Source organism: Vibrio sp. Vb0888 (genome assembly GCF_033338835.1).
GTDB classification, from domain to species: Bacteria; Pseudomonadota; Gammaproteobacteria; order Enterobacterales; family Vibrionaceae; genus Vibrio; species Vibrio alginolyticus.
In genome coordinates this window covers 57,672-99,433 of record NZ_JAWOTL010000014.1, presented here as the reverse complement: position 1 = coordinate 99,433, position 41,762 = coordinate 57,672, and the positions used below count along the sequence as shown (strand labels likewise).

Here is a 41,762-nt window from a genome sequence, read left to right as displayed (position 1 = left end):
GGCTACGACGATTAATGGGTGTAGCCGATCAGATCGTAGCTTCTTGATTTAGTTCCATCGATTTAAGCAACAAAGCCCATATTTGTGGCCAGTGACTGTTATCTTTGGGAGTTACGATTCATTTAATAGCCATCTATTGCAGGATGGTAATCAACGTCCACGTAATTATCCCATTCAGCGTCCCACGCTCTGGAAATATGATTGTTAATTAGCTTGCCGTCTAGATAGAAGAACTCTCGGTAATTGCGTCCAATCTCGCTCTCCACTTGTTCAATCACAAGCTTCTCAGCATCTTCGATTGTCCACGGGTTATCTTTCTCTCTGACAAACTCAATGCAGATATAGCCCCAATCATGCAGATAGTCTTTGTCGCCATTCTCCGACCCGCCGGGAGCGATTAGACCACGTTGTTGTAATTCATCTACTGTGAGCAAACGTGCACCGATACGTTCAGCGAAGCCTTTGTTTAAGTATTCCTCTTGGAAGCTCTTTCTAGCCGTGATGAAATCACCTTCAACCTCTTTGTAGTCAAAAAGCTCCAAATCATCGTTGAACACTACAAGTAAGGAACTTTGCAAGTCAGGGTTAAACGGATTGATGGTAGCGCTAAAGTCGTTTTGTTTGAGTCTTTTCAGGTAGGTATCTAAAGCATGGAAAGATGGATAACCAATCTCTTGAGCGGCAACTTCAAGTGCTTTCATGTGACCGATTTTCTTCTCTTTTTTGATAGCTTTAGCACGAGATTTCACTTTAGAAATGGATGGTCGGGCAATTTTAGTCATGGTCTTATTCCTACACGGATTAACCTTTAGATTCACTCCTAATCATCAGTCATTCCGCTTATCAAAATAAGATCAGCTAAAACGATAGATATGTTCATGGTTCCAATATTGGAGTTTGCCTTTGGAGTGGGCTGGCTGCCATATAGCCGCTGGATAAGATATCCAATGCATAGTTGATTGTCAAAATGTTTATATTTCACACACACCATTTTCCACTAAGCACGGAGTGAAAGGTGCAGAGTTTGACAATGTTCTAGTTGTTTTGGCAGAGGGTGGAACTTATACAACTGGGATCAATTACTTACGTGGTTGCATACGACATGTCCAGCAAACAGAATAGGTGCATTAGAAAGAAATCGAAATCTCTTTTACGTGGCGTGCTCAAGACCCAAAAGTAACTTGACAGTGCTTATCACTCAACACCTATCGGATGAATCATTGGCTCTATTAAATCAATGATTTGGGGATGAACCGGTTCAATCACTATACTAAACGCCTCTCACATAACTTTGAGAGTCAATTACACATTGGCTCTCTTAATTATCGTAACTCAAGGCCCTTTAGAGAATTAGCGAGGACAGTCATATTAAGAAACTGCCTAGCCTCGCTAATGTGAAGGTCGGAAATTGCCGAAACTTTCGGATAACTCCGGCGGATTCTGAGAAACACGATTTTCAACCTGCTCACACCCCAAATGAGCATGGTCTTATCCTCTTTCGTCGGATTAGATTTGGTAGGGAAAACGCACGCTCCTAGATATTGTAGAGTATAAGCTCTGAATGATTTAGGGGCATTTCTTGTTTAGGGGACTAAAGCCCATAAGGAACAGAAACGTTAAGCTTCTTATCCCAATGAACGCTCACTTGCTAACTTCTTAGCCACCCGAATTACCGTTCTAGTGGACACATTCGTCAATTTAGCGGTATCACTGATACTTAACCCATTGATAACTCTTAACTGATAGATTTTTTCATGAAGCTGGAGATCTGCTTGTCTTCCTCGATATTTTCCCTCTTCTCGAGCCTTCATGATCCCTTCAGCTTGCCGCCGCCGTCGATCTTGGTAATCTTTTCGTGCAATTGCAGCGAGCATATCCATCATCATCCCATTAATAGCCCTGATCATCGAACGAGTGAACTCGTCGGGAATGTGTGGCGCAAAAGCGATATGGCTAGTTGGTAAATCGATACTGATTACCTTAAGTTCCTTTTGGTTCAGCATTTCTTTTAATTTGAACCAACTTTCTTCATCAAGTCGAGAAAGACGATCAATTTGCTCTATTATGATCGCATCACCAATTGCAGCATCATCAAGTAATCGGAGTAATTCAGGTCTTTGTAATGAGGCTCCCGATTCATTCTCAATATACCAACCTGCTATTCGAAAGCCCTTTTGCTGTGCAAACTCCTGTAAAGCACCTTGAGCACGTTTTGCATTCTGATCAGAGGTTGATGCTCTTAAGTATCCAAAGATGTACATAAGCCCCTCAAAGTGACATTTAGATTATGATCTAAACAAGTGTGACAAATAGGTTATGACAAATCTACTTTTCGTGTCAATTTTTACGTGTGACTTATAAGTATACTTCATTGTCATACGAAGATCGTGATTTGATTTTGAATTTTAGTTGACCTATTATTGGTGTGTTAATTATTCACACATGTAGGTGGAAATATGTCACGCACAACTAGTGTTACGATTGGGTCTCAGCTAGATGAGTTTGTCGGCCAACTCATAGCGACTGGTCGCTATGGCTCAACAAGCGAAGTAGTTCGTTCTGCATTGCGGCTACTCGAAAGGCAAGAGAAACAAACCACGGCTCTAAAAATGGCGATTGAAGCCGGAGAGCAGAGTGGTCAATGCTCATTATCACTTCATGACATTGCGACTAAAGTAAAGCAGAGACACAATGTATAAACTTTCCAACCTCGCCGCAGAAGACTTTGAGCATATCTTTGAATACACCCTATTGAACTTTGGCATAGAGCAAGCGGATGCTTATACAGACAGTATGCATGACGTTTTGCTAACGCTTGCAGAACAACCTTTGATGGGTTACGAGTGCCCCGAAATTGCCGAAGGGCTTCGCCGCCACGATCACCATAAACATGCTATTTTTTATCGCCCACAACCTCATAGTATTTACATAATCCGTATTCTTCATCAGCAAATGGAACCATTGCGGCATTTCCATCCAGATATTTATTAAAATTCCTCATGGCTTACATGCCGGAAATGGGAAAACAATACGTCACTGATTTGAGTTTGTGTAACCAATAAGAGGTTTTGGCTATGCCCGTAGATTTTTTAACCACTGAACAAAAAAATAGTTACGGGCAATTTAATGGGGAGCCGAATGATGTTCAATTGGCGCGGTACTTCCATTTGGACGAGGCTGACTTAGCTTTTATTACACAAAGACGTGGTGAACATAATCGATTTGGAGTTGCGCTGCAATTAGGTTGTGTTCGCTTTCTTGGTACTTTCTTGATCGATTTAAATCAAATCCCAACGAATACCCAATGGTTTGTCGCAAGGCAACTGAATATAACCAATATTGGTATTTTGTCTGACTATTCTCAGCGCGAAACCACACGCCGCGAGCATACCGCTCTGATCCGCAATCAGTATGGTTATCGTGAGTTTGTTTGGCCGTGGTCATTCCGGTTATCCCGCCTTCTCTATAGCCGGAGTTGGATCAGTAATGAACGCCCGAGTTTACTGTTTGATTTAGCGACCGGATGGCTGATCCAACATAAAATCCTTTTACCAGGCGCATCAACTTTAACCCGTTTAATTTCACAAATCAGAGACCGAGCAGAAAACCGATTGTGGCAGCAACTATCCAGTCTCCCAAATTCGGATCAGCAAGCTAGGTTGGATTCCTTACTACAAATTCCTGAAGCAGCCAGAACAACACACTTCGACCGTTTTCGTAAGGGGCCGGTCAATGTCAGTGGCCCTGCATTTAATGAGGCTATTGAACGTTACAAAGCACTTCAAACCTATGGAATAACTGAACTGGATTTTACTGGTATTCCTCCCGTCCGGTTTAAACATATTGCCCGTCATGCTGGAATGATCTCGGCATACAAAATAGGCCGTATGCCGGAGACTAAGCGTACTGCGATCCTCGTGGCTTTTGTGAAAGCCTATGAAATTATTGCATTAGATGAAGCGTTGGATGTACTGGATCTTTTGATTACAAATATCGCTGGCGAAGCGAAGAAATTAGGACAGAAAAAGCGTCTTCGTACTCTAAAAGATTTGGATAAATCTGCACTGGCTTTAGCTAAAGTTTGTGCTCTGCTGCTAGACGACAACTTAGATGATGAGTCGCTACGTCCGTCAATCTTTGCTAAATTTTCACGGGAAAAGCTAGCGCAATCTATTTCTACCGTACACGAGTTAGCCCGACCTTATGATGACAATTTTCATGAAGAGATGGTTGAACAGTACGGGCGAGTTCGGCGTTTTCTACCAAAACTGCTCCGTGATATCGAATTTTCCGCCGCTCCTGCGGGAGACAAAACGCTTGAAGTTCACCAGTACTTAGCGCAACTACTCGACTCAAAAAAACAAATTCTTGATGATGCGCCAGTGGATATCGTATCTAATCCATGGAAGCGATTGGTATTAGATAAAGGTGGTCGAGTGACTAAACGAGGCTACACACTGTGTTTTTTGGATAAATTACAGGATAGCTTGCGCCGACGAGATATCTATGTCGAAAACAGCGATCGCTGGGGCGATCCGAGAGCCAAACTTTTGCAGGGGCAAGAGTGGCAGTCCAACCGAATTCAGGTCTGTCGATCACTGGGACATCCGCTAAACGCAAAAGAAGCCATCGATGCGTTAGTCAGGCAACTGGATACAACCTATCATCAGGTTGCCGCAAATTTTGACGATAATGGTTCGGTGGATATTGATATCTCGGGGAAACGACCAGCTCTGACCATCACAAATATTGATAGACTAGATAACCCTCCGAGCTTACAGGGATTATCCAAACAAGTTGAGGCGTTACTTCCTGCCGTAGACCTCACAGAACTACTACTTGAAGTCAATGCTCATACTGGCTTTGCCGATGAATTCACTCATATTAGCGAATCTAACGCACGTGCCAATGATTTAACGGTAAGTATCTGCGCCGTGTTACTGTCCGAACCTTGCAATATCGGCCTTGAGCCACTGATAAAGTCTCATATCCCTGCTTTAACCAGACACCGACTCAGTTGGGTTAAACAAAATTATTTACGTGCTGAAACGTTAGTAAAAGCCAACGCGAAACTGGTCGATTTTCAGTCTACTCTTGCACTAGCTAAGCATTTGGGCGGAGGTGAAGTTGCCTCTGCTGATGGGATGCGATTTATCACACCAATAAGAACCGTCAATTCAGGTGCGAACCGAAAATACTTTGGCTCCAGCCGTGGTATCACATGGTATAACTTCGTCTCCGATCAGTTTTCTGGATTTCACGGAATCGTTATACCAGGAACACTACGAGATTCCATATTCGTACTCGAAGGGTTATTGGAACAGCAAACCGGATTAAACCCTACTGAAATCATGACAGATACAGCAGGAGCCAGTGACATGGTCTTCGGCTTATTCTGGTTATTGGGATATCAGTTCTCGCCAAGGTTAGCCGATGCAGGCGAATCGGTATTTTGGCGCGTAGATAAAGAAGCGGATTACGGTGTACTCGATGAGCTAGCACGAAACTGCGTAAATCCACAAAAAATAGAGCTTCACTGGGATGACATGATGCGTATAGCAGGCTCTCTTAAACTGGGAAAAGTGCAGGCATCAGAACTGATTCGGTCGTTGCTCAAAAGTGACCGACCATCGAGTCTTGCTCAGGCCATTATCGAAGCTGGTCGTATCAATAAGACATTATATTTACTGAATTACATCGATGATGAAGACTATCGACGCAGAATACTAACCCAATTAAACCGAGGCGAAAGTCGTCATGCCGTTGCCAGAGCCATTTGTCACGGTCAACGCGGTGAAATCCGCAAACGTTACCGAGAAGGGCAAGAAGATCAATTGGGTTCGCTTGGCTTAGTCACTAATGCCGTTGTGCTGTGGAATACCATCTATATGCAAGCTGCATTAGAGCACGTAGAACGACAAGGTGAAACACTAAAAGATGAAGACATTGCAAGACTATCACCACTCAGCCATAAACATGTGAATATGTTGGTCGGGTGGACGACACTTGTTACCAAGTGCCGTCTCCCTAAGAACCCAGCGTGCAACTTTCACTGCACTAGGCTCAAGCCTCCACGAAGGCATCGTTTGATACCCAGCAACTCATAAAGCAGTGAGAGCAGGTTCGTTCCAAGAGTTACGAGCTTGCCTTTTTGACTTTCTCTTAGCCAAGTATTCTTGGTATTGAGGGTCAAATGGTATAGCTGCACTTCGGATCTTCACATGTCTCTCAATCGGCACTTTGGCTATTTGGAACAGGTTGAATTGGCAATCCATATCCATGATCTTCTGCCAACCGTGAAATTGCCATTGGCCTTTTCGGTTGATAAAGTATTTAAGGGCTACCCATTTCTTAGATTTTGTCGGGTGGCGCCTTACTGCCCAATGCCATAATGCATAGAATAGTTTGTGACCAACATATCCGAATACCTGTTTAGCAACGCAATGACGGTAATAGTTAGCCCATCCCCGTAGTTTTGGATTTATCAGTTTGATAAGATCGTTCACGGGGACTGTAGCGTGCTTTTTGATGAGTTCGCGCAGGTTACTCATGAACAGCAATGTATTGGATTTGCTCGGTTTAATGAGCAATTTCCCTTTGTACTTTCTATGATTGAATCCTAGGAAGTCAAAGCCATTTTCGATATGTGTAACGTGCGTTTTCTCTTCGGACAATGTTAAGCCTCTTTCCGCTAAGAAGTCAGCGATCAACGGTTTGATATCGTTCTCTAACACTTCTTTTGAAGCGCAAGTGACGACGAAATCGTCGGCGTATCCAATAAATTTAGCTCTAGCACCCTTTTTGAGTGCAGTAGACTTTATTTGCTGCTCAAGCCCAGCAAGAGTCATTAGCATCAAGGTCGGGGATATGACCCCGCCTTGCGGCGTGCCCTCGTCAGTGCGATAAAACAGCCCTTTATCCATAAAGCCAGACTTTAACCATTGTTCCAACATACGTTTATCAACAGCGATATTGTTTATAAGCCATTGATGCCCGATTTTGTCGAAGCAGGATTTAATGTCTCCTTCAAGAACCCATTTTTGCGGATTTCTTCAGAGCCAAACATTTGAAGCACTGATCGACGGCGTCAGCAGCGCTACGGTTTGGTCTAAATCCATAGCTGTTTGGGTCGGCATGTGTTTCTGACACTGGCTCCAATGCAAGTAAATGGAGTGCTTGCTGCGCTCTGTCTATCATGCATGGAATACCCAATGCTCTGAGTTTGCCATTCTTTTTGGGGATATAGATACGCTTGAGAGGTTTGGCTTGATAAGCCTTCCGACTCAATTGATTCACGGCTTTCATACGGCGTGTGTCTGTGTTCCAGATGACACCGTCTATTCCAGACGTTTTACTGCCTTTGTTTTGCGATACTCGTTTAACAGCAAGAAGCTTTGCTGAACGCGAGTGAGTCAGTATCCACTGCAATGCTTTCGCCTTGCCATGTTTACCTTCTCGTGTTGCCTTTGCGATACGCATCTGAAGCTTTAATACATGCGATTCAACGGATTTCCAGTCTATCGACTGCCATTGAGCGCTGTCAGGAGAGGCACTAATCTCTTTTGAAATCATCATTTGCATTTCTCCTTGAATGAAGTTCTTCAAATTCTCTCGCAACGGGAGACCAGTCGGAAGTAGGCTCACTTTCGTGATCAGACACAAGTCTGTATCTGCATCGTTACAATGCAGCTTTTGCTTCTTCCGACCTCCTGTACCTGCATCACTATCGGTCACAAAGACTTTCCCATAGGGAGTGATACAGGCTTACCCTGTTCCGTATGTTACGTAAAATGTCAACTTAGATGCCCACTCTAGTGCGGAGAGTACTTTGATCACGAAAGGCCAATGCCCAACTCCTTTCCGACTCTCGTGCCTTTTGGCTACAGCGTATTAACCACTTCCGCTGCTCATCGATTAACGCACCTTTAATGGATTCACATACGTTCATCATATTGACTCCCTAGCACTTACCCAAATTGTGGTTTTCAGGAGGAGCATCCTCTCACGATTCTGTTCCCACTCAGCCTAACGGCCAAATTTCGTTACATTGTCAGATCCGCTGCTTTATTCAGGATCCTAGGGTCATCTGGTGATACAGATGGTTCACTCTTATCGTGGTGAACAACGCTTCATACGACTTCAGGTCGCACGGGCATTACTCATTTACATTGACCGAACAGGTTTTAAATGGTGAGTTAAGACCGCTTAAACAGCCGTCAGAACAGGAAGATTTTGCTTAGCGTACGTTTTCGTTCCATTGGGCTTCAGACCCCTACAAGCAAAGCTCTTCCCCTTTTTGAATTAACTTTTAAGTGATGCGATTGGTAGTTTCTTGAGTCAAAAGCACTATCTAGTTGTTGGGCTTTTCGCTGAAACGGGCGCCCCCTCCAAAAAACCGCCGATCGCTTGCTGTTGAGCAACGATATTGAGCTGGTGGCCATGTTCCACGAGCCGTTTGAACTCACATAATTTAATCGGTGTAATCTGTGCCACGATGCAAACTCGTCGTTTTTGTATGTTTAAAACGTCACGTTTACATTATGAGTAGATTATACCCATAAGGTTAAGAATCATAATGTGTGTTCGGAATTTATATAGACGGCAGCAACACTATTTAAGTTGTACGTTGCTGACCTTTTCAATGTGCAACAATACGTCCATCACATCGCTGTGAGCTTTGAGTAACTTTCTCTTAGCAAGAGTCCATGCCGCCAATTTCCCATGAGCGCTCACACTTACCTTAATGAAATGCTCGCGCTTCTGGTCGTTCTCATCGTACTTGGTGTACCGCGCCACATAGTATTGCTTACCATCAATGGTAGTTAACCGTGGATCGAGACTTTTCGGCAATCGCGCCAGTAAGTTGAATTGCTTGCGAACGCGATCCCAACAACGCCCCCATAGTTCCTTGCCGATTTGATTGCGTATTTTGGTTGCCTTGCGTAGTCCTTTCTTTTCACCAATGCGAACAAACCCGACAGAACGACGAATATAACCACCCTCCGGCTTAGGTACACTAACGGCGTAGCAAGTCTTTTTCTTGGTGATAAATCGATAGCCTGTGTTAGATACGAAATAAGCATAAGCGTTACGACACTCTGACACTCTATAACCCTCAAAAAAACAAAACATGCGATTCCTTTCGGTTGGATTTAACTGGCCATTGCTGCCCTTTCTTGGCCAAATGAATAACGTTACAGCGTAACTATACTTTTTATATTCCTAATTAATGCGACAGATTGATAGTCTTTAGGTCATCATAGCTGCAACCAAGCACTAGCTTGATTGCCTTTTTACTGAATCCTTGCTTCATTAATTCTCTTACCTTTGGATTGAGTTCATTCGGAATCGGGGGTCGGGAAATTTCCTGTTGTCGAAGCTTAAATTCGTTCACTCGCAAGTTCGCGTTCATCAGAGCTTTACACATAATTTCCCCTCCCTTTATTCTGCCTTTGGTTTTAATGAAATGCCTGTTGTGTACTCTTTCGCTTCATCGTGGAACGTTCTTAAGTAGTGGTCAGTCACGGCAACACTAGAATGACCAAGCGCGTCCTTAATCACTTTCAAGGAGGCTTTCTTTTCAAGCAGTAGCATGGCGTACATTTTTCGCATCGAGTGTGTTGATAGCTGGTATGGCAACCTCAACTCCATTGCTATGCGCTTATACGCTCGGTTGATGTACTGGATGCTGATCGCATTGCCCTTTTTGGCCAAGTGGTGATTGGATTGAAACATCAATTCATTATGGCCATTGTGTAGGTAGATACGCTTAATAAGTTCTTCCAGTTCGGCGTTAACGTGGATGGTGATTCGGGCGGCTTCTTTAGCGGCCTTTTCACTCTTACCTCGGGTCATACGACCTTTAAAGCCTTTTGACTGCACAATGGTAAATGACGACCTAATCACGCCATTTATCATCACTTCGCTGAATTTTAGCTTCGAAATGTCGCAATAACGTAAACCTGTACGCACCTCCATTTCAATCATCATCGAGATAAGCGGGTTTATGTCATCCATTAAACGGATGATTTTTTCCAATTCGTCTAAGTCACGCACAGGGAAAGCAGCCATTAGATCAACTCCACTTCATTAGCATTAACCGTCTTAAACTCACCACCAACGAACACCTGAATTTGCAGGGTTCGAGATAGCAAGCCAAAGCCCAAGAACAAGCCGAGCTCCCCATCGACACACACAAAATCGTGGTGAACAGGTAGGCGGCCAAAGTGGTTAATCATCTTGGTTTGTGCTTGAACACTTTGAGGCTCTTTAATGGTATTGATAGCAAAGCGAAGCTGAGAGCGAATCTTTAGGGCATTGGCACCTTTTCGCGCCTTGCTGATCGTGCCTTGCACACAAGGCAAGCCGTAGAAGTTGCGAATGACAGCGGCGGCTTGCTCTTGGCCTCCACACTCATTAATTAGCTCATCCAGAGAGATAAGAATAAGGTCATGATTACGCTCTTGGATGGCACTGCGTTTGCTCGCCCATTCATCCGAAAGCGACACCAATTCATTTTTTTTAAACATTTTTGCTGATCCTTTTTTGGCAAAACGCCTGTGTTTGCTCGGAACACAATATATTCCAAAGGAATATCTTTTGCAACCATGTTCGGAATACTTCTATTGAAAGTACAAAGAGTTCCAAAAGCGGGCGATTAATCAACTTTTGATAAATAACGCAATAGTGCTCAAAACACCACCAGCAATAAGCCATTTTTCATCAATATTCCTATGGAATATTTAGGTTCATTCACACAAAATGCCAGGATTAGAAAGCAATCTTAAATATTTGATAAGTTGTTGGTTTTATTGGGTTTTATGTCTTTTTGCGTCGATAACCAACGACAAAACATTGGTTAAGTTAGTTTCAGTTCTAGACAGAACTGAAACTAAAAGAGGTTTTTTTGAAACTCGCCACGAAAATTACCCGTCTGTGGCAATATAATGACGGTGTTACGGCGTCACGCGACACGAACAAACATGCATATCCTCAATTATTATGCGGTATAGGTCACGTTCTCAAAACCTAGCTGCTAGTAACGATATGTTTGCATTATTTTGCATATCTAGACAATCAAAGATCACAGTCTCATAATACTCCGCGAACATCAGCTCGGTTGGCGAGAATCCCCTAAACTCTTTCCAAATCAGAGCTATATACGTATTGGCTATCCAGTCAATTGGCTTAAGAGATATAGATATGCACTGCACGTTGAATCAATTAATTCCACTCGAAATACTAGATAGATGTGACCTGTCCCTAGATGTATTTAGCAGCTCGTTCCTCGATGACGCGACCGACATTTGCATGATGCATCTTATCCAATCGCATCCGAACGCACTATGCAATTTATCTATTAATCGTGATGACGTATTAAACTTCGTTCGAGATCACTTCTCCGCTTAAAAAGCAACACTTATAACGTTCTTCTGTTCGTTTTTTATTTAATTCCGAACACAAAAACGGTATGCTACACATCAAGGATAAAGGTAGGGTTTTTCGTTACTCGCATACGCTCAGGGATGGAGTGTAACCTTTATCCTCCAATGTAATTTGGAGCAACCGTTCACCATGATTAATAAAAAAAATACTGAAATTAAAGATTTAAAAGCTATTGATATAGAAACACTTAATCAATTACTTGCAAATAAACAAACGGCAGATGCGCGCCTAAAACGTGCCTTGAAGCACCGCGCGACTTTTTCCGAACAAATAGATGGCAAGGAAGATAGTGGACTATTCAATGATCGCATCGTAGCTGTAGTAAAACGTGGTAATCCTACCACTCGTTTACTTGAGTATATTGAGGCCGCGAAATCAGCCAATAAAGAGCTTTTAGAGCGCGCACCTCAATACTTCAACAGCTCATCTAACTCATTTAAAGAGACGACCGTAATTGAGAACGTCCGTCGCGTTAACATCACAATTAATAAAGCAGCTAGCAGCCAGAAAGTCACTGGTGCACGTCTAGCCAAAAGACTTGAAGCATACCTACGCGACCTCGACCGTAAACTCTCCTACGATCTTCCAGAAGATGAGAAAGAACAGCTCACTAACAATAAAAACACTGCATTGAATGAATTGAAATACTTCAAAGACAATGCAGACGTTGAGTTTAGAAAGCGCGGTCAAGAACACAATGATATTGTCGCTATTATCCATACCTATGATGGCAACAATGGTGGCATTTCTCGCGTAGCTAAAAAGGTTCACGTTAACGCTGGTGGCCTTGTTCTAATTAGGCATCGCTCTTGTAAAGATCACGATGTGCTAATCACGAACAATACCACTGAGGGACGCTCGATATTCGATGAAGCGAATGCTTTTAAGTCGGTACTGTACCCTAACGCTAATATGTATATAGAAAGCGAAGTTGACGCTATTCGTGAAGCCAGAAAAGAGCTTAGAAGCAAGAACGAAAGCAAAGCACGTTCGCAGTTCGATGGATTAGTGAACTAAGGTTTTAAGCTAAATTATTGTTGTTCCGCTTTGATTGGTGATTTGGTGGCGATATTTAACGGTATCGCCACCTTTTCATATTACTTTTATATGTTGGCGCCAACGGAATTAAGCATCGTCCGATTCAAGCGCTTCCAGTACCCATTGTTCTACGGAACTGCGAGACTCTAGCATGCTCTCTGTTACTTCCATTTCGTGCGGCACATAATCTACCAATTGAGAAAAGCAGTATGTATCCCAACGGTCAGGTGATGGGATGTTCATTTTCTCTTTCATCATCGGTTTTGGCATCATTACCCATTGGCCTGACTCGTTGATTGCACAAGGTATTTTACTGCCTTGTTCTGCCGTCTTGACGTTCTTATCTATCTGCATGCGGCCTTGGTTTATCGCATCCCGAGCCATAACATTGGCATACGCACGCTGGTTAAAGAAACGCTGCTTATCGCTGGTGGAGTGCATCTTCTTACCCCAACGAATGCGCTGTACGCGCCGTCCGTAGCGTTCTAAGCAAGTCGCCGTGTCATAACCTACACCGTCACTATCCACTGCTATCGTGATGTTTGGGTACAAGTCCTCACTACACTCTGCATGGATAATGTCAGCGAACCGAACCGGATCGACCGTGCTTGGTTGTTCAAGCAATTTCACGCTCTTAACGATGCGCTCCATGCGTTGACCCCAAACCTTGCAGATATTGAGTATCGAGCGGTCACGACCATTACCCACGTCCACCAGCGCAGCCCAACCCCAACCATCGGGCATATCGAGGTTGAGCCTTGCGCTTTTGTCCAGTGCATCCCGACTAAGCAGCATGCCAGCAATGGAACTTGGGAACTCCCCACGTACTTTAATCAGGTATTCCGGTGCCTCTCGACCGCCATACTCCAATCGCTTATCGAGGATAAATTCCACGGTTACGAACGGAGATTCCTCGGAGTTAAGCCGGATGGCTCGCCATCGACCACTAGGCTCGGCTAATCGGTGATGCGTATCGTAGAAATAGCCGCTAGGGCGCGTTGGCTGGCTCAATAACAGCATTCGGTTATCTTTCTCGGTCAATGCACCCGCTAACACACCAAAAGCCTTATCAGAGACGCCTGACGCCTCATCGACAATAACAAACAAGTGTTTAGCGTGTTCACCCGCTAGCGCTTCCTCGTTACCAATACGGCACGATTTAGCACTGGTTTGCCAGATACCTTTTGCTGAGTTTTCAAAAAAGGCTGTCTCGGTAATGGTGAAGTATTGCTGTAACCAACCATGCTTTTGTAAGAGCGTGTTCCAGTTGGATTTTAGGTACTTCCATACACCGATTTGTACCTGTCTCGCGTTGTTCGCCACCAGCACAACACGCGCATTGGGGAAGCAGAGCATGAAAGCAATGATCATGATACTGGTCATGTCTGACTTGCCTGTACCGTGGCCAGAGCTGACAGTCGTTCGCGCACCAATACGCTGAGCACTATCAATGATTTTGCGCTGCTGCCAGCTCGGCTTCTTACCGACTAGCTCAACAGCGAGGCGTTTCCAGTCATAGCGATACCGCTTAACTAGGGCAGGGTAACGGGGATCTTGTGTTACGCTCTTTATTCGTCTAGCCACCAAGTACCTCGAAGCTGTCTACATCGTCAAACCCCGACACTCCCTCGTTATCGAGGTCATCATAGGCTTGCTCTTTAGCGGCTTCGTTTTGTATTTGGGATGGGGATAGGGTAGGTTCTACGCCGTTCTCTAGGTCTTCGGCTTCTTTGATTCGTCGGTTTACTTCTTCTTTGCGCGCAGGTAGCCAGTTATCTTGCTGCTCAATCTGCTCTAACGTGTAGTCATCAAACAGCTCATCCAGCTCTTGCTCACTGATACCAGTGTCGTCTACTTCTGGTTCTAGGTTCGCTAGCTCTACCTTAGCTTCATGCAATAGCGTTGCTGGTGGACGTGCGCCTAACTTCTCGATTTGCTGACACGTCTCTAAGGCTGTCCAGTTGTTCTTAGTGCGCAGAGAAAGCATTTCTATTACTAGGCTGGTTTCTTCCGCTGGCAGTAAGTGTGGCATCATCAATTCAGCGTATTCCTGTTTACGCAAATCGATGTAGCGCTTGGCCTCTTGTTTGGCCATCGTGGAAATACTCAATTCCAGTTCACGCAATCTGGTGCCATAGCCAAAGATGAGACGGTCACGCATGGCGTTTATGTCTACTGGCTGGTTTTCGTCATCGAGCGGAATGTCTCCGCTTTCTTCCATTTCATCGATCTCTTTAAGGCGTTTAGCTAACGTCTCATTCATTCGGTAATACTGCGAACGGGCAATAATCAGTTCGTTGCAAACCGAAAGCGGATCGGTATCCATGAGAATATCCATGATTTCGCCAGTAATACCCGCACTACGGGCATAACCACCATGCACAACAGGGCGACCCACTTGAGCACTGGAATACTGCGAAAGTCCCTCAACTGATCGCGGGTTGCGCAGTGATCCAATACCCCCTGTTTTCGCGCGATCGCCTTGCGCACTTTGCGCTTGCGCAGTTGCCCCCGCTTCTTTGGACTTTGATTTATCAGCCCTTTTTTTCTTCTTGTCGTTTTTCGCTTCTTGAAATTTCGCTAATTGCTCATCGTAAAGATCAAATAATCGATCAAACTCGGGCAGCGATCGCATGGAATTAAACTGGCGGCGCAATGTCGCACCGTTCACCCCTTTATCTTTCGCAAAAGCGGCCATCGTGAGCGTTGGGTTTTGAGCGCCACGCACGAGAAATTCTTTCAAAAGGGAATGCCAGTCATTGCCTTGACTGGTCTTTTTTGCTTTGATTTTTGGCATAACGGACGGTTGGAACTTGCCGCCCGTTTTGGCTGGCCGTTTTATATATCGCTTAGCGGTGCCGTACTTCAATCCGTTGGCTTCGCAATACTCGGCCAGCGTCAAAGTCGGCTGCTTCTCTAACTGCTCCCAAAACTGCTGTTGGTGAGCCTGATAGTCAATCTTGCCGGACACGGTTAAACCCCATAAACTTTGTTACGTTCGGAATAATACATAGTTTAAACAGGTAACAACAATACGAACGAGGCCACTTAAAACAATCATTTGATTGTCAATAAGGTTTTAAATGCAAAAATTTATAACGCGACATTAAATAGTATTTACAGTAACGATTTTCTGCATATAATCATGGCCTGCTAGTGAGTAACGCTACTCATGTACAATTGATTCTGCGGCACGATATAGTAATTGGCTGCGTTATCTCACTAGCCACCTTTCCCCCATACCCAAGACAACGCGCTACGTGACGAAAGGAATACCCCCTTGAAAGCACCCGAGCGCATCAAATTCAGACACAAAGCCAAAACCAAAGCACGACAAGCCATGTTTAGAACCCGCCAACGGGAAAAGGGATTAGCGCTACTTCAAGTGCGAATTTCACGCCTTGCTCACGCAAAAGCATGCGAACAATGCGAACAGAACGGGATTACCCTGACCGAGCTGTATCAGTTGGCCATCAACAACACCGATCCAAACCAACTACCAGAAAAGCACCCCGAAATAATCGAGGGCGACCTAGTAGGGACACGCCAAATCAGTCCTTGGATTGACCCCGAAGTTGCAAAGACGTTTGAGAAATTGGCCACCAACTACCGCAATCGAACCATAGCGATGAGTGCTATCGTCTATGCGTATTGCGCTCGATGCGAAGCTGAATGAACCGAACAGGACACGCTTGGGGCGCACTGTGCTTTGCGCCCGTTCCTCTCGCCTTAATGGCAGACACAACACCACTACATTCAATCCTGGCATTTCTTGGTTGCTTAAGCGGTTCGAGCGCACCGGACTGGCTTGAATTTGACAGAATCCCGCACCGAACTTACACCCACATCCTTTCGATATGACTCGCTGTAACGGCTTATGGCTATCATTTGGCAATAGGGGAGACATTCGTACTCATTGAGGCGTTAAAAGCCACCAGCACGATTCTAGGTGCGATTCTGTGTGGATTTGGATGCGGTTGTGTGTCGCATTGGCTTGGGGATGTGTTAAACCGCCAGCCAGTGCCGATTTTTACCCCATTTGATAGGTACTGTTTGAATCTATTCGCTTCGGGGAACCACCAGCGAATCACATGCGTATTCATTTTCTCGGTAGCATGTATTTTAGTTGGCTTTTTACGACCTTTTTAATTCCGAATAGACTTTTTAAAAATGGCATTTTTTACATAAAAAAAGGCCACGTTTTACCGTGGCCTTTTGATTTTGAGGAGTTGTCAATAACAGGTAATTCAATAACCAATCAATTGGCCATCTATATTTTGGAGTATCCACGTCCATTTTCTTGCGAGTGAGGTAAATATAGGACACTCAAAACGCCTTTTCAATAGATTAAAACGCGACACATAAAAAAAGAGCCAGTATTTCTACCAGCTCTTTAACTCTCTTTTGCAAACCTTCTTTGAATCACTCGCCGAAGCTGTACGCTTCACACGAAAACAAGGCAATTATATTGATACTTACCTCGAAAAATCAAGAAAAAAGCGCCAATGGAATAACCAAAGGCGCTTGAGCACAGTTGTCTAAGATTTTTAAAGGAAAACACAGCCGCCACTATGGAAACCATGTAATTTACCCAAATATAAAATTATACGTTCGGAATGATAATTTAACACACCCCAAACTCTAGGCATTACTACAGCACTCGGTTGAACTGCTCCACTGCATCAACAACCTGTCTCGCTCCATTTTGTATCTCATTCATAACTACACCCGCACTTTCTGATAATTCGAGTGTGTCGAGCGCTTCCTGTTGGCATTTTGCAATCAGCTTAACTGCGTTGTCCGTTCGCTGTAAGTTTTCACTTACCATTGTGACAATTTCATCGGTGGTTACATTGGTTCTTGTAGCAAGCTGTCTGACTTCATCAGCAACAACGGCAAAGCCTCTACCATGATCGCCTGCGCGTGCTGCTTCTATCGCCGCATTCAACGCAAGTAGGTTAGTCTGGTCAGCTATACTACTAATGCTATTTACTAGCTCGCTGATACGTGCTGAATGAGCTTTTAATTCATCAATTGCAGTGTTTGCTTCGCGCATTTGCTCCGACAGTATTTTCATCTTATCGAGTGTAGATCTTATCACTTGCTGCCCTTGCTGTGTTTGTATCCCCGTCTCTTGGGAAACATCATTAGCCAACTGTGCAGCCTGCGCCATTTTCTGCTCTTGCATTACCTGTTGAGTAATCTCCGTAGCGAACTTAACGACCTTATACAACTCACCTCTATCATTATGGATAGGGTTATATGAAGCTTCCAACCATACGGGGTCACCGTAACGATTGAGCCGCTTGAATCGCTCAGAAACGAAGTGATCAGCAGCTAACCGCTGCCAAAATTGGCGGTAAGACTCAGAGTCAGCTTCCTCTTGTTCACAGAACATACGATGGTGCTTTCCTACTACCTGCTCAAGAGAGTAGCCCATTATTTTTAGGAAATTCTCGTTCGCCTTTAAGACATGACCATCTAATGTGAACTCAATCACTGACATAGAGCGACTTATGGCGTTCAGCATATCTACTTGCTCATGAGATGACTTAATTGTTCGTGTAAGTTCTGTCGCAAATACAAAAATACTCTCCACATTTTCATGCTCATCCCAAATAGGTTGGATCACCGCTCTCAGCCACGACTCCTCACCATTACCTTTAAGAACCTGTAATGCGCCATTCCAAAACGCTTTATCTTGAACAGCTCGTCTCATCCTATGAAAGTGCTCTGTACCTCGCGCGTTAGGTGGCACTAATTCTGAAATGCACTTATTTAAAACATCAGCATCATTTAACAGCATTTGTTGCTGTAAATTAGTATTTATTGAAGTAATACAACCTTTGCCATCGAGTGTTAAACAAAGCATTTCCTCATTTAAGCTGCTATGGATCTGTTGCAGGCTATGTAAATCCTACTTTAATCTTTGGTTTTCTTTCTGAAGCGATTTGTTGAAAAACATGACTCTCTCGTTTAATTAGCTTCAACGCTAATTCACATTTTATTCTTTGTATTCTCATTACCTTAATAAGCACGAAAGTATTCAAAATTCCATTGCATACCAGCCCACATCTAGTTAATAGCGTGAGCTTATCAGGTTATTTTTTCTACGGCACTCATTGTGGGCAGTATACTTAATTATCCTAATGACCCAAGCGATTTTGCTTCCAGGCTGACCTTTACAAACAAGCTTGTTGCTGAAATTGGCACCTCTCTACTTACTTTTCATGCTTTGAGTAACATTATGTATTCTCTGCACTTCGATTGGTGCAACAATAGATAAGTGATAGCATTGCCTAATATCTCAACCGAAACAATTAAGGATTTAGCATGGACGACGCACAGTTTGAGCTAGGGAAAAAGGATGGTTACTCAGCTGGAACGCTTGTATCAGGGCTTGCTATGAGCGAAAAACCTCAGAGTTATGCTGTAGGTTATATTGCTGGATATGCATCGTACGTAGCTAGCATGGAGCATGGAATAAAGAGAGCAGCATACGAGTCAGGAAAGCTTGCTTTTAGATACCGTGTTCCTAGGGATATTATCAAGGCCATTGTCCTCGATGACATTCTAAAGACTACAGATAATGCCACTTATGAATGGTTCGAGAATGGTGTAGAGGCAGAGCTCGAAGACTTCGATAAAGATTAACCCTATACCGAAGACCAAAGGGCTGACCCTCTTTCGAAGATCAACCCTTTGCCCTCTTTGGGAGCCTGTAGGTTTTACCCTACAACGCTTGCACAACCTTATTAAACAAGCGCACCGTATAGGAAGTCGTATCCGTCACTGCCCTATGGGAACAATACTAAACTCATTCCGAACACATCACAATATTAGTTTGCATTTCATTTTGTGATTTTTACCCATTTAAAGATAGTTTCTGTCGCTTTTTGCTGGTGGCTTTCTTGAGTGTTTCATAGTAGCCAATCTTTATCAAAAACAAGTACCAGAGCGCATTAAGAGTCGTGATTTGCCAAAACTGTAGTTCAGCAAACCAGAATCGCTTTTTCAGATGCTTGATGGCCATGTAGGCTAACCATTGGTGTTTAAATCTAAGTACCGTCACTAGGCGCGCTTTCTTCACCTTAAGCGTGAATACATAGGCTCTTGTCTTTCCTGTCTTACTCATTGCTTGCTTTCCCCTCTAACTGGTATCGAAGCGGAGCAGTAAGCCATCCCCAACGTTTATGTCGCCATATGTCGCTAATCGTGGACTGGTGTACGCCGTATTCCTCGGCTAACGTGTGTTGGCATACCTGTTTAGTGAATAACAGCTCATAGATGCGTAGAACTTCACTAGGGGATAACTTGGATGCGCAGTTCTTTCCTCGGCGGTCTACGTTGTCCTTTACGGCCTTTTCAGCGGGTACACCAGCCTTAAGGCGTCTTAGCACTCTGCGGTAACTGGTATCGGTAGCGGCGCATAGCTGTCTTGCGGTCATTACCTTGCCTTGGTAGGTCACAAGGTGCTTGGTAGCCTCGGCCAGTAGTTCCTCTCCGGTTCGTAGTCCTTTGTGATACGCGCGATAAAGGGAAGTCATTGGATAGCCAGTTAACTGAGCGAGACGGTACACGCTCATCGATTGACCCTGATATTGAACACTCATAGTAGCTCACTCCCTTAAGCCACTTTAGCGATTTGCTCATAGATATCAGTAAGGTGCGTTCTGCCTACCTTACGGTTAAAGCGCATGGATGGTGTTTGTAGACCTTTCTCGGTAAAGAGCACTAATGCACTGCCGAAGTTCACACCTTGCTTTTTGGTGTGTCCATCTGTCTCATAGAACGGGTAACGACCATCCGGCTTGTAAATCATCGTGGCGTAGCCCTCAACCAAGTCCAGCCACCACGTTGTGAGTTCTTCATGTGGTAACAGCATCATGCCGTCACGGCCTTTTCTGGCTTGTTCTAGCGCCTTTTCCAGAAACTCAAACTTAAGGTCAAACGGAGGATTGCACCACCAGCCATCTTCCCATTCGCCTTGTAGGCCATCGAACCCAACACAAACAGGGTTTAGGAGCTGAGCGGCCTTGTGTTTTGGCTTAAGGCTTGGGAATCCACTCGGCTGTTCGTTAATCCAGTCAGGAGCCACGTAGAAGCGGTTCACCTTGGCGGTTTGTGGCTCGGCGGCCACGTCTAAAACAAACTCTTTTCCGGTATCACGTCGAAAGAGGAATTGAGCATCAAAGAAACAGTCCCAACGAGTCGCCCATTTGTTCTTTGCGCCCTCGACGGTCTTACTTTTGACTAGGTGCGCCATTCTCTGACTTCTCCCCACTCTTGGCCGCTACCGTAATGCGCTCGATGCGTTCTGCGTCCAAATCAATCTTCACTCGCTCTATCTTTGGATAGACCACCAATCCATAAAAGCTGTATGTGCCAATACCGACAACAGCCACCAGCGCTAACACAATGGTTATGGCCAGTAGTCGAACAGAGCCGATAAAGACACGCAGCCCAATTGCCTTGCTATCATTCATGGACGCGTACCATGCCCTTGTAAGCAGAGAACAATACGCTGTGCTCGTTTTTGACACCTAAGCGCTCTTTCGTCGCCGGATTAATGGTTGTGCGTTCACGCTCTATGTGACGGAAACGGCCAAAGCCTCGAATTTGCACCTCACGGCCTTTCGCAATCTCAACCAGAATGTGATTGATCATTGCATCCAGACAATCGCCCACCAGCTCTGCATCATCACCAGTAAGCTTTAAGCCAAGGCGTTTAGAAATGTTTCTTTCAATGTCAGTTCGGTTTAAGCGTGTGCTCATTAATGTGCCCCCTTGATCTCGTTTACCTTGTTTGCCAGCTCATCGCGGAATACATCCGATGCACTAAAAGTCAGCTTGTCTCGCGCAGCTACAATCGCTGGTGCTCCCGTTTTTGGATTACGGCCAGCTCGCGCTTTCTTAAGGCGAGGTGCGAACGTACCGAAACCACTAAGCAATACAGCATTGCCCTCAATCATGGTTTGAGTTGAGATTTCTTCGATAAAGGCATCAAAAACCAGCTCGCATTCTTCACGTAATGCGCCCGTTTCTTTTTTCATTGCTGAGATCAGTTCGTGCTTACCTACGGCTTTTTGTTTAGACACGCTAAGTCCTCTTGAATATCTTTCAGATAAATTCCGTGCTGTTGGCCTAGAAGATTGATGGCGTAAAGCACCAGTTCTTCTCGACTGCTACAGCCAAGTTCTATTTGGAGTCGCCTAATTTGCTCTCGTTGTGTCGCGCTGGCGCGATAGTATTGACGTTTAATGTCGAACCTAGCCATTTTGGCCAGATGACGATTCCAGCGCTGTTGAGGCGTCAAGGCGTCTTTTTTGGGTTTACGTCCTGCCATGCGACGATTATAACCATTCCGAACACGCCGTAAATATTCCGAACACAATTTCTGTTTTTAATACAAAAAAATACCGCCCATATAGGCGGTATTTGTGGAAAGATGATCAAGGATTTGATTAAGCTCGTTTGAACTCCGAAAAGTGGCTGCGCATGCCATCACGAACTTTGAGAGGCGTTTTGCGCAGCTTGGCGCGTGTCGCTGTGTCGTATAAGTATTGTTCCCATTCCCAATAGGACATATCACGTAGTCGGCCTACTGGCTCACCAACACTATTCATGAATATGTAGGTGTTCTTGGCTTGGCCGTTCGGGATTGAGTTGCCATTACCATCCAATATCTCAAAGACACCTCTCGCACCGACAAACGTCACGGTCAGACCATATTGCGCCGCTGTAGCATCAATCATTGCGCTAGTCAGATAAACATTCTCGCCAAAGATTTTAGTACGGAGGATTTCACGACGATATTTCTTAATGTCTCGAACCCATTCGAAGATGACGCAGCGAGTATGTGGTGTTCGAATATTGGTTTTCACTTTGATTAGACCAGCATCGAATAGCATTCTAATCACTCGATAGTTGATCTTCTCTCTTGGTGCAATTGTGTCGCCAGTAGCATCGTAGTCACAAATATGACCACCAGTAAGCCAACGATACGCTTGAGCGCTACCAAATTCCCCTGCGGGGGCATAGCTTAGCAACAACTTGTCATAGTAAAGGTAATCGCATAGGAAGTTACGGACTACCTTTGTTGCTTCTAACACGTCTAAATCAACTGGCTTTTGGCCAATGCTGTGATATTCACTCGCTAACATGAGAAAACTAAGCCCTTTTTATATACTTATGCGGCCAGTCTAGTTTTGTTATCAAATGTTGGCAATTGGAGATAGCTATTAATTTGACAAATGCACTCATCAAACCCCTTGGCCACAACCACGTAATACCCTAGATTTTGGAACATTTTTATCTTTTCCTGTTGTTCCTTACTTGGGCGACCTTTTTCCGTTTTTACCTCCAAAAAGAACCCGTGATACCCCCCTCTCGGGATAGGAAAAAATATATCTGGCACACCTTTCTTTTGTCCCTCATAGCTCATCATCGAAGCCGCTTTAGGTGTTCGATAGCCACCGTTCGGGATTGAGAAAACCAGTGGGTAAATGTCCTTGTACTGCGTCTCTAACGTGTAGAACAAACGCACCTGTAACCAGTGTTCGGCCAGTTTCGTGTCGTTAAACTCTTTCGGGCGCTTAATCCCTTGTGCAAGGCGCGTTTTGTGTGGTGAATCCAGTTCCACTTTCTTCTGTGTTGCAGCGCGCGCAACGTCATTGTCTTTCTCAAGAATACGGATAAGCCAAGCTGGTAGTTCCGACTTATCCACCAGCGCGGTATTAGGGACGTTTATCGATACCGGATTGATGATGTGATTAACAGAACGGTTAATCTCGTTAAGTGCTGCATCGATATTGAAGTCGCCACCGTGGCCAGCTTTCACGCCTTTGCTTTTCCACTTCTTGCGCTTAGCGACTTGGTTTGCGAGGAAAGAGTGATCGAATCGTGGTGCCTTGGCCATAACTAGATAAGCCCTTGTGTTACTAAAATCTCTTGTTCCTTACGGCGGTTAAAGTAGGCAAATACCTCGTCCTTGGTGAATTGCTTAGCTACCACTTTGCGGCGGCCACCTTGCGAGAAAACACGCTTAGCAATGTCCTCAGATAGCGTCCAACAAAGTGCGGTTTCGATTTCGGATTCGTCATTGATAGCTCGGTAGGCCGTGATCACCTTGGGTAGCTTGGCGAACGCCTTGCGCTCTGACGATTTCATCACCTTGTGCTTGTTGCGTCTCGGCACGTAAACAGGGACGACCACACACATTGATGTTGGTGCGAGCCTTGCGCTTTCCATAGCGTTCCTAGCGTGTCCCAATAGGTTGAGTCGTCTTGGATAGCTGGCGCACTGCGAACAAAGAAATCGAGCTGATAACACTCAGGAATGGATAACAAACGGGAAATGATATTGGAGTCGTTAACGTTAGCCACTTTGTACCTCTTTTTTGCCGCCTCACACTGCTTGGCAAGGCGGCCTAACGTTATGATCTTTCGATTAGTGTATTGTGCTTACTTCGGGGTTATGTACTTTGCGAGCTTTTGAGCGCATCGATTCCAGCACCATCGCTATCAGCTCAATTGGGGATGGCTGCCCCTCAAGGCTTGCGTTTTTCGATTTTAAAATGTCATTTTCAGCTCTTAGCACCTTGGCCACTTGCTTGTTACATTGATTGGCCAGCTCGCTAGCAATGTTTCCCATTTGTTGACGCGCATCCTCACGGCTCTCACAAGGCTTACTCAATACTTCGGAGCACTTTTGAGAGAATGTCATCAAACGCTCGTCAGCCAATACACTATTAAAGAGCTTTGGAAAGCTCTTAAGCACTGAATCTGGCGCGCCCGACATTCGTTCATCAAGCTTGCGCCTCACCGATTCACGAACATTTCTTAAATGGTCAAAATAAAAACTTGGACTTAAGTGAACACGCTTGTTTTCCTCGTCAAATTTAAAAGACAGCCCTTTAACAAGTCTTGTTCCGCAATGTTGCTCAGTCATTGTTTTACTCACTCTTAAAAAATACGTGTTTATACTCAGGTTTGATTGGTTGTAAGCCCTCTACAGACTCCACTCGGTCGCACTCTCGAAAGAACGACAAGATAGGGCAATACGATGAATTGATACCTCTCGTTACCTTGCACACCTCTTGGAATACCAAGGCGCTCTCATACTGCTCTGTCGAGCAAGCCGTAAAGAACATCGGATTGACCACCAGCGAGCCGCTAGAATCGGTTTGTGCCGCAGAACTGTTAGCAACAATCATTGGCACGGTCATCATTAAAGCAGCATTCGCCGCCGTGCTTGTTGTGCTGGTGGATGCTTTGATTGGCGTTGCCGGACGAACAGGCGCAGGAGCAACACGAACTGGCATAGGTGCAACTCGAACAGGGGTTACTACTGGCGCTGAATGCGCTTGAAAAGCGGCCAGCAAGGCCGCCGCTAGTGTAAATTTTCTCAGCATCAGTGAATAGTCTCCCCGTTAGCTACAACTCGTTGAACGTTCTTAACTTCTACGGTTGAATCCGGCTTGGTTTCCACTTTCAGCATGTCAAGCATATCTATAACAAGGCTAAGCATCTGCTTAGTTTCTTCTGACGTACCACCAAGGCGGTCATCTGCCGATTTAATGTTGTCTTTGAGCTCGTTCGTCAGGTAATCGCAAGCTTGTTGAGATAGGTTCGTTAACACCAAAGGCAAGTGCATTTCGGGATCAAATTCTTCCTCCCCCTTGTACACATATTCCAATTCATTAGCGGCACTCATCGCCAATTGGAATAGCTTGCTGTCCATCAGTAGCGTTTCAGCAATCTTGGTCGCCACTCCCACGACTACTTGAGGCGGTACTGCATCTTTGTCGTTCTCGTCATACTCGTACACCTTGCTTACGTGCATTGGAATTGCTTGAAGAACCACATCACGCACAGCGCGGTAATGGTCGTAATAATAGGGAGCCATCAAAACCACTCCGCCTGTTTCGGGATTAAAACCGACCATCATTGTGTTAACTTCGCAGGATGTTTCGAACTGTTCTTGAGTGTTCATGCTCATGCCTCTCGCTTTCTGGCTTAAACAATTTATTAGGGGTAGGAAAAGCAAGGGAGCGTATCCCTTGCGGGTTTAAATTCTTCTCAGTATTTGTGGCTTTGGTGCGCCAAGTGTGGGTATTCCTTTTCCAGCATGTACCCTTTGCTGCATTTCTCGCATCGATGCGCAAACTCATTATCGACGCGCACCTTACCTAATCGAACTACATTGCCTTTACACTGCTCGTCATCGCATTGGTACGTCACTAGCACGGCTGAAAATGGCTTGTATGTCTCGCTCACTTACGCTTACCTCGTTTCTGGTTACGTTTAGGCTTGCTTGGTTTCTTTGGTGTGTCAGGAATACGGCCACCAGCGGAATGCAGCGCGTACTCTGTATTGAATCGTTTGTTGATGCGCTTAATTAGGCTTACGCTGCGTGGTGCAAGCTCTTTCGCACGTTCAATGTGTGTTAGCGCTCGGTTTAGCTCATGTTGAGGCACGTAATCACTTAAGCGCTGCGCAATCTCTACTAGGTTCACTTGGGTACACCAATCCAAATCGAGGACTTTGGCCACACTCACGACTTTCTTTGTGCGCTTAACTGCACGGTCTAAAGCTCGCTCAATTTGGTCTACTGGCACTTGCTTAGCGGCCTCGGTAAATTCTTCCCAATACTCTTGTGGCAGTACGCACGATTCGTGTAGCAGCTTAGACATACATAGGGAACCATCTTCACCAATGTAAGCCGTGTGGCCAGCTCCGGTATGCGTGTTCATTAGGTAAATCAGACCAAAACGCTGATCCGGTTTGCCTAGACCCTCTTGAGGCTGAATCGCTGTCGCCTTGCAAAGCATGTAGGCTTGCCAGTTACCGCCTTTCCAAACGGATTTAAGATCGTGGTATTGAACCGCTTCACCTAGATATAGGTTGTCGTTGCGCAGTTCTTCGTTTTCGTGAGCAATGATCGCTGCGTAGGCCAACACCTCATCAATGTTGTGCATCACGTAGTGATAGTTCTCGTCAGCGTTCTTCAATCCCTCGCTCATGCTGTTGATTTGCTCGGTTTGAGTCGCCACCAGCTCACTTAGCATTTCGATGTGCTCTTTGCTCTTGGTGAGCTCTGATTCAGTGGCCTTGTATGCCTCATCCAATGTCGCGTTCTTAGCGGCGGTTGCTTTGCGTTTGTCCTCGGCAATGCGTAGTTGCTCTTGAACACTCTCAAGTTGCTGATTAAGCGATTCCAGTTCACCAGATGATGCCACTTGGTTAGCCAATGCAGCGGCTACCTTGTTCTCCACCAGCTTAGGAATGCCGTCCAGTTCTTGTTGAGCGTGACGCAACTCAGTGGTAAGGCGTTTGATCTCTGCTTCTAGGCGTTGGTTGTCCTTACCTAGACGCTCGTTTTCTTCGCGTAGCTCGGCTGCGATCTGCTCGGCTTCGTTACGCTTTTTACGCATCACCTCAGTACCAGCCATTGCGCGGTCACGCGCTGCAAGGATTTCGGTACGTTCATCAAGCATTGCCTGATATTTTTGCTTTAGCGCCTCGTCGGCCTTGGCCGTGCGTTGGGATAGTTTGAATTGCAAGTCATCGATGATGTGCTGCATCAAACCAACAAGCGGGATCTCAAATTCTTTGATTTCAATTGGCGAATTTTCAGGAAGTCCCCAAGGAAGCTCTACAGTAAAAACATCGCTCATCGGAAAATTTCTCTACTACTCAAAAATTGGGATAAGGGAATAGGGTTAAAGTGTTTTATTCTTGGTTAGCAAAGCGCTCTAGGCGTTCTTCTAAGTCATCCAGCCAAACCAGTATTTCGCTACCTTTGTGAACGTAGTCGAGGTCGCTGTCTTGGATTAGTTCGGCTACATGACCCGAACACCCGTTTACTTCTGCCGCGATTGCACGGTTACTGAAATAAAAAGCACTTAGTGTGTCAGTAAAATCCGTTTCGCCTGTCGCCTCGCGCATTTCCATAAGCGCTTTAATGGTCATTCGACGCAACACAATCAGTAAGTCGCCTTGAGTTGCTAACGCTAAATTTTGTTTACTCACCGTTTAAGCCGCCACGTAACTCAGCATCTTGTAATGACGGAACTCGTTCTGGAACGGTATTTCATCGTCAAAGTCCATTGGTGGCTCGCCGTATTGCTGTTGAGATTGATCCCAACCACCCTGTTGCTGTGGTGAATGCTGTGGTTGTTGAGGTTGACCCCAACCGCCTTGTTGTTGCTGGCCACCAGCTCGGTTATTGCCAAGCATTTGCATCACGCCATTAAAGCCTTGAACTACTACCTCTGTGCTGTAACGGTCTTGGCCTTGCTGGTCTTTCCATTTGCGAGTCTGCAATTGCCCCTCGATGTAAACTTGTGACCCTTTGCGTAGGAACTCCCCCGCCACTTCGGCCAACTTGCCGAACAACACCACTCGATGCCACTCGGTTTTTTCTCGGTTCTCCCCTGTCGCTTTATCGCGCCAAGTTTCGGATGTAGCGATCGTGATATTCGCTACTGCACCGCCATTTGGTAGGTATCGGATTTCGGGATCTGACCCCAAGTTACCAACCAGAATGACCTTGTTAATGCCTCTTGAAGCCATTCGTTATTCTCCGGTATCTCTCTTTACCGCTTTGTCTCTGTTAGAAATCGCATCACCAAAGAACAAATAACCCACGTCTGTACTTGTGTAGACCGCTATCAGTTCTAGGTTTTGCACCCTTGGGTTCACCTCGCCATTCTCGATTTTTCGATAAGTGTCTGGTGATAACCCGATTAACCTGCTCATTTCGAGTATGGTTAAATCTGCATGCCGTCTCGCTCGCTTGATTCGCGCTGCACGTTGCTGTCGATACTCAAGCGATTGGATTCGAGCGGCCTGTTTAGTCTTTGCGTCTCGCATTTTCATAGAAGCTCTCCACTTCACTTGCTAGTCGTTCTTCCTCGGTTGTTGTCGCCTTAATCAAGGCAACGCGATATTCATGTAACCGATTCTTTGACCAATCTAGGCAGAGCTTTTGCCACTTGATAACGGCAACCGGATCGGAAAGGTCGTAACCCGTCCCAAAACAGCTACAGCACTCCCACTTGCTAAATAACGACTTGGTGTAACCAGTGCCATTGCAAGTCGGGCAGCGATCCGGCTTGTCATCCAATGTCACATCGGCATCTTGTAACCGGTTCGCCAGAGCTTCGCGTTCGTCCGTAAGCTCTATGCCCTCGAATGTATCCAGGATTGATGGTGAGCTTTCGTCTCGCTCTCTTTGCCGTTGTTCCAGTTGAGATCGCTTAATTTCAGAAATTTCCCCACTCATCTCTCATTCCGAACACATCGATTTTATTCGCAGTATAAATACACTCAAAAAACAATGCAAAACGCATTGACACAAAAACCGAAACGATGTGTTTTGCTCTCAGCAAACAGGCAAACAGACTCATATGAGGAATCAGCAAATGTCAGAGAACAACAGCAAAAAAGTTCACGACCAAATCCAAGCAGACGTTAAAGAGTAATACCTCGAACAGCGTCTTAGACTTCGCTTTGGCCAATGCAATTAAGAGCGGTCAGAACAACCTAAATGACTTGTGTAAAATGTGGAGAATCCCAGTAGAAAAGATACTTAGCAAGTTAAACACTTCTCTTTTCAAAGTGGATGATGATAAAATCCACCTCGCATAGACGGATACGTTTAGCTATCGGGATAAGAGTAATGGAAAGCTTCGGGGAAACTCGAAGCTTTTTTTTGCCTCAATATTTTATCCGAACACTCAATAATTTAATGCACAAAAAAATCGCCCACTCATAGAGAAAGCGCTTTACGTTCGGGATTTAATAGAACGCAAACCAGAAAAAAAAAAAAATAACCAAAACAAAAAACAATACTGTCGTTTTATAAGAAACAAAATCAAAGTTAGAAAGCATCAATCGCGAAAGTTGGTTGGAATTGATTCATCAAGAAAACTCGACCGTTAGTCCTACAAACACGCATTCAATTTAAAAAAGCGGTATAGTGAAAAACAGACGTCTTACGTGACCATAACGACAGATCGTTTAGCATCTTATCAACGTCAAATAGTTGATAAGATGCTGTCAACACTTAGGCTAATTGGAAATTAGTGGGCAAGAAATAGCCAAATTATAGCAAGCTTAACCACTTAAGTTGTACGGGGAAGCATTTTTGTTTTTAACAGGATAAGATGAGTTAACAGCAATATATTGAATGCGCTAACCCATCTGCTGGAAGCGGCAACTTTCTTTTGAGGTTTGCATCAAGCAGAAAGGAAAAATGAATATGAATTATAGGATAATAATCTTGCTCATATCCCGATTCATGTAGAGAAATGAATATTTTTCAAAGCGTTTCTTTATGAGAGGGGAATTATCTGATAACAATGGGACATAAGGACTTGGGAGTTTTCATACGCCTTAACCTGAAAGAGATAACCAACTCGTTTGGGTTTTTGCAAAATTAGCAAAAAGTCTGGAATACTAGGCACAGCAAGTCTTGGAACAAAACGTTCCCTAATAACCTTGATTGTGTGAAGAATATAAAAAAAGGTTGGATTCGAAGAACCCAACCTTTAATTACTGGAGGTAATTATGTAATCACCAACCAAGCTCGAAGCAGCTAAAAGCTTCACTTCAAGTAATGCGCATTAGGTGAGTACCAGTCACTTAATACGACTTACATAGCTACAACACTCAAAACCGTCGGAGGTTATATGAGTAAGCTCATTGAGCTTGTCATAGCTGTTATCAACCTAGTAGCAGCTATTATTCAAGCACTATTCGGTTAACCAACGCTGCTCTAGAAGTACATTGTTGCTTCTAGAGCACACTTACAACTATCCAATAATTAATATTTCCTGTCAATTCGTGTTTTTGTAAAGGACTCACACAAATGCGGTCGCTATTCGTTGTAGCATGCCGTTGTCTATAGCTAGGATCATTCACTCATCTAAACAACAAAAACTTGTTGTGTATGTGGGAAACTGTGTAAATCTTTGATTTTCCAGTTATCCACATACGCTATAAAGATCTATATTTAACTATATCAATCTATGGAAACTATAGACCTATAAGATCTATAGGAACCGTAACGTATTGATTTCAATTGGTTTTAACTCGTTTAAAGATCTTTTTTTAGGTCTTTAAGTAACAAGATCTAGGTTTAATTGATCATTTATTAGGTGTTTGTGATCTTCTTACAGGCTTTAGTGCTACATAATCTAGGTGAAAGTGATCATATATCAGGTGATTGGATAACAGGTTTTAGGTGTTTCTGTTCTTAAATGACATATTTTAGGTGTGTGAGATGGTTGTATAGGAGTCTTGTCCGGTTTTTTCTACTTTCGAGTCAATGATCACGTCGAATTCCCTCCCATATACCTAAAATGTGTCACATAGCTCATTTCAACCTAGAAAATGTCATCTATCGAGCCCATGACCTAAAACTTGTTAGCTATCAGTAATCGTGTGTATCGGTTAGTTCTGAAAGGGTATCTATCTTTTCCATTAACGACTCTAATTCATGCATTCCATCATCATGCTTTTGTTGCTCTTTTTCTGAGTGTCGCTTTGACAAGCTAGCTTCAACTTTAAGAGCGTGGTCTTCTTTACCCACATAGCGGTACGCGATGGCAAGTGATTCTAGTTCAGACTCGGTGAGTCTGACTTGGTTTTGAAGCCTTTTCAATTCAAGTTGTCGAATTGTCTTAAGAGCATCGTGTTGATTTAGTTCATCAATTGAACCTAGTTTAACCCACCGGAAGAGAAACTTGATTCCAGTAATGGTTCTACCTTTCTTTACAACCTCAAAACCCTTATCACCTTGGCTGCTTTCTAAAAATAGAAGCTCTTTGCTAATCTGAGGGTGTTCAGAAAGTTCTTTAATGCTTTCCCTGATACAACGTTTCATAAATACGCTGTTGTTTTTGAAGGAACTTTTATCTTTTTTCAGCTTCCCTGATTCGTCCAAAAGCCCAAATATTCCTTTCAGTTCACTAAGCTTTTGCGCATGCATTTCAAAGCCCTTGTCTTTGAAGCGACTAAGCAGTTCGTACAAGCGCTTAGAATACTCCTTCTTTACCTCAAAGAAATTGCGAGTATTAATCAGAGCAAATCCTTGATTATATTCAATATACTCAGGTTTTAGCATATCGTTAGGAACCATCGTAAGTATGCCGTGTTTATAAGCGATATGTTTAAAAAGAGGTCTATAGTCGAATTCAATATCACCTTTCGGGGTTTCCACCTTTATCCCGATTTTTCGACTAGCTAGGCGGTTCGCTACTGGACTTAAGTTGCTACCGATATGTTTAGACTCAACACCTAGCCACTCTGATAATTGATGTGAAGTAAACTCATAGTGTGGTGTTTTCTGCTCCCAATCACTTGGTTTCATATGTGCAATCATCAACGCAAACATATCTGCTTCCCTAGCGGATAGATCTTGACGACTAAAGACCAGTTGATGGCCTTTTTTGATATGTTTCGGGAGGTTATCGCTTACCGCAGGGTAGAAATATTCTTCATCACTCATGCAAATGCACATCCATAAATAACAAGATTTAGGTAATTATGACACATTTTAGGTCACGTATGTATAGAAATACTCACATCAAGCAGTGATTACAGATACCTGACTTGTACTCGCCCGACTGTGTCACGATAGTATTCAACTAAGCCTTGAGACTCTTTCTCGGAAATGGTGTTCATGTACTCTGCTAACATGGTGGCTGTATCACGAACCTTGTTCACGCTAGCTTTCACGGCGCTTGCAGCCTTGTTGTGCCAGCTAGCAATCACAAACTTAAGGTATGACACGAACTTAGGCGCTAAAGGCTCTTGGTGCTTGTTGTACAGCTTGATAACACGACGAGCTCCATTAGCTGATAGGCGGCCTTGCTTAGCTGCTAGTTGAAGTTGTTTTACTTCGTCAGCGTCACGTTTGAAGATCTTCAAAAACCAAGAATCAGACGGGATACCGTTATTAATTTTATTTTTACTCTCTGTAGAGAGATCTTTTGTATTTATAGTGCCATTTTTGTTTTTGTCTGATTGCTCGCAAGCCTTGTCAGCACTGGCCTCAATAGGTTTTTCCACAGAAGCCCCCCCTGAGTGCCGTTTTTGTCTATTAAAACGCTTTTGTGCAGCTTGTAGCGCGTATTTGTATGCGCCAGCGAACATTTCTTGGATGGCGTCTACGCATAGAGTGATGTGACGTAGATTCTGACCTGTTGCATTGTTTGGCTTCTGTTCTCGGACAATTAAGTTCAAGCCTTCTGCTGTTTTCAGTTGTTTTTTGAGAGTGTCAAAAGTGGTTGGACGACAACCATAGCGATCGCAGTTCTCGTTGTAGACCTGTACCAATCGAGTAGTTGATGCAAAGCAGGTATGGCCATGCTTAAGAATATGGCTTGAGATAGTTTCTAGTAGGCAAGCAAGTTTACGTTGTGCCGACGGTTTATTGGCTTTGATATTGGAGGCTTGGGTTCTGAATCCTGACTTCCAGTAGCAAGGATGCAGTAAAAGCGGTGTGTTTTGCATAAAATTTGCTCAAAAAAAAAGGCGTAAAAATTTGCCACCGATCTCTTTGAACGTTATACTTACACCTGCTTTAGTGTGGTGTAATTTGTGTTAACGTTCGCTGAGATTGATGCTCAATCTAAACTGTTAAACTAATTACTAACCATTTGAGGCATTAGTCGCCAACTAAATGTCTCGCCTGATTAGGCTTCGGTCTAATTCATTACGGCATAATGACTTTCCTTAAGTTCGTTTGTCGTGACGCTTTAAGTTAGCCGCTTAAAGCTCGATTTCAGTAAGAAAGCCCGCTCGCCAAAGCGGGCTTTTTTATTTTCTGTTGCCCGAAATCGAATCACTTTCTCTCTATCACGGTATCGCCATGATCTAATTACAGAAAAACTCCCCTATTATTGATCGTAAATGGTTGATCAAACAAGTCTCTGTATCAAAGCGATTCCGAACAAGGTGCGTTACCATCTGGCGCTAGAGTTTACCAAAAATTTTATCTATTTAAACTCCTTTTGGACGTGTTAATATTCCGAACACATCGAATTTTGTGGATAACTCTGTGATGAAATTTACTCCCCCACCAAGTGCTGAACAGCAATTAGAAACTCAAGTTAACCAATTAAAACAACAATTTAAGCGCCGTCAGTTCCCGAAAAAGAACGCACCAGCGCTACCGTTGGATTTGTTAGTAACAATCTCAGGTTGCACCTTTGGTTTGCATAGCCAAAAAGACGGTAGACTCGTTCTAAAGGCCGATAAGGCGATTAACTTTGATAAGGGTGTCAATGTGTTGCGCTCAGTGTCGTATATTGCTGGCGCGCGAGATAGCGTATCTATCGCTGGTTGGGACTGGCGACCAACGCACTTCAAGAAAGATAAACTCTACTTGCGTCCTGTCGCGCCTAGTGATTTATAAAATTCCGAATCGGCCACCAGCATTTTCGATTTAATTGAGTGTTTTTTGCACTTAATTACTAATAGCTGGTGGCGCTTTTTAATTGATCAACTTATTGGAATTTTCGTGATAAAGATCCGAAGTTGACGAATTGCTGTTTAATTTGAGGCGCAACACTCACTTTTTGCTCTACTGGAACGTAGCTATTTGTCGGTAAAGTCGCCATTTTTCGGGAACCTAGCGACTCAAACATAGCTCGCACCACTTGATGATCTTCCTTGGTGGCCATGTTGGCGATCGCTTTGCGCTGCGCATCGGTTACATAGATAGGCAAAGAGTCCACAACATCAAGCAGCATCGAGGTTGCCTTAGCGTTTTGCTCTACCTTTTCACGCAACTCTGCATTCACGCTTTCTAGGTACATAAGCTGGTTAGTAAGATCACCGACAAGCTCAACATTGCTCTGTTGAGTCATGTTCGCGTAGATATTACGCGCGGATTCCTCATCAAAACCTTGTTCCTGTAGCGATTCGAGGATCATTTGCTTGCCGTTCGCACTTTCCATCATCATGGCCGGATGGTCTAGGCTGATATAGTTCGGCTGCAACACGTAGTCCATACCGTGATATGAAGTCGTGATCGATGCCTCGCGTGTATCTTGGCCACCAGTCGCCCAACTCCAACCACCAGCACGGCTATTGTGCAAACCTAAAGCGATGCGGCCTGTATCGGTATCTAAAAACTCTTGAGTGTGTTCAACAATACCGTCATCTGAACAGGTGATAGAGATTGTGCGGTTAGATGGCACGTTTTCTACCACAACCGGACGACCATTAATCATGATCACCTCAGTTTCACCGATTGAGAGCTTATTCGCTCGCTGGCGGGATTGATGGCCATAGTAACCATACGCTTCACCGAGTCGTAATAGCTCTTGAGTTCGTGGGCTGTTGATCATCGCTTGCACGGCTTTGATGATGTAATTGCGCTTGTTGGCGCTAAGTTTTCGACCGTCATTGAATAGGCTGAAACGGTCGGATACTTGTTTAAGTGCTTTTGCTGTCACTTTCTTTTCTCCATTAATGGCTTTGGATTTCGGTTAGTAGGTCGAGAACTACGTCTCTAACGAATCGTTCCGCTTCGCTTTGGTCAGTCATGCCAATGGATTCCATCATTTTGTCGTTCTTGGCCACTTGAGCCGCGAGCTCGGAAATGACTTCATTGGCCAGCTCGGAATCGAGGCCAACAACGGACGTGTAAAGATGGTTTTTGAGTTTCGGAGACTTGCCGATTGGGGATTGCTCGATAAGGTCAAGCACGGTAGTCAGCATGGTTGCGTAGTTCGCTTGCGACTCCATTGCTGCCGACTTCTCTTGCTCGATAGCAGTGTTGAGAGAGTTAAATCGGATCTCGAATGGCATATCGTTGTCATTCCACACCTTGCCGTCTCGGTAGATGGTGTGAATGTCGATAGCGCGCTTAACGAACGCCACCACGGCTGCGCGGATTTGGTTGGCGCGTAGTGCAGATTGAATCGATGTGCGGAAGAAGCCGCCCTCGCCTAGCCCACCAGAAAGAAGATCACCAAACCCAAGCATGGATGGGTCTACGCCAAGCGTTCCGGCTAAGCGTTTAAGGTGAAACATAATGTCTTCGATGTGGGAGATATTCGGGTCAGTGGTAAAGGTATCGATCTGCAAGCCACCTTTAGCGCCGCCCATAAATGGCAATAGCGTGTTGATGACGGTTGGAATGAAACCTAGCTTGCGGGAACGGTCTACCACCTCTTGACGGTCTTGCTTCATCTGGTCAGCGACCATGTTGATGTATTCCGCAGCTCCGGCCGCATCTAAGCCGTCAGTGTTTACCGCTACCATGCGATCGATAAGTGAAGCATTCACACGACTTGCGCCGAGTGCTGCAATGGACTGGCGAAGCATCGACCAAGCCTCAAAACAGGTAAGAAGAATGGATGTGCCGTAGTTCTGCGTCTCGATTGGCATGCGTGAATACGCATCGTCATAAAGTGAGTAGCGCTGGCCAGTGTAGTTAACTGGCGGTATATCCATATCTGGTCGCCAGATTGGCATTTTTAGTGGGATAAGCGCCCAAGGCTCGGCAAGGCGTACCTGTTCGCCGTTCGCTCGGGTTTGTAGATATTCCGCAGTAAATCCCGCTAGCTCGCCCGAACGTTCGTACTCACGAATTTGGTTTGGCAACGTGTAGTAGTTGGCCTCAAAGTGAGTAATACCCACGCCCTCTTTCGTGTATGGGCGAACATAGTTAACCCCATAAACCAGCGTTGAATACGTCCAGTTCATTAGGTTTTCGTTGATTGGAGTTAGCAGCTCTCGGTTAAGACGGCCTACGTACTCGGCGTACTTCTCATCGGTTGGATGAAGATACACAGCCATGCCATTGTCGTTTGATACCGAAAGAGCGTGACCAAGGTGCAGATTGAGCGCGGCATCAATCGTGCTGTCCTCGGCCATTTCCTTGAGTATCGGATATAGCATGAAGCGATCTTTCGGCAGCTTGTGCAGAAAAAAGCGGTCTGAGCTTTTTCGACCGTCATTGGTCAGAGCGCCGTTGCTTTCATCTAATTGGTGTTCGCGATCGTGGAATGGCGATCCCGTGTATCCAGCGCCAGATTCAAAACTTATCCCACTCTCTTTATCGTCATTCTCGTTAAAGAAAGGGAACGCTTGTTTTAAAGCTGCCGCCAGTCCAATTGATGCCTTGTTTTGCGACATGTGCGACCTCAGTTAGTTGAGGCGCTTTTTACAGGGATGGGGATGATCTTGGATGATATCGCATTGCGTCAATGTGACCAATACGATAATAAATCATTGATTTTTGTTGGAATAAATTTTTTTAGTCAAAGTTCAATCGCTTGCCCTTTAATGATGGTTACTCACTAAAAACACTAATTTTTCGCCTTGATAGCGCTCGGTGTGTTCGGAATAATTGCCTCGTCCCTAAAAATCTACTTCCTTAGATATTTTAGATTATTCATTAACTTAAATTGATATTGATAGTGGCGTTTTTTTGGGATGGGGAATAGGAAAGGAAAAAGTCGGGCGAAAGCTCGACTTTTTTTTGGCTTTTATCCAAAGAATAAAAGGCAAGTTCGATGAACACTGATTTAACCCGCAGTATTGAACAGGCGACAACAATCGATGAACTGGTCAGCCAGTTTGAAGCCTTGCTCGCTGTCGATATTAGCGATACTCCAAAAGGCCACCAGCGCCTTAAGGCTAACCAACTAGCCAAAGACATTCTCGCCAAGTACAACGGCGACTACTCCAACGTTTCACCCGAAGATAAAGCAGCTCTGCGCGACTACACAGGTTTTGGCGGTATCGGTGGCTCCACCAACGAATACTACACGCCTAAATGGCTGGCGAGCGCGACTTGGGATGCAGTTCGCTCCTATGGCTTTACTGGCGGTAGCGTACTTGAACCAAGTTCGGGCGTGGGCGTATTTAGCGAAACCAAACCTAAAGGCACCCTAACTACATCCGTAGAAATGGATCAGACCTCGGCGGCCATTAACCAGATTCTTCACCCCGAAGATCATGTAATTCAATCGGCATTCGAAGCCGTGGCCAGCAATCCCGATATTGGCGATTTCGACCTAGTGATCGGCAACCCGCCTTATGGTGTTCGAGACGCTAGCGCGATGAAAGACAAAGCGTACAAAGACATTAAGTACGCCGATCAGTATTTCGTTTCTCGTTCTATCGATAAAGCGAAAGCTGGTGGCTTGATTGCCCTAGTGCTTCCAACTCGTATTTGTGATGCGAAAAACCTTGAGAAGTGGCGTACACAACTCGCACTTAAAGCGGAGTTCTTGGGCGCGCACCGACTACCAACGGGCACGTTCGCTGATACTGGCGTAGTGACTGACCTTGTTATCTGGCGCAAACACAGCGACCAAGCGAAAGCACTGATTGATAGTGCCGACCGTGACACGCTGATTGAATCTAACGTGCTTTGGAATACTTGGCTTAAAGGTAAGTGGTTCGAGCGCGAGGGTAAGAAATTCATCAACGGCGAACAGACTGTTGAGGGCGTAGGTAAGTTTGCGCGCAAAGTCGTGAAGCGCGGCAACCGTTCTAACGAGGACATTAAACAGTCCCTAATGCGCCGCTTTAACAGCCGTATCGACTGGATGTTGCTTGATGAATCGGTAAGCGAGCCAGTGAGCGCGAAATACTCCGAGGGCGATACAATGTTCCGCAATGGCCAGCAATACGAAATGATTGATGGCGAATGGGAAGTGTCCGAAAGCAACGCGAAAACAGGCGTTATCAGCAAGGCGACCTATGGCGTAGATAACACCGATGAGATCGGTTCTATCACCTACTCTACTGAATCGATGCTTAAGCTATCGGCCAGCCAAGCGCTACAGATTTTCGAAGATTACGGCTACTTGTGTCATGACGACTTTAAAGCCCTAATGCGCGAGATTGCCAAGCTGCCAAAAGCGAGCCAAGAACACGCTTACAAAGGCATTCTACTTGGCATGAAAGTTCAAACACTTGCAACGCTGGTTGCTGGTGGCCGAACCACATCCAATAGCGACTTGGCCAACATGGCAATGGGCGCGGAGGACTTCCAGACCGAACAATATCGCGTGAAGTTAAGCGGCGAAGTGTTAGAGCTGAACGCACTAATGGGCGGCTCTAAGGTATCGAAGAAAGCGCTAAGCAACTTAAGCGAGAAGTACGTCTCTGCATGGAATTACTACCACTCATCGATCGATTCTAAGGGCAAACTGTCTGACCTACTCAAAGGCGACCTTAAGCGTGAACTTACTGTTCAATACAGTTCGTCTCGCATTGGTGACGTGTTCCATCTATGCGACCGTGAACTAGGCATAACCACACTGACACTGCATGACGTTCGCACGTATTACACCGCAAGCGGTATCGATACGATGAGCGATGAGCAGTTGCTTGATTACCTAGCGAACATGGATGAGGTAGCCGTAAACCCTGACGGTACGGTGACAGCATTCCACAAAGCGACGACTGGCCTTGTCGGTAAACGCATGGATCAGCTGACCACACAATTAGTATCGGCCACCAGCGATACCGTGAAAGCTAACATCATGCGCCAAATCCAAGCCATCGAATCTAAGCGAAACAAGATCTCGATTGCCGATGTGAAGATGAAGCTTACCGATAAGTGGATTCCTAAAAACATCATGCTTGAGTTCCTGCATGACCGTGGCTACACGGAATTTATCTTGGGCGACTTTACCGAGGATAAGGACGGCTTTGAGGATTTCGTACAAAGCGAATCCGGCCAATACCTCACTGGCTACCGTTGGCGTGATGGCGAATGGATTGATGGCCTAACTCGTAATGGCGTGAAAGGTAAAGCAGCGAACAGCGATGAGCGATTTGAGCGTCAAATTGAATCGTACATCAACTATGGTGCGGTTCGTGGCGGTAGTAAGAACGAAGATAAATCACTTATCCGTGAACAAATGCGCCGCCTCGATGATGAGTTTTCTACATGGATTGCATCATCTGACCATTCAGAATACTTGGAACAGGTTTACAACAATACGTTTAACGGTTGGATTAAACCGGAGTTCGATGACACTCCATTATCGCTAGATGGCGTATCTGGTGCGATTGAGTTCCTACCTTACCAAAACTCAACGATTCGCCGTCACAGTGCAGACGGTAACGGCATTATTGCCTTTGGTACTGGCTTGGGTAAAACGCTCACTGGCCTTGGTCTAGTGCAGTACAACCTAGAAACCAAACGCGCAAACCGTGTGGCCATCGTTGTTCCTAAATCAGTGCTAGAAAACTGGTTCTATGAAGCCGATCTGTTCTTTGGTGAAAGCAATCTATCTGACAAGGTATTTATCGGCCTTGAGGTTCACAAAGACGATGACGGCAAAATCATTCGGGAACCAGTATTGGATGAAACGGGCGAACCTAAGCTAGACAAGAAAGGCGATCCTATCTTGCGCGCCAAACTGACCGTAGACACCAACGGCAAGCGCGTAGCAGAGCAGCTCCACCAGCTTACACAGTCAACCGCTCGCATCGTGGTAATGACAAAAGACGTGTACAACCGCATTCCATTGAAGCCGGACACGATTACGGCCAACGTGCTTGAAATGCGCGATGCTGGTTTGATTGCTGGTTCAAGCAAGCTAGTTAAGGAAGCGGAAAGCCACACAGAGAAAGCGAAGAACGCGCGCTTTGAAGCGAAATACTCTGACGATGGCACGGCCAAAAACGAAGAACTACCGTACTTCGAGGACTTGCTATTCGACTCGGTTATGGTCGATGAGGCGCATGATTTCCGTAACTCGTACAAGGGCGGCTCATACCGAAACAACCTGGCATTCTTGCCTAGCCAAGCGCAAGCCGATCGCGCTATCGATATGCAGCTTAAGAACAACGTCATTAAAGCGCGCAATGACGGTCGAGGCGTTTACTTCCTAACAGCTACGCCAACCGTAAACAGCCCTGTTGATATGTTCAATATGCTGTCCCACATCATTCCGGCAGACACGTTTGCCAAGATGGGTATCTTTGACAGCGACGACTTTATCCGCATGTTTGGTAAGACTGGCGAAGCGCTGGTTACTAAGATTTCGGGCGAAGTTGAACAGCGTGAAGCCCTACTCGGATTCCAAAACCTAGACGCACTTCGAAACATCGTTAACCGATACATGACGATCGAGGATGCTAAATCCGTTGGTGCCAACGTTCACATTCCTGACCTGATTAGCCAACAAAGCTTTGTCCAAATGAATAGCGAACAGGAAGCGCTATATGAGGAACTACGCCAACGCGCTGACGCTATCAGCAATCCAGACAAAGACGAAAACCAAGAGATTGTCGAGCAATACCCTAACGACACGGTTTTCGGCCTGATCCGTAAAATGGACAAGGTAAGTACAGACCTTGATTTGTACTATGAGCGTGTTACCTACCGATTCGCTAAGGACAACAAGAAAGAGGTTGAGGCGGCAGTAGCTAAGCTACCAAATACCGTCACAGTCACTTTTGAGGATGTAGCACCAGACGGCACGGTTAAGCTAAGCAAAATCCAAGTTAAGGTTGATAAGAGCGTTAAGGTCGAGGGCGATCACTGCGTGGTTCAACTCCACCAGCAACTTGATGACAAGTTCACAAGCATTTGTGACAAGGCTAAGTTGAAATTTACGCACCCTGTCTCTCCTAAGTACGCCAAGTTCCTTGAGAACGCGCGCGAGATTTATCTGGCTGGTGGTAAGCAGCTTGTCTTTACCGAAGAAAAAACACAGCACAAAAAACTGGCTCGCATCATTGCGGATTTCGTTGGTTGCAAGCTGTCTGAAATCGGTATTTTGAACAGCGATACCGTTGCAGGTAAGAAAGGCTCTAAGGCCACTGAGGACGATGAAGAAGCAGGTTTGGAAGCAATCGCCAATGCTTACAACACCTCGAAATACAAATTCATGATCCTCAATAAAAAAGGCGAAGTCGGTATTAACTTGCATCATGGCACAACCGATATTCACCACTTAACGCTACCGTGGACTCCAATGAGTATCACACAGCGTAATGGCCGTGGCGCGCGCGTTGGCTCTAAACAAAACAGCGTGAACGTTCACTACTACACGTCTAAAGGCTCATTCGATGATTTCCGCTTGGCCACAATCCAACGTAAAGCCACTTGGATTGAGACAATGTTCAAAGGCAATGACAAGTACATTGCGAACGCCGATGCAGACGCAGCCGACGAAACAGCAATCATGCTGGCAGCGAATCCAGAAGAAGCGAAAGCCCGTATCGAAGCGGCCAAACGTGAAGCGGAGCGCAAGCGCAAATTAGAGGAACGCCGACTAGCAAGTA

General features: G+C 45.0%; 39 protein-coding genes and 1 pseudogene (1 of these 40 only partly in view). 8 read left to right on the top strand and 32 right to left on the bottom strand.

From position 1 onward, the window contains the following. Nucleotides 1-122: 122 nt before the first annotated feature. Together R7P72_RS18325 and R7P72_RS18320 are read right to left on the bottom strand one after the other, a co-directional pair. Complete coding sequence (locus R7P72_RS18325) at nucleotides 123-782, bottom strand: hypothetical protein (protein WP_025590370.1); 660 nt, start codon at nucleotides 780-782, stop codon at nucleotides 123-125. 843 nt (nucleotides 783-1,625) lie between these two features. Then, entirely contained in the window at nucleotides 1,626-2,261 is a 636-nt protein-coding gene (locus R7P72_RS18320; protein WP_031847521.1) for a recombinase family protein, read from the bottom strand. A gap of 195 nt (nucleotides 2,262-2,456) precedes the next feature. Here R7P72_RS18320 and R7P72_RS18315 point away from each other — a divergent pair, with 195 nt between their 5' ends. The 3 genes from R7P72_RS18315 to R7P72_RS18305 all read left to right on the top strand — a co-directional run bounded on the left by R7P72_RS18315 (nucleotide 2,457) and on the right by R7P72_RS18305 (nucleotide 6,107). Continuing rightward, entirely contained in the window at nucleotides 2,457-2,699 is a 243-nt protein-coding gene (locus R7P72_RS18315; protein ID WP_016151373.1) for a type II toxin-antitoxin system ParD family antitoxin, read from the top strand. Further along, nucleotides 2,692-2,991, top strand: a complete 300-nt coding sequence (locus R7P72_RS18310; RefSeq protein WP_016151372.1) for a type II toxin-antitoxin system RelE/ParE family toxin — start codon at nucleotides 2,692-2,694, stop codon at nucleotides 2,989-2,991. The genes R7P72_RS18315 and R7P72_RS18310 overlap by 8 nt, the downstream gene beginning before the upstream one ends. Before the next feature lie 83 nt (nucleotides 2,992-3,074). Continuing rightward, a complete protein-coding gene (locus tag R7P72_RS18305) occupies nucleotides 3,075-6,107 on the top strand; it encodes a Tn3 family transposase (protein ID WP_318110739.1) in 3,033 nt (1,010 codons plus the stop codon). Here R7P72_RS18305 and ltrA read toward each other — a convergent pair. The 4 genes and pseudogenes from ltrA to R7P72_RS18285 form a co-directional block, all read right to left on the bottom strand. Continuing rightward, nucleotides 6,102-7,575, bottom strand: a pseudogene (gene ltrA, locus R7P72_RS18300) (group II intron reverse transcriptase/maturase). The gene R7P72_RS18305 and the pseudogene ltrA overlap by 6 nt on opposite strands. Nucleotides 7,576-8,610: 1,035 nt before the next feature. Beyond that, on the bottom strand, nucleotides 8,611-9,132 hold the full coding sequence (locus R7P72_RS18295) for a Fe3+-citrate ABC transporter substrate-binding protein (protein ID WP_213986486.1): 522 nt from the start codon (nucleotides 9,130-9,132) through the stop codon (nucleotides 8,611-8,613). 309 nt (nucleotides 9,133-9,441) lie between these two features. Further along, complete coding sequence (locus R7P72_RS18290; RefSeq protein WP_213986485.1) at nucleotides 9,442-10,071, bottom strand: tyrosine-type recombinase/integrase; 630 nt, start codon at nucleotides 10,069-10,071, stop codon at nucleotides 9,442-9,444. After that, complete coding sequence (locus R7P72_RS18285; protein WP_213986484.1) at nucleotides 10,071-10,529, bottom strand: hypothetical protein; 459 nt, start codon at nucleotides 10,527-10,529, stop codon at nucleotides 10,071-10,073. Before R7P72_RS18285 ends, R7P72_RS18290 begins: the two co-directional genes overlap by 1 nt. Before the next feature lie 1,045 nt (nucleotides 10,530-11,574). On the opposite strand from R7P72_RS18285, the gene R7P72_RS18280 reads away from it, so the two are divergent. Then, nucleotides 11,575-12,462 (top strand): hypothetical protein, encoded by an 888-nt coding sequence (locus R7P72_RS18280; protein ID WP_017634088.1) that lies wholly within the window; start codon nucleotides 11,575-11,577, stop codon nucleotides 12,460-12,462. Between the two features lie 108 nt (nucleotides 12,463-12,570). On the opposite strand, the gene R7P72_RS18275 is transcribed toward R7P72_RS18280, so the two are convergent. Together R7P72_RS18275 and R7P72_RS18270 are read right to left on the bottom strand one after the other, a co-directional pair. Then, a complete protein-coding gene (locus tag R7P72_RS18275) occupies nucleotides 12,571-14,067 on the bottom strand; it encodes a hypothetical protein (RefSeq protein WP_017634087.1) in 1,497 nt (498 codons plus the stop codon). Further along, on the bottom strand, nucleotides 14,060-15,454 hold the full coding sequence (locus tag R7P72_RS18270; protein ID WP_169628916.1) for a hypothetical protein: 1,395 nt from the start codon (nucleotides 15,452-15,454) through the stop codon (nucleotides 14,060-14,062). The genes R7P72_RS18275 and R7P72_RS18270 overlap by 8 nt, the downstream gene beginning before the upstream one ends. Nucleotides 15,455-15,763: 309 nt before the next feature. Between R7P72_RS18270 and R7P72_RS18265 the strand changes: the two genes are divergently transcribed. Beyond that, nucleotides 15,764-16,159 (top strand): hypothetical protein, encoded by a 396-nt coding sequence (locus R7P72_RS18265; RefSeq protein ID WP_169628917.1) that lies wholly within the window; start codon nucleotides 15,764-15,766, stop codon nucleotides 16,157-16,159. Between the two features lie 975 nt (nucleotides 16,160-17,134). Here R7P72_RS18265 and R7P72_RS18260 read toward each other — a convergent pair. After that, the gene (locus tag R7P72_RS18260) at nucleotides 17,135-18,388 is read right to left on the bottom strand and encodes a PAS domain-containing methyl-accepting chemotaxis protein (RefSeq protein WP_309303825.1); all 1,254 of its coding nucleotides are present in this window, start codon (nucleotides 18,386-18,388) and stop codon (nucleotides 17,135-17,137) included. A gap of 428 nt (nucleotides 18,389-18,816) precedes the next feature. Between R7P72_RS18260 and R7P72_RS18255 the strand changes: the two genes are divergently transcribed. Then, complete coding sequence (locus R7P72_RS18255; protein WP_169628920.1) at nucleotides 18,817-19,137, top strand: DUF2623 family protein; 321 nt, start codon at nucleotides 18,817-18,819, stop codon at nucleotides 19,135-19,137. A 211-nt stretch (nucleotides 19,138-19,348) separates the two neighbouring features. On the opposite strand, the gene R7P72_RS18250 is transcribed toward R7P72_RS18255, so the two are convergent. The 21 genes from R7P72_RS18250 to R7P72_RS18150 all read right to left on the bottom strand — a co-directional run bounded on the left by R7P72_RS18250 (nucleotide 19,349) and on the right by R7P72_RS18150 (nucleotide 33,005). Continuing rightward, a complete protein-coding gene (locus R7P72_RS18250; protein ID WP_169628921.1) occupies nucleotides 19,349-19,618 on the bottom strand; it encodes a hypothetical protein in 270 nt (89 codons plus the stop codon). Next, the gene (locus tag R7P72_RS18245; RefSeq protein WP_169628922.1) at nucleotides 19,611-20,096 is read right to left on the bottom strand and encodes a hypothetical protein; all 486 of its coding nucleotides are present in this window, start codon (nucleotides 20,094-20,096) and stop codon (nucleotides 19,611-19,613) included. Before R7P72_RS18245 ends, R7P72_RS18250 begins: the two co-directional genes overlap by 8 nt. Nucleotides 20,097-20,110: 14 nt before the next feature. Next, the gene (locus tag R7P72_RS18240; RefSeq protein WP_074190797.1) at nucleotides 20,111-20,749 is read right to left on the bottom strand and encodes a DNA N-6-adenine-methyltransferase; all 639 of its coding nucleotides are present in this window, start codon (nucleotides 20,747-20,749) and stop codon (nucleotides 20,111-20,113) included. After that, on the bottom strand, nucleotides 20,727-20,969 hold the full coding sequence (locus R7P72_RS18235; RefSeq protein ID WP_017634081.1) for a hypothetical protein: 243 nt from the start codon (nucleotides 20,967-20,969) through the stop codon (nucleotides 20,727-20,729). Before R7P72_RS18235 ends, R7P72_RS18240 begins: the two co-directional genes overlap by 23 nt. Next, entirely contained in the window at nucleotides 20,962-21,258 is a 297-nt protein-coding gene (locus tag R7P72_RS18230) for an HU family DNA-binding protein (RefSeq protein ID WP_169628923.1), read from the bottom strand. The genes R7P72_RS18235 and R7P72_RS18230 overlap by 8 nt, the downstream gene beginning before the upstream one ends. Then, entirely contained in the window at nucleotides 21,258-21,581 is a 324-nt protein-coding gene (locus R7P72_RS18225; RefSeq protein ID WP_052484255.1) for an HU family DNA-binding protein, read from the bottom strand. The genes R7P72_RS18230 and R7P72_RS18225 overlap by 1 nt, the downstream gene beginning before the upstream one ends. Then, nucleotides 21,560-21,829, bottom strand: coding sequence for a hypothetical protein (locus R7P72_RS18220; protein WP_169628924.1), 270 nt, complete (start codon nucleotides 21,827-21,829; stop codon nucleotides 21,560-21,562). The genes R7P72_RS18225 and R7P72_RS18220 overlap by 22 nt, the downstream gene beginning before the upstream one ends. A 118-nt stretch (nucleotides 21,830-21,947) precedes the next feature. Further along, complete coding sequence (locus R7P72_RS18215) at nucleotides 21,948-22,646, bottom strand: hypothetical protein (protein ID WP_017634077.1); 699 nt, start codon at nucleotides 22,644-22,646, stop codon at nucleotides 21,948-21,950. A 26-nt stretch (nucleotides 22,647-22,672) separates the two neighbouring features. After that, nucleotides 22,673-23,401, bottom strand: coding sequence for a VRR-NUC domain-containing protein (locus tag R7P72_RS18210; RefSeq protein WP_169628925.1), 729 nt, complete (start codon nucleotides 23,399-23,401; stop codon nucleotides 22,673-22,675). A 2-nt stretch (nucleotides 23,402-23,403) separates the two neighbouring features. Further along, nucleotides 23,404-23,733: a hypothetical protein gene (locus tag R7P72_RS18205; RefSeq protein WP_318110738.1), complete on the bottom strand. Its 330-nt coding sequence runs from the start codon at nucleotides 23,731-23,733 to the stop codon at nucleotides 23,404-23,406. Between the two features lie 198 nt (nucleotides 23,734-23,931). Next, nucleotides 23,932-24,432 (bottom strand): hypothetical protein, encoded by a 501-nt coding sequence (locus R7P72_RS18200; RefSeq protein WP_161607486.1) that lies wholly within the window; start codon nucleotides 24,430-24,432, stop codon nucleotides 23,932-23,934. Between the two features lie 4 nt (nucleotides 24,433-24,436). Beyond that, a complete protein-coding gene (locus R7P72_RS18195) occupies nucleotides 24,437-24,895 on the bottom strand; it encodes a hypothetical protein (protein ID WP_169628926.1) in 459 nt (152 codons plus the stop codon). Next, complete coding sequence (locus R7P72_RS18190) at nucleotides 24,895-25,476, bottom strand: hypothetical protein (RefSeq protein ID WP_169628927.1); 582 nt, start codon at nucleotides 25,474-25,476, stop codon at nucleotides 24,895-24,897. The genes R7P72_RS18195 and R7P72_RS18190 overlap by 1 nt, the downstream gene beginning before the upstream one ends. Before the next feature lie 86 nt (nucleotides 25,477-25,562). Beyond that, nucleotides 25,563-25,760, bottom strand: a complete 198-nt coding sequence (locus R7P72_RS18185) for a hypothetical protein (RefSeq protein ID WP_169628928.1) — start codon at nucleotides 25,758-25,760, stop codon at nucleotides 25,563-25,565. Next, on the bottom strand, nucleotides 25,757-27,160 hold the full coding sequence (locus R7P72_RS18180; protein WP_169628929.1) for a hypothetical protein: 1,404 nt from the start codon (nucleotides 27,158-27,160) through the stop codon (nucleotides 25,757-25,759). The genes R7P72_RS18185 and R7P72_RS18180 overlap by 4 nt, the downstream gene beginning before the upstream one ends. Before the next feature lie 55 nt (nucleotides 27,161-27,215). After that, nucleotides 27,216-27,515: a hypothetical protein gene (locus tag R7P72_RS18175; protein WP_169628930.1), complete on the bottom strand. Its 300-nt coding sequence runs from the start codon at nucleotides 27,513-27,515 to the stop codon at nucleotides 27,216-27,218. Nucleotides 27,516-27,518: 3 nt separating this feature from the next. Further along, the gene (locus tag R7P72_RS18170) at nucleotides 27,519-28,058 is read right to left on the bottom strand and encodes a single-stranded DNA-binding protein (protein ID WP_064369743.1); all 540 of its coding nucleotides are present in this window, start codon (nucleotides 28,056-28,058) and stop codon (nucleotides 27,519-27,521) included. Nucleotides 28,059-28,061: 3 nt separating this feature from the next. Continuing rightward, entirely contained in the window at nucleotides 28,062-28,364 is a 303-nt protein-coding gene (locus R7P72_RS18165) for a helix-turn-helix domain-containing protein (protein ID WP_169628931.1), read from the bottom strand. Continuing rightward, nucleotides 28,339-28,770 carry a hypothetical protein gene (locus tag R7P72_RS18160; RefSeq protein ID WP_169628932.1) on the bottom strand — a complete coding sequence of 144 codons (432 nt, stop codon included), beginning with the start codon at nucleotides 28,768-28,770 and terminating at the stop codon, nucleotides 28,339-28,341. Before R7P72_RS18160 ends, R7P72_RS18165 begins: the two co-directional genes overlap by 26 nt. A 2,151-nt stretch (nucleotides 28,771-30,921) precedes the next feature. Beyond that, nucleotides 30,922-31,998 carry a replication initiation protein gene (locus tag R7P72_RS18155; protein ID WP_054577229.1) on the bottom strand — a complete coding sequence of 359 codons (1,077 nt, stop codon included), beginning with the start codon at nucleotides 31,996-31,998 and terminating at the stop codon, nucleotides 30,922-30,924. A gap of 89 nt (nucleotides 31,999-32,087) precedes the next feature. Further along, the gene (locus R7P72_RS18150) at nucleotides 32,088-33,005 is read right to left on the bottom strand and encodes a hypothetical protein (RefSeq protein WP_213986481.1); all 918 of its coding nucleotides are present in this window, start codon (nucleotides 33,003-33,005) and stop codon (nucleotides 32,088-32,090) included. Between the two features lie 550 nt (nucleotides 33,006-33,555). Between R7P72_RS18150 and R7P72_RS18145 the strand changes: the two genes are divergently transcribed. Next, a complete protein-coding gene (locus R7P72_RS18145; protein WP_064369748.1) occupies nucleotides 33,556-33,909 on the top strand; it encodes a hypothetical protein in 354 nt (117 codons plus the stop codon). A gap of 91 nt (nucleotides 33,910-34,000) precedes the next feature. Here R7P72_RS18145 and R7P72_RS18140 read toward each other — a convergent pair whose 3' ends face one another. After that, a complete protein-coding gene (locus R7P72_RS18140; protein WP_213986480.1) occupies nucleotides 34,001-34,954 on the bottom strand; it encodes a head processing protein in 954 nt (317 codons plus the stop codon). Nucleotides 34,955-34,967: 13 nt separating this feature from the next. Continuing rightward, nucleotides 34,968-36,641, bottom strand: a complete 1,674-nt coding sequence (locus tag R7P72_RS18135; RefSeq protein ID WP_213986479.1) for a portal protein — start codon at nucleotides 36,639-36,641, stop codon at nucleotides 34,968-34,970. A 380-nt stretch (nucleotides 36,642-37,021) separates the two neighbouring features. Here R7P72_RS18135 and R7P72_RS18130 point away from each other — a divergent pair, with 380 nt between their 5' ends. Next, on the top strand, nucleotides 37,022-41,762 hold the 5' portion of the coding sequence (locus R7P72_RS18130; protein ID WP_213986478.1) for an SNF2-related protein. Its footprint extends 1,979 nt past the window's final position; 4,741 of the gene's 6,720 nt are visible here — the first part of the coding sequence; the start codon lies at nucleotides 37,022-37,024; its stop codon lies off the right edge, out of view.

What these genes read in the sequence shown, in the direction of transcription:
- R7P72_RS18320 (WP_031847521.1), bottom strand. Translation starts at nt 2,261, where the DNA reads ATGTACATCTTTGGATACTTAAGAGCATCAACCTCTGATCAGAATGCA.
- R7P72_RS18160 (WP_169628932.1), bottom strand. Translation starts at nt 28,770, where the DNA reads ATGAGTGGGGAAATTTCTGAAATTAAGCGATCTCAACTGGAACAACGG.
- R7P72_RS18235 (WP_017634081.1), bottom strand. Translation starts at nt 20,969, where the DNA reads ATGAATGATAGCAAGGCAATTGGGCTGCGTGTCTTTATCGGCTCTGTT.
- R7P72_RS18165 (WP_169628931.1), bottom strand. Translation starts at nt 28,364, where the DNA reads ATGAAAATGCGAGACGCAAAGACTAAACAGGCCGCTCGAATCCAATCG.
- R7P72_RS18200 (WP_161607486.1), bottom strand. Translation starts at nt 24,432, where the DNA reads ATGACTGAGCAACATTGCGGAACAAGACTTGTTAAAGGGCTGTCTTTT.
- R7P72_RS18155 (WP_054577229.1), bottom strand. Translation starts at nt 31,998, where the DNA reads ATGAGTGATGAAGAATATTTCTACCCTGCGGTAAGCGATAACCTCCCG.
- R7P72_RS18135 (WP_213986479.1), bottom strand. Translation starts at nt 36,641, where the DNA reads ATGTCGCAAAACAAGGCATCAATTGGACTGGCGGCAGCTTTAAAACAA.
- R7P72_RS18255 (WP_169628920.1), top strand. Translation starts at nt 18,817, where the DNA reads ATGGACGACGCACAGTTTGAGCTAGGGAAAAAGGATGGTTACTCAGCT.
- R7P72_RS18180 (WP_169628929.1), bottom strand. Translation starts at nt 27,160, where the DNA reads ATGAGCGATGTTTTTACTGTAGAGCTTCCTTGGGGACTTCCTGAAAAT.
- R7P72_RS18310 (WP_016151372.1), top strand. Translation starts at nt 2,692, where the DNA reads ATGTATAAACTTTCCAACCTCGCCGCAGAAGACTTTGAGCATATCTTT.
- R7P72_RS18250 (WP_169628921.1), bottom strand. Translation starts at nt 19,618, where the DNA reads ATGAGTAAGACAGGAAAGACAAGAGCCTATGTATTCACGCTTAAGGTG.
- R7P72_RS18230 (WP_169628923.1), bottom strand. Translation starts at nt 21,258, where the DNA reads ATGAGCACACGCTTAAACCGAACTGACATTGAAAGAAACATTTCTAAA.
- R7P72_RS18285 (WP_213986484.1), bottom strand. Translation starts at nt 10,529, where the DNA reads ATGTTTAAAAAAAATGAATTGGTGTCGCTTTCGGATGAATGGGCGAGC.
- R7P72_RS18150 (WP_213986481.1), bottom strand. Translation starts at nt 33,005, where the DNA reads ATGCAAAACACACCGCTTTTACTGCATCCTTGCTACTGGAAGTCAGGA.
- R7P72_RS18245 (WP_169628922.1), bottom strand. Translation starts at nt 20,096, where the DNA reads ATGAGTGTTCAATATCAGGGTCAATCGATGAGCGTGTACCGTCTCGCT.
- R7P72_RS18280 (WP_017634088.1), top strand. Translation starts at nt 11,575, where the DNA reads ATGATTAATAAAAAAAATACTGAAATTAAAGATTTAAAAGCTATTGAT.
- R7P72_RS18215 (WP_017634077.1), bottom strand. Translation starts at nt 22,646, where the DNA reads ATGTTAGCGAGTGAATATCACAGCATTGGCCAAAAGCCAGTTGATTTA.
- R7P72_RS18145 (WP_064369748.1), top strand. Translation starts at nt 33,556, where the DNA reads ATGAAATTTACTCCCCCACCAAGTGCTGAACAGCAATTAGAAACTCAA.
- R7P72_RS18210 (WP_169628925.1), bottom strand. Translation starts at nt 23,401, where the DNA reads ATGGCCAAGGCACCACGATTCGATCACTCTTTCCTCGCAAACCAAGTC.
- R7P72_RS18170 (WP_064369743.1), bottom strand. Translation starts at nt 28,058, where the DNA reads ATGGCTTCAAGAGGCATTAACAAGGTCATTCTGGTTGGTAACTTGGGG.
- R7P72_RS18220 (WP_169628924.1), bottom strand. Translation starts at nt 21,829, where the DNA reads ATGGCAGGACGTAAACCCAAAAAAGACGCCTTGACGCCTCAACAGCGC.
- R7P72_RS18240 (WP_074190797.1), bottom strand. Translation starts at nt 20,749, where the DNA reads ATGGCGCACCTAGTCAAAAGTAAGACCGTCGAGGGCGCAAAGAACAAA.
- R7P72_RS18195 (WP_169628926.1), bottom strand. Translation starts at nt 24,895, where the DNA reads ATGCTGAGAAAATTTACACTAGCGGCGGCCTTGCTGGCCGCTTTTCAA.
- R7P72_RS18205 (WP_318110738.1), bottom strand. Translation starts at nt 23,733, where the DNA reads ATGGAAAGCGCAAGGCTCGCACCAACATCAATGTGTGTGGTCGTCCCT.
- R7P72_RS18315 (WP_016151373.1), top strand. Translation starts at nt 2,457, where the DNA reads ATGTCACGCACAACTAGTGTTACGATTGGGTCTCAGCTAGATGAGTTT.
- R7P72_RS18190 (WP_169628927.1), bottom strand. Translation starts at nt 25,476, where the DNA reads ATGAACACTCAAGAACAGTTCGAAACATCCTGCGAAGTTAACACAATG.
- R7P72_RS18305 (WP_318110739.1), top strand. Translation starts at nt 3,075, where the DNA reads ATGCCCGTAGATTTTTTAACCACTGAACAAAAAAATAGTTACGGGCAA.
- R7P72_RS18295 (WP_213986486.1), bottom strand. Translation starts at nt 9,132, where the DNA reads ATGTTTTGTTTTTTTGAGGGTTATAGAGTGTCAGAGTGTCGTAACGCT.
- R7P72_RS18325 (WP_025590370.1), bottom strand. Translation starts at nt 782, where the DNA reads ATGACTAAAATTGCCCGACCATCCATTTCTAAAGTGAAATCTCGTGCT.
- R7P72_RS18290 (WP_213986485.1), bottom strand. Translation starts at nt 10,071, where the DNA reads ATGGCTGCTTTCCCTGTGCGTGACTTAGACGAATTGGAAAAAATCATC.